General features: G+C 44.9%; 50 protein-coding genes, 2 pseudogenes and 1 other annotated feature (1 of these 53 only partly in view). Of the genes and pseudogenes, 28 read left to right on the top strand and 24 right to left on the bottom strand.

The features are described from left to right. The first annotated feature begins 204 nt into the window (after positions 1-204). Positions 205-342 (top strand) — a sequence feature (His leader region). A gap of 53 nt (positions 343-395) precedes the next feature. The 8 genes from hisG to hisIE all read left to right on the top strand — a co-directional run bounded on the left by hisG (position 396) and on the right by hisIE (position 7570). Then, positions 396-1292, top strand: coding sequence for an ATP phosphoribosyltransferase (hisG, locus tag R7E78_RS14970; protein WP_005378180.1), 897 nt, complete (start codon positions 396-398; stop codon positions 1290-1292). A 5-nt stretch (positions 1293-1297) separates the two neighbouring features. After that, positions 1298-2596, top strand: coding sequence for a histidinol dehydrogenase (hisD, locus tag R7E78_RS14965; protein WP_318058002.1), 1299 nt, complete (start codon positions 1298-1300; stop codon positions 2594-2596). Between the two features lie 12 nt (positions 2597-2608). Beyond that, complete coding sequence (gene hisC, locus R7E78_RS14960) at positions 2609-3649, top strand: histidinol-phosphate transaminase (protein ID WP_017634689.1); 1041 nt, start codon at positions 2609-2611, stop codon at positions 3647-3649. A gap of 69 nt (positions 3650-3718) precedes the next feature. Beyond that, on the top strand, positions 3719-4792 hold the full coding sequence (gene hisB / locus R7E78_RS14955; protein ID WP_025766877.1) for a bifunctional histidinol-phosphatase/imidazoleglycerol-phosphate dehydratase HisB: 1074 nt from the start codon (positions 3719-3721) through the stop codon (positions 4790-4792). Between the two features lie 26 nt (positions 4793-4818). Then, a complete protein-coding gene (gene hisH / locus R7E78_RS14950) occupies positions 4819-5433 on the top strand; it encodes an imidazole glycerol phosphate synthase subunit HisH (RefSeq protein ID WP_006743042.1) in 615 nt (204 codons plus the stop codon). Between the two features lie 12 nt (positions 5434-5445). After that, positions 5446-6183, top strand: coding sequence for a 1-(5-phosphoribosyl)-5-[(5-phosphoribosylamino)methylideneamino]imidazole-4-carboxamide isomerase (hisA, locus tag R7E78_RS14945; protein ID WP_025766876.1), 738 nt, complete (start codon positions 5446-5448; stop codon positions 6181-6183). After that, positions 6165-6938, top strand: a complete 774-nt coding sequence (gene hisF, locus R7E78_RS14940) for an imidazole glycerol phosphate synthase subunit HisF (RefSeq protein ID WP_004749837.1) — start codon at positions 6165-6167, stop codon at positions 6936-6938. The genes hisA and hisF overlap by 19 nt, the downstream gene beginning before the upstream one ends. Beyond that, the gene (gene hisIE, locus R7E78_RS14935; RefSeq protein WP_005378160.1) at positions 6935-7570 is read left to right on the top strand and encodes a bifunctional phosphoribosyl-AMP cyclohydrolase/phosphoribosyl-ATP diphosphatase HisIE; all 636 of its coding nucleotides are present in this window, start codon (positions 6935-6937) and stop codon (positions 7568-7570) included. The genes hisF and hisIE overlap by 4 nt, the downstream gene beginning before the upstream one ends. A 275-nt stretch (positions 7571-7845) precedes the next feature. Here the strand turns inward: hisIE and R7E78_RS14930 are convergent, their stop codons facing one another. The 4 genes from R7E78_RS14930 to R7E78_RS14915 form a co-directional block, all read right to left on the bottom strand. Next, positions 7846-8361 (bottom strand): YchJ family protein, encoded by a 516-nt coding sequence (locus R7E78_RS14930; protein WP_042522052.1) that lies wholly within the window; start codon positions 8359-8361, stop codon positions 7846-7848. A gap of 80 nt (positions 8362-8441) precedes the next feature. Then, the gene (locus tag R7E78_RS14925; RefSeq protein WP_005378158.1) at positions 8442-9656 is read right to left on the bottom strand and encodes an EAL and HDOD domain-containing protein; all 1215 of its coding nucleotides are present in this window, start codon (positions 9654-9656) and stop codon (positions 8442-8444) included. Between the two features lie 98 nt (positions 9657-9754). Further along, positions 9755-10492: a UDP-2,3-diacylglucosamine diphosphatase gene (gene lpxH / locus R7E78_RS14920; RefSeq protein ID WP_005389817.1), complete on the bottom strand. Its 738-nt coding sequence runs from the start codon at positions 10490-10492 to the stop codon at positions 9755-9757. A gap of 60 nt (positions 10493-10552) precedes the next feature. Beyond that, positions 10553-11047 (bottom strand): peptidylprolyl isomerase, encoded by a 495-nt coding sequence (locus R7E78_RS14915; RefSeq protein ID WP_005378156.1) that lies wholly within the window; start codon positions 11045-11047, stop codon positions 10553-10555. Between the two features lie 202 nt (positions 11048-11249). On the opposite strand from R7E78_RS14915, the gene cysS reads away from it, so the two are divergent. Both cysS and R7E78_RS14905 read left to right on the top strand, forming a co-directional pair. Further along, positions 11250-12632: a cysteine--tRNA ligase gene (gene cysS, locus R7E78_RS14910; RefSeq protein ID WP_005378155.1), complete on the top strand. Its 1383-nt coding sequence runs from the start codon at positions 11250-11252 to the stop codon at positions 12630-12632. Between the two features lie 87 nt (positions 12633-12719). Continuing rightward, on the top strand, positions 12720-13298 hold the full coding sequence (locus tag R7E78_RS14905; RefSeq protein ID WP_005378154.1) for a thymidine kinase: 579 nt from the start codon (positions 12720-12722) through the stop codon (positions 13296-13298). Positions 13299-13358: 60 nt separating this feature from the next. On the opposite strand, the gene R7E78_RS14900 is transcribed toward R7E78_RS14905, so the two are convergent. The 3 genes from R7E78_RS14900 to R7E78_RS14890 are packed head-to-tail and all read right to left on the bottom strand — an operon-like array spanning position 13359 to position 15718. Beyond that, entirely contained in the window at positions 13359-13997 is a 639-nt protein-coding gene (locus tag R7E78_RS14900; RefSeq protein WP_318058001.1) for a YdcF family protein, read from the bottom strand. After that, positions 13994-14821 carry an NAD-dependent epimerase/dehydratase family protein gene (locus tag R7E78_RS14895; protein WP_017634682.1) on the bottom strand — a complete coding sequence of 276 codons (828 nt, stop codon included), beginning with the start codon at positions 14819-14821 and terminating at the stop codon, positions 13994-13996. Before R7E78_RS14895 ends, R7E78_RS14900 begins: the two co-directional genes overlap by 4 nt. 18 nt (positions 14822-14839) lie before the next feature. Continuing rightward, positions 14840-15718, bottom strand: coding sequence for a LysR family transcriptional regulator (locus R7E78_RS14890; RefSeq protein ID WP_005378151.1), 879 nt, complete (start codon positions 15716-15718; stop codon positions 14840-14842). An 89-nt stretch (positions 15719-15807) separates the two neighbouring features. On the opposite strand from R7E78_RS14890, the gene R7E78_RS14885 reads away from it, so the two are divergent. Next, positions 15808-16254 (top strand): PACE efflux transporter, encoded by a 447-nt coding sequence (locus tag R7E78_RS14885; RefSeq protein ID WP_318058000.1) that lies wholly within the window; start codon positions 15808-15810, stop codon positions 16252-16254. A 43-nt stretch (positions 16255-16297) separates the two neighbouring features. On the opposite strand, the gene R7E78_RS14880 is transcribed toward R7E78_RS14885, so the two are convergent. Then, a complete protein-coding gene (locus R7E78_RS14880) occupies positions 16298-16531 on the bottom strand; it encodes a TIGR02647 family protein (protein WP_005387662.1) in 234 nt (77 codons plus the stop codon). A 299-nt stretch (positions 16532-16830) separates the two neighbouring features. On the opposite strand from R7E78_RS14880, the gene focA reads away from it, so the two are divergent. Beyond that, a complete protein-coding gene (gene focA / locus R7E78_RS14875) occupies positions 16831-17691 on the top strand; it encodes a formate transporter FocA (RefSeq protein ID WP_258515129.1) in 861 nt (286 codons plus the stop codon). Positions 17692-17776: 85 nt separating this feature from the next. On the opposite strand, the gene R7E78_RS14870 is transcribed toward focA, so the two are convergent. Next, a complete protein-coding gene (locus tag R7E78_RS14870; protein ID WP_254903806.1) occupies positions 17777-17902 on the bottom strand; it encodes a hypothetical protein in 126 nt (41 codons plus the stop codon). A 366-nt stretch (positions 17903-18268) separates the two neighbouring features. Further along, a pseudogene (locus tag R7E78_RS14865) lies at positions 18269-19082 on the bottom strand (ABC transporter permease). A gap of 462 nt (positions 19083-19544) precedes the next feature. Here R7E78_RS14865 and torE point away from each other — a divergent pair. The 4 genes from torE to R7E78_RS14845 all read left to right on the top strand — a co-directional run bounded on the left by torE (position 19545) and on the right by R7E78_RS14845 (position 25386). Beyond that, positions 19545-19724, top strand: a complete 180-nt coding sequence (gene torE, locus R7E78_RS14860) for a trimethylamine N-oxide reductase system protein TorE (protein ID WP_005378141.1) — start codon at positions 19545-19547, stop codon at positions 19722-19724. 50 nt (positions 19725-19774) lie between these two features. After that, positions 19775-20959 (top strand): pentaheme c-type cytochrome TorC, encoded by a 1185-nt coding sequence (gene torC / locus R7E78_RS14855; RefSeq protein WP_005378139.1) that lies wholly within the window; start codon positions 19775-19777, stop codon positions 20957-20959. A 26-nt stretch (positions 20960-20985) separates the two neighbouring features. Further along, complete coding sequence (gene torA, locus R7E78_RS14850) at positions 20986-23448, top strand: trimethylamine-N-oxide reductase TorA (RefSeq protein ID WP_005378138.1); 2463 nt, start codon at positions 20986-20988, stop codon at positions 23446-23448. Positions 23449-23646: 198 nt separating this feature from the next. Further along, complete coding sequence (locus R7E78_RS14845) at positions 23647-25386, top strand: glycoside hydrolase family 36 protein (protein WP_053303207.1); 1740 nt, start codon at positions 23647-23649, stop codon at positions 25384-25386. Positions 25387-25463: 77 nt separating this feature from the next. Here R7E78_RS14845 and R7E78_RS14840 read toward each other — a convergent pair whose 3' ends face one another. After that, the gene (locus R7E78_RS14840; protein WP_005378133.1) at positions 25464-26678 is read right to left on the bottom strand and encodes a putative manganese transporter; all 1215 of its coding nucleotides are present in this window, start codon (positions 26676-26678) and stop codon (positions 25464-25466) included. Between the two features lie 186 nt (positions 26679-26864). Between R7E78_RS14840 and R7E78_RS14835 the strand changes: the two genes are divergently transcribed. Together R7E78_RS14835 and R7E78_RS14830 are read left to right on the top strand one after the other, a co-directional pair. Next, positions 26865-27770 (top strand): manganese-dependent inorganic pyrophosphatase, encoded by a 906-nt coding sequence (locus tag R7E78_RS14835; RefSeq protein ID WP_017634678.1) that lies wholly within the window; start codon positions 26865-26867, stop codon positions 27768-27770. Positions 27771-27838: 68 nt separating this feature from the next. Further along, complete coding sequence (locus R7E78_RS14830) at positions 27839-28228, top strand: DUF2750 domain-containing protein (RefSeq protein WP_005378129.1); 390 nt, start codon at positions 27839-27841, stop codon at positions 28226-28228. Positions 28229-28310: 82 nt separating this feature from the next. Here the strand turns inward: R7E78_RS14830 and R7E78_RS14825 are convergent, their stop codons facing one another. The 6 genes from R7E78_RS14825 to pspF form a co-directional block, all read right to left on the bottom strand. Continuing rightward, entirely contained in the window at positions 28311-29102 is a 792-nt protein-coding gene (locus R7E78_RS14825; protein WP_005393308.1) for an ATP-binding cassette domain-containing protein, read from the bottom strand. Continuing rightward, on the bottom strand, positions 29099-30094 hold the full coding sequence (locus R7E78_RS14820; RefSeq protein WP_005378126.1) for an oligopeptide/dipeptide ABC transporter ATP-binding protein: 996 nt from the start codon (positions 30092-30094) through the stop codon (positions 29099-29101). The genes R7E78_RS14825 and R7E78_RS14820 overlap by 4 nt, the downstream gene beginning before the upstream one ends. Then, positions 30094-30981, bottom strand: a complete 888-nt coding sequence (locus R7E78_RS14815; protein WP_318057999.1) for an ABC transporter permease subunit — start codon at positions 30979-30981, stop codon at positions 30094-30096. Before R7E78_RS14815 ends, R7E78_RS14820 begins: the two co-directional genes overlap by 1 nt. After that, complete coding sequence (locus R7E78_RS14810) at positions 30968-31930, bottom strand: ABC transporter permease (protein ID WP_005378122.1); 963 nt, start codon at positions 31928-31930, stop codon at positions 30968-30970. The genes R7E78_RS14815 and R7E78_RS14810 overlap by 14 nt, the downstream gene beginning before the upstream one ends. Then, positions 31930-33549 (bottom strand): ABC transporter substrate-binding protein SapA, encoded by a 1620-nt coding sequence (gene sapA / locus R7E78_RS14805; protein WP_213905299.1) that lies wholly within the window; start codon positions 33547-33549, stop codon positions 31930-31932. The genes R7E78_RS14810 and sapA overlap by 1 nt, the downstream gene beginning before the upstream one ends. Positions 33550-33754: 205 nt before the next feature. Further along, positions 33755-34765: a phage shock protein operon transcriptional activator gene (gene pspF / locus R7E78_RS14800; protein WP_318057998.1), complete on the bottom strand. Its 1011-nt coding sequence runs from the start codon at positions 34763-34765 to the stop codon at positions 33755-33757. A gap of 232 nt (positions 34766-34997) precedes the next feature. Here pspF and pspA point away from each other — a divergent pair, with 232 nt between their 5' ends. The 7 genes and pseudogenes from pspA (at position 34998) to R7E78_RS14765 (ending at position 42336) form a co-directional block, all read left to right on the top strand. Continuing rightward, positions 34998-35669 carry a phage shock protein PspA gene (gene pspA / locus R7E78_RS14795; protein WP_005378119.1) on the top strand — a complete coding sequence of 224 codons (672 nt, stop codon included), beginning with the start codon at positions 34998-35000 and terminating at the stop codon, positions 35667-35669. A gap of 14 nt (positions 35670-35683) precedes the next feature. Next, positions 35684-35917: an envelope stress response membrane protein PspB gene (gene pspB, locus R7E78_RS14790; protein ID WP_005378117.1), complete on the top strand. Its 234-nt coding sequence runs from the start codon at positions 35684-35686 to the stop codon at positions 35915-35917. Beyond that, on the top strand, positions 35910-36299 hold the full coding sequence (gene pspC / locus R7E78_RS14785; RefSeq protein ID WP_025766867.1) for an envelope stress response membrane protein PspC: 390 nt from the start codon (positions 35910-35912) through the stop codon (positions 36297-36299). Before pspB ends, pspC begins: the two co-directional genes overlap by 8 nt. Positions 36300-36460: 161 nt before the next feature. Continuing rightward, positions 36461-37492 (top strand): efflux RND transporter periplasmic adaptor subunit, encoded by a 1032-nt coding sequence (locus tag R7E78_RS14780; RefSeq protein ID WP_005378114.1) that lies wholly within the window; start codon positions 36461-36463, stop codon positions 37490-37492. 1 nt (position 37493) lies between these two features. Beyond that, positions 37494-38590 (top strand): annotated as a pseudogene (locus tag R7E78_RS14775) (efflux RND transporter periplasmic adaptor subunit). Next, positions 38587-41697, top strand: coding sequence for an efflux RND transporter permease subunit VmeI (gene vmeI, locus R7E78_RS14770; protein ID WP_318057997.1), 3111 nt, complete (start codon positions 38587-38589; stop codon positions 41695-41697). Before R7E78_RS14775 ends, vmeI begins: the two are co-directional and overlap by 4 nt. 72 nt (positions 41698-41769) lie before the next feature. Continuing rightward, entirely contained in the window at positions 41770-42336 is a 567-nt protein-coding gene (locus R7E78_RS14765) for a DNA-3-methyladenine glycosylase I (protein WP_005378109.1), read from the top strand. Positions 42337-42360: 24 nt separating this feature from the next. On the opposite strand, the gene R7E78_RS14760 is transcribed toward R7E78_RS14765, so the two are convergent. From R7E78_RS14760 to cls, 4 genes are all read right to left on the bottom strand, one after another. Then, complete coding sequence (locus R7E78_RS14760; RefSeq protein ID WP_138939986.1) at positions 42361-43221, bottom strand: lipase secretion chaperone; 861 nt, start codon at positions 43219-43221, stop codon at positions 42361-42363. Between the two features lie 12 nt (positions 43222-43233). Then, complete coding sequence (locus R7E78_RS14755) at positions 43234-44139, bottom strand: esterase/lipase family protein (protein WP_062730700.1); 906 nt, start codon at positions 44137-44139, stop codon at positions 43234-43236. Between the two features lie 248 nt (positions 44140-44387). Further along, positions 44388-45593, bottom strand: a complete 1206-nt coding sequence (locus R7E78_RS14750; RefSeq protein ID WP_042522027.1) for a cystathionine beta-lyase — start codon at positions 45591-45593, stop codon at positions 44388-44390. Positions 45594-45804: 211 nt separating this feature from the next. Next, entirely contained in the window at positions 45805-47259 is a 1455-nt protein-coding gene (gene cls, locus R7E78_RS14745; protein WP_017634667.1) for a cardiolipin synthase, read from the bottom strand. Between the two features lie 430 nt (positions 47260-47689). Here cls and R7E78_RS14740 point away from each other — a divergent pair, with 430 nt between their 5' ends. The 3 genes from R7E78_RS14740 to R7E78_RS14730 all read left to right on the top strand — a co-directional run bounded on the left by R7E78_RS14740 (position 47690) and on the right by R7E78_RS14730 (position 50808). Next, positions 47690-49060 carry a sodium-dependent transporter gene (locus R7E78_RS14740; protein ID WP_042522154.1) on the top strand — a complete coding sequence of 457 codons (1371 nt, stop codon included), beginning with the start codon at positions 47690-47692 and terminating at the stop codon, positions 49058-49060. A gap of 82 nt (positions 49061-49142) precedes the next feature. Next, positions 49143-49835 (top strand): TIGR01621 family pseudouridine synthase, encoded by a 693-nt coding sequence (locus R7E78_RS14735; protein WP_017634666.1) that lies wholly within the window; start codon positions 49143-49145, stop codon positions 49833-49835. Between the two features lie 31 nt (positions 49836-49866). After that, the gene (locus R7E78_RS14730; protein ID WP_171342727.1) at positions 49867-50808 is read left to right on the top strand and encodes a class I SAM-dependent methyltransferase; all 942 of its coding nucleotides are present in this window, start codon (positions 49867-49869) and stop codon (positions 50806-50808) included. Between the two features lie 213 nt (positions 50809-51021). Here R7E78_RS14730 and R7E78_RS14725 read toward each other — a convergent pair whose 3' ends face one another. From R7E78_RS14725 to norR, 3 genes are all read right to left on the bottom strand, one after another. Then, positions 51022-52077, bottom strand: a complete 1056-nt coding sequence (locus R7E78_RS14725; RefSeq protein WP_318057996.1) for a hybrid-cluster NAD(P)-dependent oxidoreductase — start codon at positions 52075-52077, stop codon at positions 51022-51024. 80 nt (positions 52078-52157) lie between these two features. Further along, a complete protein-coding gene (gene hcp / locus R7E78_RS14720) occupies positions 52158-53819 on the bottom strand; it encodes a hydroxylamine reductase (protein WP_025499867.1) in 1662 nt (553 codons plus the stop codon). A gap of 174 nt (positions 53820-53993) precedes the next feature. Then, a protein-coding gene (gene norR / locus R7E78_RS14715; protein WP_318057995.1) for a nitric oxide reductase transcriptional regulator NorR crosses the window boundary here: on the bottom strand, positions 53994-55061 show its 3' portion. Its footprint extends 462 nt past the window's final position; only the last 1068 of its 1530 coding nucleotides appear in the window; the start codon falls outside the window, past its right edge; the stop codon is at positions 53994-53996.

Raw genomic sequence — 55061 nt, 5'->3', positions numbered from 1 at the left:
TGGCGCTGGACTAAACAAAGGCCCCCTTTTAGGGGGCTCACACAAAGCCACCTTCTTTAGAAGGTGGTAATTTACTTGTATTATACAATTCGAATTTTTTTAAAATTAAGGGTTGAAAAAAGTAATCAGCTTGGTTAGTGTTGTTGGTAACAAAGCAAATGAGAAGAGCCTTGAAATAAGTATGCGTAATTTTGTAATGAACATTCATCACCATCATCACCCAATCTAGTCTTTCGGGCGATGTACGCATACCCGGGAGGCAGGAAACTCCCGGAGGTAAAATCAAAGTAAAAGCAGATTTTAAACCCTCGGGAGACTTCAATCTCCCGAGGGTTTTTTAGTTTTATTAGTTTGAAAAATACTTAGATATCAAAATCTTGCATAGGGACAAAGCAATGCAAACACAACGTTTAAGAATCGCAATTCAGAAAAAAGGTCGTCTTAGCAAAGAGAGTCAAGCTCTACTAAAACAGTGCGGCGTAAAGTTCAACGTAATGGGCGAGCGTTTAGTTGTCCATTCTGAAAATATGCCAATTGATTTACTCTTGGTTCGTGACGACGACATCCCAGGTTTAATTATGGATGGCGTGGTTGACCTTGGCTTTATTGGCGAAAATGAACTAGAAGAAGTTCGCCTTGACCGCAAAGCATTAGGTGAACCCTGCGAGTTTGTTCAGCTTCGTCGACTTGATTTTGGTGGCTGTCGTTTATCTATCGCAATCGACAAGGACGAAGAGTACAACGGTCCACAAGACTTAGCTGGCAAGCGTATTGCTACAACGTATCCTCAACTTCTAAAAGCGTACATGGATGAAGCCGGCGTTCCATTCTCTACATGTATGCTGACAGGCTCTGTAGAAGTTGCCCCTCGCGCGGGTCTCGCTGATGCTATCGCTGATTTGGTTTCTACAGGTGCAACACTGGAAGCGAACGGCCTTAAAGAAGCTGAAATTATCTTCAAATCAAAAGCGACATTGATTCAACGCACAGGTGAGTTCGACGCAGACAAAGTGGCGCTAATCGAAAAGCTGTTAACTCGCATGCAAGGCGTGCAGCAAGCGAAAGAATCTAAGTACATTATGCTTCACGCCCCAGCAGAGAAGTTAGATCAAATTAAAGCACTACTGCCAGGTGCTGAAGACCCAACTGTTCTTCCTCTTTCTGCAGATAAGCAGAAAATGGCTGTTCACTTAGTGAGTTCTGAAAACCTATTCTGGGAAACAATGGAACAGCTGAAAGAGTTGGGCGCAAGTTCAATTCTCGTTCTACCAATTGAAAAAATGATGGAGTAAGCATCATGAGAACAGTCGTTTGGCAATCATTAAGTGAGAATCAGCAAGACTCTATTTTGGAGCGCCCTGCTATTGCAGAAGGTGCCAATATCACCACTGCTGTGGCCGAAGTTATTGCTAAAGTTCGAGAAGAAGGTGACTCTGCTCTTATTGAGCTGACAGAAAAGTTTGACCGTGTTAAGCCTGAATCCATTCGTGTTTCTTCTCAGGAAATTAAGGCAGCGTCAGAGCGTTTGTCAGAGTCAATGAAGAGCGCACTAGAGCAAGCTTACGCCAATATTTCTAAGTTCCACAAAGCGCAAAAGCCGCAACCGATCAAGGTGGAAACCCAGCCAGGTGTCCTTTGTGAACAAGTAACACGCCCAATTCAAAAAGTGGGTTTGTACATTCCTGGTGGCAGTGCGCCTTTGCCATCGACTGTTTTGATGCTCGGCGTTCCTGCAAAAATTGCAGGTTGTCGTAAAGTCGTTCTTTGTTCTCCACCCCCAATCGCTGATGAGATCCTTTATGTCGCGAAACTGTGTGGCATTGATGAGGTGTATAACGTCGGTGGTGGCCAAGCAGTTGCTGCAATGGCTTATGGCACCGAGACTGTATCGAAAGTAGATAAGATCTTTGGTCCGGGCAACGCTTACGTGACCGAAGCAAAACGTCAGGTAAGTAATGATTTCCGTGGTGCTGCGATTGATATGCCAGCAGGTCCATCAGAAGTTCTTGTAATTGCCGATGAAACCGCAGATGCAGACTTTATCGCTGCGGATCTTTTGAGCCAAGCGGAACACGGTCCTGATTCTCAAGTGGTACTTGTGACTTCTTCTCCTGTGATTGCTGATCAAGTGACGGATGCGGTTCAACGTCAGCTTAAGGAGCTATCTCGTGAAGACATCGCAGAAAAGGCTCTGGCATCAAGCTTGATCATTATTTCCGAGTCGATGACGCAGTCAGTTTCTATTTCCAATTACTACGGTCCTGAGCACTTGATTGTTCAGACTAAGAACCCTCGTGAGCTTCTACCTCTACTTGATAATGCAGGCTCTATCTTCCTTGGGGATTGGTCGCCTGAATCTGCGGGAGATTACGCATCGGGGACTAACCACGTCCTTCCTACTTACGGTTACACACGTACTTATTCAAGCTTAGGTTTGGAGGATTTCTCTAAACGAATGACGGTTCAGGAGCTTTCTGCTGATGGTTTAAAGAACCTTGCACCAACGGTAGTCACGATGGCTGAAGCAGAAGGTCTGGACGCTCACAAACGTGCTGTTACTATCCGCGTAGAAAAATTAGCAAGTAAGAAAGAATAAGAGAGTAATGAGATGGAAAAGCTAGCGCGTAAACAAGTCCAACAGCTTACCCCTTATATGTCGGCTCGCCGAATCGGTGGTACGGGTGACGTATGGCTAAATGCCAACGAATCACCATTTAACAATGAATACAAAACAGACTTTGCTCGTCTTAATCGTTACAGCGAATGCCAACCGAAAGAACTGATTTCCGCTTACGCAGCGTATGCGGGTGTGAAGCCAGAACAAACACTGACTTCTCGCGGCGCAGACGAAGGTATTGAGTTATTAATTCGTGCATTCTGTGAGCCGGGTGAAGATGCGATTCTTTACTGCCCACCAACTTACGGCATGTACGCCATCAGTGCAGAAACCATCGGTGTAGAGCGCAAAACCGTGCCGCTAACGTCAGATTGGCAACTAGACCTTGCAGGCATCGAAGCTAATCTGGATAACGTGAAACTGGTTTTTGTATGTTCGCCAAACAACCCAACAGGTAACTTGGTTAAGCGTGAGGACATTGTGTCTCTGCTTGAGATGACAAAAGACCGAGCAATCGTGGTGATGGATGAAGCATACATCGATTTTTGTCCAGAAGCGTCAACGGTAGATTTACTGGCGCAATACCCGAATCTTGCGATTCTGCGTACTCTGTCGAAAGCTTTTGCGCTTGCAGGTCTGCGTTGTGGATTTACGCTTGCGAACGAAGAGCTGATCAATGTACTTCTTAAAGTTATCGCACCTTACCCAGTCCCAGTTCCAGTGGCAGAAATTGCGACTCAGGCACTTTCGGAAGCTGGTTTAGCGCGAGCGAAGTTTCAAGTTCTCGATTTGAATGCAAACCGTGCTTACTTGCAAGTTGGCCTTTCAATGATTCCGGGCTTGGAAGTGTTTGAAGGGTGGGGAAACTACCTATTGGTGAAATTCCCAGATGGCGATGACCTTTTCAAAGCGGCTTGGGATACGGGCATTATTTTGCGTAACTCGCCAATTGAAAACTGTGTGCGTATCAGTGTGGGTAACCGTGACGAGTGCGAAAAAACGCTTGGATTTATCAGAAACTACTACGCATAAATAGAGACAGAATTTATCGCTCTCGCTCAATAGCGGGAGCGCCAAAAGAATAGCAATAAGGAAGTTCGAGTGAGCAAACAAAAAAAAATCCTCTTTATCGACCGTGATGGCACCTTAATTGTTGAGCCGCCGATTGATTTTCAAGTAGACCGTTTAGATAAACTAAAACTGGAGCCATTTGTTATCCCAAGCCTGTTGTCGTTGCAGGATGCAGGATACCGTCTAGTGATGGTCACGAACCAAGATGGTTTGGGTACCGACAGTTACCCACAAGAAGATTTTGATGCACCACACAACATGATGATGGAGATCTTTGAATCTCAAGGTGTGAAATTTGATGACGTGCTGATTTGTCCTCACTTTGATGAAGATAACTGTTCATGCCGTAAGCCTAAATTAGGCTTGGTAAAAGAATATCTTCAAGGTGGCAAAGTAGATTTCCAAAACTCTGTTGTGATTGGCGATCGTCAAACCGATCTTCAACTTGCAGAAAACATGGCAATTCGTGGCATTCAATACAACCCAGAAACCATGGGTTGGAAACAGATCCTAAAAGATCTGACGGTGAAGGCGCGCGTAGCTGAAGTGGTTCGCACCACAAAAGAAACAGACATCAAAGTAATCGTTAATCTTGATGAGCAAGGCGGCAATGACATCTCTACAGGTCTTGGCTTCTTTGATCACATGCTGGATCAAATCGCGACGCACGGTGGATTCCAGATGGTGTGCAAAGTGGAAGGTGACCTGCACATTGATGATCACCACACAGTGGAAGATACCGCTCTTGCGTTAGGTCAAGCGTTGAAAGAAGCACTGGGTGACAAACGTGGTATTGGTCGCTTTGGCTTTAGCTTGCCAATGGATGAGTGTTTGGCGCAATGCGCACTAGACCTATCAGGTCGTCCTTACCTTAAGTTCGACGCTCAATTCAGCCGTGAGCAAGTGGGTGATCTTTCAACAGAGATGGTGGTTCACTTCTTCCGCTCTTTGACTGACACATTAGCATGTACGTTGCACCTTTCTTCTGCGGGCAACAATGATCACCACATCATTGAAAGTCTATTTAAAGCGTTTGGCCGTACGTTACGCCAAGCAATCAAAGTAGAAGGCACTGAGCTACCAAGTAGTAAAGGCGTGCTTTAAGGCGAATCTTAGCAAGGAGAAAAACAGTGACAGAACAGAAAGTTGTCATTATCGATACTGGCTGTGCCAACGTCTCTTCGGTGAAGTTTGCTATTGAACGCCTAGGCTATGACGTAACTATTTCAAAAGATCCGCAGGTCGTATTGTCGGCAGATAAGCTATTCCTACCGGGTGTGGGCACTGCCAGCGAAGCGATGAAGAACCTAGAAGAGCGCGACCTTATCAGCTTGGTAAAACAGGTAGAAAAGCCTTTGCTAGGTATCTGTCTAGGCATGCAACTGTTGGGCAAAGTGTCTCAAGAGAAAGGTCAGAAAGCCGACGAGTTAGTTGAGTGTCTTGGACTTTGTGATGGCGAAGTGAAGCTACTACAAACTGGCGATTTGCCGCTGCCGCATATGGGTTGGAACACAGTCTCTGCAAAAGCAGGTAATCCACTTTTCAAAGGTATTGAAGAAGGAGAGTATTTCTACTTCGTGCACAGCTTTGCGATGCCTGTTGGGGATTACACCATTGCCGAATGTGATTACGGAAATCCATTCACTGCTGCGGTTCAAAGCGGTAACTATTATGGTGTGCAATTCCACCCTGAGCGTTCTTCAAAAGCGGGCGCGAAGCTTATTCAAAACTTCTTAGAATTATAAAAGGGATTTAGTGTGATTATTCCAGCTCTTGATTTAATTGAAGGACAGGTGGTTCGCCTTTATCAAGGTGATTACGGCCAAGTAACTGAGTACAAAGTCGACCCAGCAGAGCAGTTCAACTTGTACCACCAAGCGGGTGCTAACTGGCTGCACTTAGTGGATTTAACTGGCGCGAAAGACACGACAGCACGTCAACTTGATTTAATTGCAAAGCTACTAGCAAGCACGCCAGCGAACATCCAAATCGGTGGCGGAGTGCGCACAGAGCAAGACGTGATTGATCTGCTAGAAGCGGGGGCTCAGCGTGTTGTCGTTGGCTCAACAGCAGTAAAACAGCCAGAGCTTGTGAAAGGTTGGATGGAAAAATACGGCGCAGAGAAAATCGTTCTCGCGCTAGACATCAACATCGATCAAGACGGTACGCGTAAAGTGGCGATCTCTGGTTGGCAAGAAGACTCAGGCGTGACCATCGAAGCTCTGATCAACGATTACTTAACGGTAGGTTTGCAGCACGTGCTTTGTACGGACATTTCTCGTGACGGTACGCTAGAAGGCTCAAACGTTGAGCTTTACATCGACTTATGTAAACAATACCCACAAGTGCAGTTCCAATCTTCAGGTGGCATCGGTTCATTAGCAGATATCGAAGCGCTAAAAGGCAGCGGTGTTGCTGGCGTGATTGTTGGTCGTGCGCTGTTAGATGGTAAGTTCACAGCAGAGGAGGCATTTGCATGCTGGCAAAGCGAATAATTCCATGTCTTGATGTTCGTGATGGACAAGTGGTGAAGGGCGTCCAGTTCCGCAACCACGAAATCATTGGCGACATCGTTCCTCTGGCGCAGCGTTATGCGGAAGAAGGCGCTGACGAGCTTGTGTTCTACGATATTACCGCTTCAAGTGATGGGCGTGTCGTTGACAAAAGTTGGGTCGCTCGCGTTGCTGAAGTGATTGATATTCCCTTCTGTGTCGCTGGTGGTATTAAATCAGCGGAAGATGCAGCGCGCATTCTTGAGTTTGGTGCAGACAAAGTGTCTATTAACTCACCTGCATTGGCTAACCCGCAACTGATTACTGACCTTGCTGATAAGTTTGGTGTGCAATGTATCGTCGTTGGTATCGATTCATACTACGACAAAGAGACAGGCAAGTATCAGGTTTACCAGTTTACTGGCGATGAAGAACGCACCAAAGCAACTCAATGGGAAACACGTGATTGGGTGCAAGAAGTACAAAAGCGTGGCGCTGGTGAAATCGTACTGAACATGATGAACCAAGACGGCGTACGTAACGGTTACGATATTGAACAACTTAACATGGTGCGTGAAGTGTGTAACGTGCCATTGATTGCATCGGGTGGGGCAGGTGCTATGGAGCACTTTGCGGAAGCATACCAAAAAGCAAATGTGGATGGCGCGCTTGCCGCATCGGTATTCCACAAACAAGTCATCAATATTGGTGAACTAAAGCAGTATTTGAAACAACAAGGCATTGAGGTACGACTATGAGTGTGAAAGCCGCCGAAGTAAGTTCGCTAGTTGAGCGAATCAACTGGGAAAAGGTGGATGGTCTGGTACCTGCTATCGTACAAGATTTCCAATCAAGCCAAGTGCTGATGATGGGTTATATGAACCAAGATGCGTTGGCAAAAACGGGCGAAACAGGTCAAGTGACGTTTTTCTCTCGTACCAAGCAGCGTCTTTGGACGAAAGGTGAGACCTCCGGCAACGTATTGCAACTAGTGAACATGCAGCTCGATTGCGACAACGATACGCTACTGGTGAAAGTGAATCCCATTGGTCCTACGTGTCACTTGGGTAACACAACTTGCTGGGATGTGGACCCTCAAGAGGAGTCACAAATGGTGTGGCTTCATCAACTTGAGCAGCTATTGGCTGCCCGCAAGAGTGCCGACCCAGATTCCTCTTATACTGCCAGTCTTTATGCCCGTGGCACCAAGCGTATTTCGCAAAAAGTGGGCGAAGAAGGCGTTGAAGTCGCGCTTGCGGCGACGTCGGGCGATAAGGCGGAGTTAGTGTGTGAATCTGCAGATTTGATTTATCACTTAATGGTATTGCTTCAAGACCAAGGCTTATCGATGAATGACGTAGTGAATAAACTGAAAGAGCGTCATAAGTAAGCTTGCGATAAGTGAAAGCCCCTATGCTCTCGAGCCTAGGGGCTTTTTACTTTAGTGTTCTTGATTCGGGGCAAAAACCGGCAACAGTGCTGGTGGCGATTAGATTCTGAATCACGCTCGTCCCTCGCTGTTCAGAATGACGGTATATTTTCTAATGGTACTTGCAGTAGAGTTATTTACTTCAAATAGGTACATATATTCACGTCACTCCAACGAACCTAGGCGAAGTCAAGAATCCAATTAAATCGAGCTCAATAAGCTAGGAGTGGATGATCTTACCCACAACACTTCTTAAATTTCTTACCGCTTCCACAGATACACGGGTCGTTACGACCTACTTTTAGGCTACTCACTGGTTGGTTTAGGCGAGGATCTTGTTCTGGTTCTTCTTCTAGCTCTTCTTCTGGAAACGTGCCGTCAATGTAGTACCAAAGCCCATTTTCTTTTACAAAGCGGGAACGCTCTGTCATACAGTAGCGTTTGCCGTCTTCATCAAAATAAGCGCTAAACTCTACAAAGCCTTCATTGTCATTACTGCCAGCTTCTGTTTTTACAACTTCAAGTTTGCACCAATCGCTGTCGATAGATTGGGCAATGCCTTCACGTTGCTCTTCTGCATTACAGATTGGATGATAAGTGTTGACCACGTAATCGACTAGACCTAACACATGCGCACTGTAACGAGAGCGCATTAACTGCTCTGGAGTGGTGACGTCAGCATGGTTGTTGTGGGCAATTTCACAACACTGTTGGTACGTGCGGTTAGATCCGCAAGGGCAAGAAGAAGCCATAAAATGAAATCTCGATTAATTAAGCGGTAAAAACAAACAACCTCACAATTGCGAGGCTGGAGGTGAGGCATTATAGCGATTTAGGGCGTTTGAGACAGCAGTTCTTGAGCCCACTCGGTAGATTGATTAAAAGCGTCTGCTAATTGAGGTTCGGTTAATTTAAGAACGGTGCAATATCGCTCGGCTAACTCCCAGTCCGCTTGTTCATAGGCGATCGTCATCGAAAGTAAGTGACCAAGTACGCCTTTTCGACTGGTTAATGCGAGTTTTATATCTTCGTCAACGGGGATATCTTCAATGACATCAGAGAGCGGTTGATCGAGCAAAGATCCGAGTAAAGAAAACATGCCTGTCAAAAAAGCCTGCCCAGGGTCATACCTAGTGTTCATTTGACTAAGTAACAGTTCACACATTCGTGCACGCTGAATCGCTAAAGAGTAAAGAGAGTCAGGTTTATCTTCTTGAACGGACGCAATTGCAACTAAGGAAATAAAGCGTCGTAGTCGCTCTTCACCCAGATAAATAAGCGCCTGTCTGAACGATTTGATCTTAGTCGTTAATGTATAGCCTGAATTTACGTAAGTAAGCAGCTTGTATGACAGCGTCACATCAATCGAAAACAGACGTTCAACCTCATTGAAGTCGATGGGCTTATCTGCAATCTCTTTACAAAGTTGGATGACGGTAAGAAACGCGGGGTTCAACCGTTTTTTCTGGATCATCTCAGGTTTGCTAAAAAAATACCCTTGAAAATAGTTAAAACCGGCTTCTAGGGCTTGCTCAAACTCTTCATAGGTCTCTACCTTTTCCGCAAGAAAGTCGATTTTAAATGGGCTCAACGCCTGAATAAAAATGGCAGCTTTCTTAATCGGCACAAGTCTAATATCAAACTTGATCATGGAAACGTATGGAAGAAAACGCTTCCAAGCTTTCGTCGGAACAAAATCATCCAGAGCAATTTTGTATCCGCACTCATGAAGGTGCTTGATGGCTTCTAACAGTTCTTCTGTCGGTTCGCAGTCTTCAAGGACTTCAATGACGAGAGATTCTTTAGGGAACAAAGTTGGGACCAAGTTCACCAAGCTTTGATGCGGAAAGTTAACAAAGCCAAGTTTGTTTCCTAATGTGTTGTAATGCGTCGACAAAAAATGATCGGATAGCAGTCGACTAGTAGCCAGCTCTGGTTCTACTTCAGGGAAGGTATTTTTAGGGCCGTCTCGAAAGAGGAGTTCGTAACCTATGGTTCGTTTTTCTCTATCCAGAATCGGTTGGCGAGCTACGTAAGAATACTTCAATTAGGTACTTCGTTCTGTTTAACTTAGTATTATGATAATAGCGATTTTTTACAAAATATCTACGACTTGAGCGTGAATCTTCTACACGCTCTACATGCTTAACGCAAATTCTGTATGAACGGTCTCGTTTGTAGGTCAAAACTATCAGAATTTACTTTTAAAACTGAGCCTTGCGTATACCAATCCCCTAAAACAATTCGGGTCTTTTTAACGCCATCGACGTCAAAAAAATGTGTGTTCGGGCGATGTGTGTGACCATGAATCATTAAGTTGACGCAGTTCTGAGACATTACTTTCTCGACCTCATTTTGGTTGACGTCCATGATATCTAATGACTTGCTCATTTTATCATCACGAATATCGGATTGAACTTTTGAGACAATTTTCTTCTTAATGAACCAAGGAATACGGTTAAACAACCATTGTAGCCATGGCTTGTGAACGGTTTTTCTAAACTCTTGGTATTTCACATCGTCAATGCAGAGCGTATCGCCATGTAGGATTACGGCTTTTTGACCATAAAGATCAATCGTGCAGACATCGTCGAGTAATGTCATACCGGTTTCTTTGCAAAAGCGTTTGCCGAGTAAAAAATCTCGATTGCCTTGGATGAAAAAAGTTGGCACACCCGCATCCGTCAGTGCTTTAAATTCTGCACGGATTTGGTCTGCAAAAGGGGTGTTGTCATCGTCACCAATCCAGAATTCAAACAGATCGCCGAGTACATAAAGTGCATCAGCTTTTGTTGCTTCTGTTCGCATGAACGTCACAAAACATTCCGTAATATCCGGACGTGATGGGGTAAGGTGAAGATCGGAAATAAATAATGTCGTCATAGAAATAAGGGGAAGCTATGCCTCCCCATTAACTTATCTTTTAAAAATAATTCCTAAGAATTACTCTTCAATTGTTGTACCAGTGATTACTACGTCTTCTAGAGGTACGTCTTGGTGCATGCCGTAAGAACCAGTGCTAACGCCTTTGATCTTATTTACGATGTCCATGCCTTCGATTACTTCACCGAACACACAGTAACCCCAACCGTCTAGGCTTTCGCTACGGAAGTCTAGGAATGTGTTGTTGTTTACGTTGATGAAGAACTGAGAGCTTGCTGAATGCGGCTCCATAGTACGTGCCATAGCAAGTGTACCCACTTTGTTGCTTAGGCCGTTGTTTGCTTCGTTCTTGATAGGTGCACGAGTCGCTTTTTCACGTAGACCAGACTCCATACCACCACCTTGGATCATGAAGCCGTCAATAACACGGTGGAAAAGCGTGTTGTCGTAGAAACCGTCGCGGCAGTACTGAAGGAAGTTTGCGCTTGTCTCTGGCGCTTTCTCTTCGTTTAGTTGAATCTTGATGTCACCAAAATTAGTGTGAAGGGTGATCATGCTACTTTCCTTTACTGTGTTGTGTTGAGCCCGAGATTCTAGCCTAAGTTCTAGTGCTTTAAAAACTCAGGAAGAGGAAATTCTTCGTTTTGTGCTTGAAGTTTAGCCGATTATCGTTTTATCGGTTAATTGCTATTACCTAACTAGGTTGGAGTTGATATACTCATCTTCTTTTATTCATTCACAATCATAGATAGAGATCATGTTAAAGATATATAACACACTCACAAGACAGAAAGAGGAATTCAAACCAATTACAGCTGGCAAAGTCGGTATGTATGTCTGTGGAGTTACCATCTACGATCTCTGTCACATTGGTCATGGTCGTACTTTCGTCTCTTTTGACGTTGTATCACGTTACCTTCGCTACTTGGGCTACGATCTGACGTTTGTACGTAACATCACAGATATCGACGATAAGATCATCAAACGTGCCGCAGAAAATGGTGAGTCTTGCGATTCATTGACTGAGCGTTTAATTGGTGAAATGCACGCTGATTTTGATGCGCTGAACATGAAACGTCCGGACGTTGAACCTCGTGCGACACAGTTTATTGCTGAAATAATCGAATTGGTTGAGAAGCTAATCGAGCGCGGTTTTGCATACGTTGCAGATAACGGTGACGTAATGTTTGAAGTGGGTAAGTTCAACGAATACGGCAAGCTTTCTAAGCAAGACCTTGATCAGCTTCAAGCTGGCGCGCGCGTTGATATCGAAACAGCAAAACGCAGCCCTCTAGACTTTGTACTTTGGAAGATGTCTAAGCCGGGTGAACCAACGTGGGAGTCACCATGGGGTCCTGGTCGTCCAGGTTGGCACATTGAGTGTTCAGCAATGAACTCTTCAATCCTAGGTAACCACTTCGACATTCACGGCGGCGGTTCTGACCTTCAGTTCCCACACCATGAAAATGAAATCGCGCAATCATGCTGTGCACACGATACACAATACGTGAACACATGGATGCACAGCGGCATGGTAATGGTAGACCGTGAGAAGATGTCTAAATCTCTAGGTAACTTCTTTACTATCCGTGACGTTCTTGGTCACTACGATGCTGAAACAGTGCGTTACTTCCTAATGTCTGGTCACTACCGTAGCCAGTTAAACTACAGCGAAGATAACCTAAACCAAGCACGTGCTTCGCTTGAGCGCCTGTACACATCTCTACGTGGTTTAGACCTAAACGCTGCGCCTGCTGGTGGTGAAGAGTACGTATCTCGCTTTACAGCAGCGATGAACGATGACTTCAATACACCAGAAGCGTACTCAGTTCTGTTCGACATGGCGCGCGAAGTTAACCGTCTGAAGACAGAAAACCTAGAGAAAGCGAGCGAGCTAGGTGCGCTAATGCGTGAACTAGCAGATGTGATCGGTATTCTTCACCAAGATCCAGAAGCCTTCCTAAAAGGTGATGCAGGTAACGATGATGAAGTGGCTGAAATCGAAGCTCTGATCAAGCTGCGTAACGACTCTCGTGCTGCGAAAGATTGGGCGAATGCAGATATGGCTCGTGACAAGCTGACCGAAATGGGCATTGTTCTGGAAGATGGTCCAGAAGGTACAACGTGGCGTCGTAAGTAATTGAATTTTCATTTTTAAAGGGCTGATAATTCAGCCCTTTTATTTTCCATTTCCATAAATTAAAACTTTAACTTTAGGTAATGCTCTGTGGCTCAGATGTATTTCTATTACTCAGCAATGAATGCGGGTAAATCAACAACGCTTCTTCAATCCTCTTTCAACTATCAAGAACGCGGCATGACGCCAGTTATTTTTACGGCTGCGCTAGATGATCGTTTTGGTGTCGGTAAAGTGAGCTCTCGTATTGGTCTTCAATCTGACGCACATTTATTTCGTCAGGATACCAATTTGTATCAGGAGATCGCAGCTCTGAATGAGGTTGAAAAACGTCACTGTATTCTTGTTGATGAGTGTCAGTTCTTGTCGAAAGAACAAGTTTATCAACTTACTGAAGTCGTTGATAAGTTGCATATTCCAGTATTGTGTTACGGCCTTCGCACCGATTTTCTAGGCGAACTTTTTGAAGGCAGTAAGTATCTATTATCTTGGGCAGACAAGCTGGTTGAGCTCAAAACAATCTGCCATTGCGGCCGCAAAGCGAATATGGTTATTCGTACCGATGAACACGGCGTGGCAATTAAAGAAGGCGATCAAGTTGCGATCGGCGGTAACGATAAGTATGTCTCCGTATGCCGCCAACATTACAAAGAAGCGCTCGGTAAATAAGCCGTATTGATACATAAAAGCCACCGAACTTGGTGGCTTTTTGTTGTCGGTTAGAAAAAGTTAGACTAAGTCAAAACCAAACCGCTCGAGTAAAACCTGGTAAGAAGATTCGACTTGCTGAGGGATGTTCTGCTCGGTTTGAAATCCTTTCTCTGGATAGCTTTTTACGCGAGAGAAATCTTCCATTAGTGCTTCTAGCACCATCATTAATGGCATGTCTTCATTAATGTATTCAAAAAATGGAAGAGCCGCAGAGCTTACTTGGAGCTGAGTGTAGGGTGACTGCCACTGTTTTTCAAATGTCGCGATTGCTCTACGCTCCATAAACGGTTTTTGTACCAGAATAAACGAGGAACATTGTTTTCCTTCCTCTTTTAATCGTTGCTCAGTAAAGCGGACGTTTTCTCCGCTGTTTGTGGATTTAGTCTCGAGCAAAATTGCTTTGCTTGGAACGCCCGACAACTTTGCAATCTCGGCAAAGGTTTCTGCTTCGCTTTTTTCAAACAGTCCATCTGTGAAGCGACCTTCACCCCCTGAAAATACAATCAAAGGTGCCAACTTTTGGTGGTAGAGCTTGGCAGCGTGCTCCGCTACACGCACATCATTACTGCACATCACAAACAAACAGCCCGCAGGCTTCAGTTCATGTTTAAGTTGCATGTAATCCCAAAGCGTTTCTATATGTCTATAGAGTCTCATAACGCATCCAAAGTTGAATTGAAGTGAAATCGATAACCAAGTGAGAGTAGTTTGTCAGCAAGAATACGCTTGTCAGCTTGCTCTGTGACGGGTGGAAGAGGTATCTCACTTCCGATTTTGTTTATGGCAGCTTGGTAGAACTCAGCCTTGCTGACAGTATGAGGTGTCGTAACATTAATGACTTGGTTGCTTAAGTTGCCTAAGGCAAATTTCGCAGCCGAGACAGCATCATCTTGATGAAGCATATTAGCTGGTGCTTTACGACTAACTTGTTGAAGCCTTGCTGCAAAGCGAGATGGGTGTCTATCTGGCCCGATTAATCCGCTACAACGTAGAATAACAAAGCTAATATTCGAGTCGATAACATGCTGCTCTGCTTGAAGCATAATACGTGCATTGTCAGAGAAATAAGGGCTTTCGGCTGCTAAAGAGATTGACGCGTCAGCTTCTTCCATATCGGAAGCAAGGTTAGGGTAAACCGTTGTAGAGCTGATCATGAGAAGTTTTTCAACGTTGTTTTGCTTAGCTGCGTTGGCAAGTATTTGCCATTGCTGTGCATATTCTTGACCGCGTCCTTTACGAAATCCTGGAGGAAAAGCACCGATAACGTGCGTAATTTGATGCTGTTTGAGCAGCTCATCTAGCCGTGCTGTGGCGTTCAATTGATTGAAATCGAACAATGCGGAGTGAGTTAATGAGGTGGGTAACTCTTTTAATCGAGTTTGGCTACGACGAGTGACAACAACATAGTGTCCATCTTTCATCAATGTTTCTGCTAGCGGAGTTCCGAGCCAGCCTGCACCTACGATCAATGTATTTGCCATTTGGGTCTTCCTACTTACTTATGTCTGCCCGAATAGGTTGAGCAGTTCTGCTTTGGCTTGTTGATGGAGAGGATCTGAATGCCATTTCTGGTGCTGAATAAGGTCAACATTGACTTGCCAAGCCAGTTTTGTGAAATCATCCCCAACTTTTTTTAATGTATTAGGTGAATACGCGACTAAATGCTGTGGTAGAAAGCACCAACCAAACCCTTTATTCGCCAATTCCAACAAAATATAGTAGTTATCAGCGTACCAGATATCTGGGCTAAATGCTTGATTGAGACCACATGGCTCTGCACTTTTGGATCGTATGACCAATTGACGATGTTGTTTTAGTTGATCAATGTGAGTGATTTGCTGCTTTGCTAAAGGATGTGTTGAAGAGACATAGACATCAAATGCAATATTGCCAAGATTGGTGAAATCGATGTGTCTTGGCATTTGTAAATCACTCAAAATAATCCCAGTCGTGGCGCGTTCCGACTTAACCAATTCAATGATATCAGGGCTTGATGCCGTTAAGCATTCAACTTGTAAGTGTGGAAAGCGTTGCTCTAACTTCTTTAGCACATCCGGCAAGCGAGTCAGAGGAATCCCTTCATCAATAGCTAAGACTAATTTGTTCGTTGGCGTGGAAAAGAGCTGTGATGCCCTATTGTTTAGGCGGTCGAGTTGGCTGATTGTTGCTTGTGCATAAGGTACGAGCGCGAGGCCATTCTCTGTTAATTTAGGGTACCTGCCTGATCGATCGAAAAGCTCAACACCACAGTCGATCTCCATATTCATGATGTGCTGGCTCACTACAGATTGAGCTCGCCCCAGTTTTCTAGCTGCTCCTGAAAATGATCCTGCTTCTGATGTAGCAATGAAAGCTTGCAGTTGTTCGATGGTAAACATATCGCTTAAACCGATGGTATCTAACTTTTGGTTATCTAAATAATAGATAAAGTTCTAAGCATTGAGTAGAACTATTTGGATAGAGAAATATGACTCGTAACGAACGAATTTTTCATGCAGTACTTTTTGAGTTAATCGCACTCGCGATTATTGTACCAGCGGCTTCATTGATCACTGGAAAGGGCTCTAGTGATCTCGCGTTAGTTGGGGTCGGGTTGAGTATGTATACCGTGATATGGAACTACATCTACAACTTGTACTTTGATAAGTGGTTTGGTGGCAATCGAGCTGAGCGAAGTTTAGCGATGCGGCTTGGACACACTATTGGTTTCGAGGGAGGATTGATCTTTATCTCTCTACCTGTGATTACCTGGTTCTTAGAAATTACGCTTCTTCAAGCTCTAATGCTGGAAGCCGGCTTCCTCGTTTTCTTCCTATTTTATGCCACTGGTTTTAACTGGTTGTATGACAAGGTTCAACCATTTAGCAAAATGAAAAAGCGATTATTGCCACAGGCATCGACAGGAAAAATATAGGACTAAAAAACGCCACCGAGTTCGGTGGCGTTTTTTGTTCAAATTACACAGACAAAACTCTTAAAATCTTATCTGCATGTTCTGCAACTTCAATGCCTTCGTCTGTTAGATAACCACCGTCAGGCTGTGTACAAAGTTGCTTCTTATATAGACGAGCAACGGCTGCCTGCATTTCTTCTGACGCGTCTGTATGAACTTTAATACCAGTTGCAGCACTACTTAGGTCGAACTGAAGAAGTAGATTCAATTCGGCGATATGTTCAGCTGAATATTTCATAAATGATTCCTTTGCGCTTTTTTTACCAAGCTAGTCTGAAAAGTAGCGTTGGGCAACATTCAACGACAAGAAGTGTTAAGTATGGCGCTATCAGGCTGATATAACGCAGGATCTTTGTTCGAAAGGCCGAATACTTGTTAAGTATCAATGATACTTACGGTAGCGAATGATAGGCGCTATTTATTGCTTGATCTCCCAATAACAACGATTTTAGTAAACACGCCAAATAGCACTTGAAAAAATAGGGAAATAGAGTGATTATCCGCGCCTCTTTAAATGTTTCTAAATGTTACACCAGAATGAACTTTAATCAGTTTGACTCACTATTACCGCCACAAGCTGCGGAACGCGCGGCTGAAGTGGGGGTAGGCAAAGCAACGAAAGCTCCAATCAAATCTTTTCTGCTCGCCATTTCTGCGGGGCTTCATATTGGTATTGCTTTCATCTTCTATACCACAGTAACGACAGGCGCAGGCGAGCTGCCTTGGGGCATTACACGACTCATTGGTGGTCTGGCATTTAGCCTTGGTTTGATTTTGGTGGTGGTTACTGGCGGCGAGCTTTTCACTAGCTCTGTGCTGACACTAGTTGCGCGTGCGAGTGGAAAAATCTCTTGGCAAGCACTTATCAAAAACTGGTTGGTGGTTTACTTTGGCAATATGGTTGGGGCCATTTTGCTTGTGGCCTGTATGCTAGTTACCAAGCAATATATGTTTGATCATGGCCAAGTTGGTCTTAACGCGATGGCGATCTCCCAACACAAATTACATCATGGTTTCTTTGCTGCTGTTGCGCTTGGCATTATGTGTAACGTATTAGTTTGTATTGCAGTTTGGATGACGTTTAGTGGGCGAACATTGACAGATAAAATAGCGGTCATGATTTTGCCTGTGGCTATGTTCGTGTCGGCAGGTTTTGAGCACTGTATTGCGAACATGTTCCAAGTACCTATGGCGATTGGTATTAAGTACTTTGCGCCAGAAGCGTTTTGGCAAGTGACAGGGGCAGATATTGCAAACTACGCGGACTTAAACATGATGGGGTTCATCGTAAACAACCTAATTCCTGTTACGATAGGAAACATTATTGGTGGTGGCGTATTTGTTGGCATGTGGTATTGGATGATTTATCTACGCGATGAAGATAACCATTTGCGATAAGTTTAGAAGATCACAAGAAAGGCGAACCAGGTGGTTCGCCTTTCTTTTTATTTGTCTCTGCAAATGTCAAATAAGTCGAGTCATGCTAAATCAACTCTTCGTTGATACCAAAATCGGTTGGGAGCCAATGAGAAGTTACTTCCTTTGGTTCTTGAACGAGCCAATCCAGAGGTGCATCGGACAGGAGTTCATCGTAATTTTCTTTGATCATTAAGACATCCATGTACGTCTCTCCAAGTTTGTGGTCACTGCCTTTACTCTAAAATTAGAACATGTCAGTCACGTGATCAATGCATGACGATTCGATTGATTACTTATGTTGCTATGTTTCTGGTTGCGTATGGGTTTTGGGGGCTTATCCACATTTTCTGTGGATAACCTGTATCAAAGGTCGTGCGTATCTAAACTTGCAAAGAAAATTTCATAAAATTAGAGGCTTATATCAAAAATAATTCTGCCTGACTTTTCATCTGAAAGCGTCTTGATGAGTGCTCGAAGAATAGTTGAGTTATTCAGTTATAAGTACGTTCGACTTGGCACCATAAGTTGTTTAACGGGCTTTACCCACAAGCGCCAACTAACCGTGAGTTTTGGTCGATTCGGGTTGCTCGATTTTTATCTTGATTCGGCCTTCTTTGGTTTGTACCCAGCGCAATGTCATTTCTAACGTTATGGTTACGGAGGCACTCAACATGACGAAAATAGCCAGCATAATTACTAACTGGTATTTAATCGCAACCATCGGGCTCGCGCCACCTAGAATTTGACCGGTCATCATACCCGGTAAGGTAACCAGTCCTGTAGTGGCCATAGAAGCTAAAGTCGGGGCAAGGGACTTTCTAAGAGCCTCTTGAATGAAGGGGGAAGGATGCGTAGCGAGGAGAGGCTCCAAGTGAGATTGCAGCCTCATATTCTGCTTGTCTCTGCTCAAAAGCCGTAAACAAATTCTGAAGAGCGATGATATTACTACTCAAGCTGTTACCCAATAACATACCAGCAAGTGGGATCATGTACTGCGCATTGTAAATAGGGGATGGTTGCACTAGGCCTGCTGTAATTGCTATCAGAAGTGGTATTAGACCACAGGTAAGGCCCGTTAGTAGCGGAAGCATAAGTGGCTTTTTAGGTAAGTGAGCTTTTCCCGCAATTGAGCTGGCACCAATCAGTAGCATGATGGCAAGCCAAAGTATATTGACAAGTAAGCTGTTTAATTGAAAAAGATATTCTAAATACACGCCAATCAATATGAGCTGAAGTGTCATTCGGATAACACTGATTATGGTGTCTTTTGCTATCCCTAATTTGTAGCGGGCATTGATAAAGAAGGGGACCAATAAAATCAAACCAAACAGTGCCAGTTTGACCCAGCTTATATCCACCACGTTATCCATAATCGCTCCTTGAAAATACGCGAATAATTGTATCTAAGCCTCCCTTTTATATGAACCACTATGTGCACTTTTTGCTGTTCTTAAAGTAAACCTTGAGTGCTATTTTAGACATTAATACGCAGCATTCTGTTTACAAGTGGATATCTTTTTCGGAGTTTTTAAGTCGATTTATGGCATGGTAATTACGATTTAAATGTGATCGATGTTTCTTAAATGTTGGTTATTTAACAACTCCTTAAAAGACTTATTTTGTCACATCTGTTCATGTTTTTTAATAAATAACATCAATCCATCATATCTCTGGATGAGCTCAAAAAAGTGTTGAATTACAAGGTCTGAGGTCGCTTATTTGATTGAACCCTACTATTAGTATGGTCTAACATTTTCCATTAGAGATTGTAAAAAACTTAAGCTTGGTTACGCGGGCTTTTCAATAACACTAGATACAAAATAGGCAAATGTATGAGTGATGTTAATAAAATTGAGAGTGGTGAAAAACGCTCCCTGGAGTGGAAGTCGTTCCTCTTCATTGCAGTTGTTCTCTTCCCAATTCTGAGTGTGGCCTTTGTTGGCGGCTACGGGTTCATCGTTTGGATGTTGCAAGTCTTCTTCTTTGGACCTCCAGGCGCGCACGGCATGTAAGCCAGTGAGCTCATAACCACACTTTTGAAAAGATTTTAAGAGAGCAAATAATGAAATCATTAATCATTAAACTGTGGCGTACCATGACGCGCCCAGCTGTACATATCAGCCTAGGTGTGCTGACTATGGGCGGCTTTATTGCTGGTGTTATCTTTTGGGGTGGCTTTAACACCGCTCTAGAAGCAACCAACACAGAAGAATTCTGTATTAGTTGTCACACAATGCGTGACAACGTGTACGTTGAGCTACAAGAAACGGTGCACTGGAAAAACCACTCTGGTGTTCGTGCTACCTGTCCTGATTGTCACGTTCCACATAACTGGACAGATAAGATCGCTCGTAAGATGCAAGCTTCTAAAGAAGTATTTGCACAAGTATTTGGCAACTACGACGAACCGGGTGTGTTCGAAGAGCGTCGTATCGAACTTGCTAAACACGAATGGGATCGTTTCTCGGCAAACAAATCTCTGGAGTGTAAAAACTGTCACAACTACGAATCGATGGATTTCGAGCAAATGTCTCCTACGGCTCGTATCCAAATGAAGCAAGCCGCTGAGAAAGATCAAAGCTGTGTTGACTGTCACAAGGGTATTGCGCACAACCTACCAGCAGGCATGGACAGCATTGGCGGTATCGTGGGTGATCTAGAGGGTATGACTTCTAACACGGATTACGGCGTTGGTCAGCAACTCGTGAGCGTTCGTCACCTACCAATTTACTTTGATGCGCAAGGCAGTAAAGAAGCTGGTCTTCTTAATCCTGCATCGACCGTTAAAGTTCTTGAAGACAAAGGCGAGTTTGTTGAGATCGAAATTGACGGTTGGCGCAAAGCAAAAGGTTTTGGTCGTGTAATTCAAGAAGACTTCGGTAAGAACATTGCGACTGCGTCTCTGATGAAAGAAGCAGCAACAGACAGCAACATTGTGACGACTGGTGAGAAAAAAGTGGATGAGCTAACAGGCCTTCCTTGGGAAAAAGTAGCGGCGAAAGTATGGATTAAGAAAGAGTCTATGCTGAACGACATCAATCCTGTTTGGGAAAAATCTCGTGAAGCCTACAAGACCAATTGTTCTGTATGTCACACTCAACCTGCGGAAGCGCACTTCGACGCGAACACCTGGCCAGGTATGTTCGACGGTATGTTGGCGTTCGTTAACCTAGATACAGACAGTGAAGCACTGATCTTGAAGTATCTACAGAAACACTCTTCAGATTATGCTGAAGGTCACCACTAATAAGCGTCGGATTGGAGTAATTTTAAATGGCTATTACACGAAGAAGTTTTCTTAAAGGTGTAGCAACCACAAGTGCAGCGTCAGTAATTGGTCCTAGCTTATTGGCGTCCGCCTCTGCAAATGCCGTTGAGACGACAGGTACTTGGAAAGTAACCGGTTCTCACTGGGGCGCGTTCCGCGCCCACATCTACGCGGGTAAAGTTCAAGAGATCAAGCCGCTAGAGCTAGACAAAAACCCAACAGAAATGTTGAACGGCATTAAGGGTATTATCTACAGCCCTTCACGTGTTCGTTACCCAATGGTTCGTCTAGATTGGTTGAAGAAACACAAATACAGCGCAGATACTCGCGGTAACAACCGTTTCATCCGAGTAACTTGGGATGAAGCGCTAGATTTGTTTTATCGCGAACTAGAACGTATTCAAAAAGACTACGGCCCATGGGCGCTGCATGCAGGTCAAACAGGTTGGAACCAAACGGGTTCATTCAACAACTGTACTGCGCACATGCAACGTGCAGTAGGTATGCATGGCAACTTCATCACTAAAGTAGGTGACTACTCGACGGGTGCAGGTCAAACCATTATGCCGTACGTGCTAGGTTCAACCGAAGTGTACGCACAAGGTACGTCTTGGTCTGAGATCCTAGAAAACTCTGACAACATCGTTCTTTGGGCTAACGACCCAGTGAAAAACCTTCAAGTAGGTTGGAACTGTGAAACGCATGAGTCGTTTAAGTACCTTGCACAACTAAAAGAAAAAGTGGCGAAAGGTGAGATCAACGTTCTATCTGTAGACCCAGTGAAGAACAAAACTCAGCGCTACTTAGAGAACGATCACTTGTACATCAACCCGCTGACAGACGTAGCGTTCATGCTCGCTGTGGCACACGTGTTGTACAACGAAAACCTGTACGATAAGAAATTCATTGATACTTACTGTCTAGGCTTTGAAGAGTTCATTCAATACGTTCAAGGTAAGACAAAAGACAAAGTAGAGAAGACGCCTGAATGGGCAGCAGCGATTTGTGGCGTGAAAGCGGACAAGATCCGTGAATTCGCACGCATGCTAGTCAGCGGTCGTACACAGATCCTGATGGGTTGGTGTATCCAGCGTCAAGAGCACGGTGAGCAGCCATACTGGGCAGCGGCTGTGGTTGCTGCAATGGTTGGTCAAATCGGTCTACCTGGCGGTGGTATCTCTTACGGTCACCATTACTCAAGTATCGGTGTGCCTTCTACTGGTTTCGCGGGCCCTGGTGGTTTCCCTCGTAACCTTGACCAAGGTATGAAACCGAAGTGGGACAACAACGACTTTAACGGTTACAGTCGTACTATCCCAGTTGCACGTTGGATCGACTGTCTGCTAGAACCTGGCAAAGAGATCAACTACAACGGCGGTAAAGTGAAACTGCCAGACTTCAAGATGATGGTTATCTCGGGTTGTAACCCATGGCACCACCATCAAGATCGTAACCGCATGAAGAAAGCGTTCCGCAAACTTCAAACGGTTGTAACGATCGAGTTTGCTTGGACTGCAACATGTCGTTTCTCTGACATCGTTCTACCTGCGTGTACGCAATGGGAACGTAACGACATCGACGTGTACGGTTCATACTCGAACAAAGGTCTGATCGCGATGCATCGTCTCGTCGATCCATTGTTCCAATCTAAGCCTGACTTCCAAATCATGAGTGAACTAACTCAGCGTTTTGGTCGCCGCGAAGAATACACTCGTGGTATGAGCGAGATGGAGTGGATCGAAAGCCTATACAACGATTGTAAGAAAGCGAACGAAGGTAAGTTCGAAATGCCAGAATTCAATGAGTTCTGGGAGAAGAGCGTACTAGACTTCGGTGAAGGTAAACCTTGGGTTCGTCACGCGGACTTCCGTAAAGACCCTGAGCTTAACCCTCTAGGTACACCGTCTGGCTTCATCGAGATTACATCACGTAAGATCGGCCGTTACGGTTACGAACACTGTCAAGAGCACCCAATGTGGTTCGAAAAATCAGAGCGTTCACACGGTGGCCCTGGTTCAGACAAATACCCATTCTGGTTGCAGTCTTGTCACCCAGACAAGCGTCTGCACTCTCAAATGTGTGAGTCTGAAGAGTTCCGCGCGACTTACGCGGTACAAGGTCGTGAGCCGGTTTACATCAACCCAGCGGATGCCAAAGCAAAAGGTATCAAAGATGGTGATTTGGTACGTGTATTCAACGGTCGTGGTCAGCTGTTAGCTGGTGCTGTTTTGACTGACAGCTACCCACGTGGCGTTATTCGTATCGAAGAAGGTGCATGGTACGGTCCTCTAAACGAGAAAGAAGGCGCAATCTGTACCTACGGTGATCCTAACACCCTAACGCAAGACATCGGTTCTTCTGAGCTTGCACAGGCGACTTCTGCGAACACATGTATCGTAGACTTCGAGAAGTTCACAGGTAAAGTGCCGCCAGTCACTTCATTTGGTGGTCCGATCGAAGTTGCTTAATTAGTGCAGTTTGCATAAATCCAAATACCAGCCTCAGGGCTGGTATTTTTTTATCAAAATTTCAGTGAGCGTTGTCTCAATAGTAACTTCATAACGTTAAACGAGACTGGTATTCGTGATGATGGTAACGAATTGGGTGAGACAAGCAGGAGATAATGCGCCAAGCTAAACAATAATAATTAAGTGAGTAGACTCTTTATGGCTCAGAGCATTCAATTAGCAAATCACACTGAGATCACTGTGAATAACAATGACTTCCAAGTTGAAGTCGAGGGTAATCAATTACATTTTTCTTTTGCTGGCCTTCACAATAAAACCTTTACGGACCGTGAAGTGTTATTCGAAATGCCGTTTTTGTACGAGCACGAGGCCAACGTAATTGGGGATGGTTTTCAAATGTTGGCGCAAACGGCGGGAACGATCAATCACCCCGTTGATATTGGTCGCTGCCCAGACAATAATCCTTCTTATCGAATCTACCCTAAAAATGCACCTAAGCGTTATTACAACTATTTAGTGGTGGAAGGTTCAGCGGGCTACACATTATTTGGCTTCACATCATGTCATCGCTTTGCAGGCTATTTTGATGTTGTGCTGCGTGATGGGCATTGGGTTTTATCAGCCGCAATTGATGGTGAGTTGACTCAAGTGGCGGATTGGGAAAGTAATCAACTTGAATCCGTGGCGGTACTCTGTGGTCAATCGCTGTCCGAGCTTTATCAAACCTATGGCGAGATGATTGCAAAGCATCATCCTGTTCGCCAAGGTGTGACACAAGATGCGCCTGTTGGTTGGTGTTCGTGGTACGCGTACTACGCAGACGTGACAGAGCAAAACATCATGCAGAACGTTGATTGCATGCAAGATAAGCTCGAAGACCTGGAGTGGGTACTTCTGGATGATGGCTATCAAGCCTTTATGGGCGATTGGTTAACCCCATCAGATAAGTTTTCTGGTGGCGTAAAAGAGCTCATTCATAGTATCCGTGCAAAAGGCAAAAAGCCGGCGATTTGGATGGCGCCCTTTATTGCTCAGCCTGAGTCGGAGATCTTCAAACAGCATCCAGATTGGTTTGTTCGCCACAAAGATGGAAGCTTACTTAAAGCAGAAGATGTCACATACGGTGGTTGGCGATGCACGCCTTGGTACATTCTCGATACTTCAAACCCTGAAGTGCAAGATCACCTAACTCATGTGGTCTCTGTTATGCGTCAAGAGTGGGGCGTTGAGCTATTCAAATTAGACGCAAACTACTGGGGCACGTTAAAAGGTAAACGAAGCCAATCGGGTGTCACCGGTGTAGAAGCCTACCGCATGGGTATGGAAGCGATTGCCAAAGGCGCTGGTGATGCGTGGCTTTTAGGTTGCAACGCGCCAATGTGGCCATCTCTGGGGCTTGTGGATGCAATGCGTGTTTCTGACGATGTAGAGCGTCATAGTCGTCGATTCGAACAGATAGCCAAAGAAACCTTTTACCGTAGTTGGCAGCACCGAAAACTGTGGCAAATTGACCCGGATTGCGCCACGTTCACTTCATTAGCTAATCAATCTGCATCCAGAGAAGAGTATGAATTTCATCGCACGGTGTTATTAGCGAGTGGTGGTTTGCTGCTGTCTGGTGACCCGCTCCCTGAGATTACACCGTTTGCTAAGAAGACACTGTCTAAGCTCATGTTACGTCAACAACGTAACCAACAATCTGCAAAGTTTACCGCTTTGAGTTTAAATCACGCGTTTTTAAAACTAACGACGAAGAATGACCTCCATTGTTTGTTTAATTATGCGAGTTACGGAGCGATGGAATTTACGCTGACGTCTGATCAACCGGTGGACTGGTATGATTACTGGACAGGGGAAAAGCTAAACCAAGAACCTTGCCAGTTGTTAATGGTGAGCGTGGATAAAGGGCTCAATGCGAAAGCGATCGTTACAGCATAACGTGAAGTAAATCGCCCAATACCAAGATCAAGAAAGGAGCCTATTGCGGCTCCTTTCTCGTTTTGATGCTCTGGGCGTTAGAACTCGAATAAAAAGTAATACCCGTATCCAACAATAAACGCAGGAATGGACGAATAAATAGTCGCGACCAAAGCAGCTTTCGGTGCCATTGCAATGGCGGGGAATAGGGCGTCACCATCGTTAGAAATCGCATTGGCCAGTTGCGCAGAAAGTGGCGCTGCACCAGAAATGTATAGGCTAGTGACTAAAATTTGCGGTCCGCAACCAGGCAACATACCAATGGCTAGGCCAGCTAATGGCATCCAAATTCCCCAATGAGAAAAGGTTTCTACAAGGTCGAGTCCAGAAAAATAGGTTGTCAGCTCAAACGCCAGAAAAGCAACGATCACCCAAGCACTGACGAAATTCGTATCTTGTGCTGCTTTTTGAATCGGGTGTGAGTCCACGATTTTTTCATCTTCAGAGACCGTTGACTGATAATCGCCAAGTTCTTTGGTCATCGCCCATAATGACATTGTGATCACCGCGAAGATAGCGCCCAGCCATTCAATGGTGTTGGCTTTCAAAGATAGCAACTGATTAATATCTATTTGGAAAGACATTAACACAGCAACGACACTAGCAGGCACAATAAGCCATTTCCAAAATGCGCCTTGTAGATTGATTGCACGTTGTTCAAGAGGCGTGTGTCGGTCTGTCTGGTGTTGGCAACAAGCATGTGTCTGAGGTGCTTCTTTTGGTTCTGGTCGCAGAAAGTTATCAGCATGAAAAGCATTAACGACTAACCCTGAAAGAGTACCCACGATAATGCCTAATCCAACCACGCCTAATCCAACACTTGGTTTGGCGGCCAGAAGTAAAAAGGCAGCGTCACCCATTGTTGAAGTAAGTACCGCGACAATCGCACCAAATCCCACTCGGCCACTAATAAATTGCGTTGTCACAACAATAGCGCCACCACAGCCAGGCAAAGCACCCAATAAAGAAGCAAAGAAAACCTGATGATTACGCGAGCGATGGTAGAGCTCGGTAATTCGATTGGTTTTCGACATAAAGTTTGAAAGATAATGATAAATAGCCAATGTGGCAGCAACATAGCATGACACTGCCCAGAATGAGTCGGATAGCGTCTGTACGGCTACGTCACGTGTATTTTCATTGCCTAGCAAAATGAGCATGACGATAGGGATCAGCAATCGCTTATAAGCTAAACGAAACTGAGTAGGCTGAAACAACTGTTGTGCAGAGTGTAATAATTGGGTCGCGTTCATCGTTTACTCAAATGCAAATAGGAATAATTATCATTATATGTAAATGAGATTTATTCGCAATAGCATTGTGAACTTTTCTTCGTGTCAAACTCTCTGAAATCAGGTAAAGTATCGGCCTTTGTGAGCAAACACGCCCTAATTAACTGTATTAGGCGGCGTATAAAATTGACTTGAATAGGAAGAAACATGATTCTAGTTGTAGGTCATAAGAACCCAGACAGTGACAGTATTTGTAGTGCACTCGTTGCAACTGAACTTCTAAAAGCGCGTGGCGTTGAAGCTATGCCAATTCGCCAAGGCGAAATCAACCGTGAAACTCAGCACATCCTAGAAGTTGCTGGCGCTGAAGTTCCTGAGCTTCGCACATCAGTTGCGGGTGAGACCGTTTGGCTAGTAGATTACTCAGATCTAGCACAAGCACCAGACGATATCGCAGAAGCTGAAATTGCGGGTATTGTTGACCACCACCGTCTAGGTGACGTGATGACAGTAAACCCAATGGAAGCATGGATCTGGCCTGTTGGTTGTACCAACACTGTTCTATTCAACATGTTCAAGATTGAAGGTCACGCGATTACTCCACAAATTGCTAAGCTAATGATGTCAGCAATTCTATCTGACACAGTAGGTTTTGCTTCTCCAACTTGTACACAAAAAGACAAAGATGCCGTTGCTGAACTAGCGGCAATCGCAGACGTACAAGATGTTGACGCGTTCACTAAAGATCTTCTAATTGCTAAAACAAACATCGAAGGTCTATCAGCGGCTGAGCTTGTTGAGAAAGACCTTAAAGGTTACCCATTCAACGGTCGTGACGTAGTGGTTGGTCAGGTTGAACTTGCAACTCTTGAGCAAGTTGACGGTATGATCGAAGCACTAGAAGCAGACCTAGAATCTCGTTGTGAGAAAGATAACCTAGCGTTCGCTGCTGTAATGCTAACAGACATCACGACTGCTCAAACTCGTCTTCTATACAAAGGTGAGTGGGCTGAGAAGCTTGTTAAGCACGAAAAAGACGGCATGCTAATGATGGAAAACACGCTAAGCCGTAAGAAGCAAGGTTGGCCTTGGCTTCAAACTGAGCTAGCTTAATTTTCTAGCATATACTTTAAATGCCCGCCTAGCTGCGGGCATTTTTCTATGGGAAATAGGAGACGAATATGTCTGAGCAACTGACCCAAGAGCAGATGGATACCATTAATCGCTACAACGAAGAGCAACGTTTAAAGTATTGCGTAAAAGAGATTGTGGCGAATCGTAAGGTTTGGATTCTGAAAGACGAACATGGCTGTGTCATGTTAAATACAGAAGATGATGATTGTGTACCAGTATGGCCAAACGAAGAGTTTGCTTTGCAATGGGCGAATGGTGATTGGGAAGATTGCGAGCCTGAGGCGATCTCTTTAAACAAGTGGCACAGCCGTTGGACCTCTGGTCTAGAGGATGACGAGCTATCGATTGTTGTATTCCCAAATCAAAATGAAGAAGGGGTCGTATTGTTTCCTGACGAGTTTGATTTTGAACTGCGCAAACAAGCGAGCCGCCGTTAGTTCTTTGATTAGTACCCATGCAATAAAGAAGCCTGCGTTAAAGCAGGCTTCTTTACATTTGAACGATTACATCTTTGATAAGCTATTTTGTTTGATGGCTTGGCGCTTTATAAAAGTGGCTTTCGACTAGTCGTTGAGTAATAGGATGCTCGGGATGAGTCAGTACTTGGTTGGTCTCGCCAAACTCGACCACTTCACCTTCATGCATCACCATCACTTTATCAGTAATATGCTTAACAATGCCAATATGCTGAGACACGTACACAAATGACAATCCCATCTCTTCTTGCAACTCGAGGAATAAGTTAATGATCTGCGAGCGCATTGCCATATCCAAACCGTTTAACGCCTCATCAGCGACAATGATGGAAGGTTGAAGAATAAGTGCACGAGCCAAACACACGCGCTGTTTTTGACCGGCAGCTAGCATTTGTGGATAAAAATAGGCGTGCTCAGGCAGCAATCCTACGCGGAGTAGGGTGTTCTTTACACGCTGCATGCGCGCATCTGGCGGCATGTTGGTATTTCGCTTTAGCGGACCTTCTAAAATACGACCAATCTGGATTCGTGGGTTTAACGATGTGTTTGGATCTTGGAAAATCATGCGGATGAGCTTGCAGCGTGTCGCGTAATCTTTGTGCTCCAATCGTTCGCCATTCACACGGATCTCTCCGGAGCTTGGTTCAACAACGCCAGCAAGCATACGAGCTAGTGTGGATTTTCCTGACCCGTTTTGACCAATAAAACCAATAGTTTGTCCTGGCTCTAAAGTAAAGCTTACCGGTTTAACTGCCTCATTAACCTGACGTTTGAACAGACGGGAGCGCGTAACAAATTGCTTCGATAAATTATCGACTTCAAGTAACGCACTCATGACTTTTTCTCCGTGTTCAATGGAAAGTGGCAGTTAAATTTATGATTCTTAATTCGTCTGGTGTGTGGAATTTCTACACATTGTTTCTGCGCATATGGGCAACGTGGTCCGAGGCGACAACCGATAGGCAGATGCTGCAATGGCGGAATCGAGCCCGGTAGGGATTGGAGTTTTTGCTTGTGTGGTACCCAATCATTAAAGTCAGGCATCGCTTTAAGCAAGGCATCGGTGTACGGGTGCTTGGGTGCCGCAATGATTTTACTGGTATCGGCAGACTCCACCGACTGACCACAATACATTACCGTAATACGCCCTGCCCACTGTGTTATGGTCGCTAAGTCGTGGCCGATAAGCAGAATGGTTGTGTTATTAAGTTGGTTCATGCGGCTCAACAGACGCAAAATTTGCGATTGGGTAATCGGGTCTAAGTCGTTGGTTGGTTCATCTGCGATCAGCAATTTAGGTTTGGTCGCAATCGCCATGGCAATCATGACCTTTTGACACTCACCATCAGTCAGTTCATAAGGGTAGCTACCCATTAAACGCTTGTGATCTTTAATACCCACTTTATGCAAAAGCGCGATGGCTTGTTTTTTACGCCATTTAAATCGCTCCCACCATTTCCCTTCAAATGCGCGAGATGGAATGGATTCAATCAATTGACGCCCGACTTCCTCTGAAGGGTCAAGACAAGTTGAAGGCTCTTGGAAAATCATCGCAATATCACGAGCAATGACGCGCCGACGCTCTTTTGGCGTAAGCTGAAGCAAGTCAATATTGCCAAGGCGCATACGGTCAGCGGTGATGCGCCAGTTATCTTTACTCACACCGACAATCGCTTTTGCAACTAAGCTTTTTCCAGAGCCAGACTCACCTACAAGACCACGAATTTCGCCTTCGTTCAAAGTTAGGCTCATTCGGTCAACGGCTTTGACCAACCCTTGAGGTGTTTCGATCTCAATGGTCAAATGTCGAATATCTAACAACGGCATTATTCGATCCCCGCATTAAGCGCTTGACGTACACCTTCACCTACTAAGTTTAGGGTAATAACAGTAAACATGATGGTCAGGCCGGGTAGGGTCACTGTCCAAGGTGCAATATAAATAAGCTCGACAGAGTCACCTAATATTGCTCCCCACTCGGTGCTTGGGGCCTGTGCACCTAGGCCAAGAAAACCCAGTGCCGTAATATCTAAAATCGCAGCAGACAGCGCGAGTGTGATTTCAGCGGCAATGACCGTCAGAATGTTAGGAAGAATTGAACTCCACAGTAAGTAGAAATCATTAGCGCCATCAAGGCGTGCCGCCATTATGTAGTCTTTTTCAACTTCGGTGTGGACTGCGATATAAACAGAGCGAATAAAACGCGGAATCAATGCCAAGCAGATTGCGAGTAAAATATTGAACCCACCAAAGCCGAGAAATGCTACAAAAATGATTGCTAATAAGAGCGACGGGATAGACATGGCGGTATCGAGCAAGTGGTTGAGAGTACTCGACAGTAAGCCTTTCGTCATACCTGCCAATACGCCAATTAAACAGCCTACAACGGCAGCAATTGCGGTGATGGCGACAGCAGCGCCAAATGTTAGCTGAGAGCCCATAATCAGGCGCGAAAGAATATCTCTACCTAAGTCATCGGTCCCCAAAAAGTAATCAACCGTTCCTGCAGGGGCCCATGATGGCGGCACAAGCAACTCACCTGACTGTGCTTGGGCGTCAAATGGTGCAAGTAGGGGCGCAAAAATGGTAATAAGGACGATAAACACCAAGCACCACAAGCCAAACATGGCTAGTCCGTTGGCGCGGTAGCTTCGCCAAAAACGCTCAAACTGTGTTGGAATGCGCTCTTCCTGATAAACGTTATTTGTTAGCATACCATTCCTTTCGAACTAAAGGGTTAATCATCGCGCCAATCAAATCCGAGAGTATGTTAGCGGTAAGAACCAAAGTCGCAAGTACCATCACGCCAGCTTGGATAGATGCATAGTCTTGGCTTGCTAGCGCATCTAAAAGCCAACGACCAATACCTGGCCAGTTAAAAATAGACTCCGTGATGATAGCTAAGGTAATCATACTCGAAAGTTGAACACCAACTTTGGGAATGATAGGCGGTATCGCATTCCGCAATACATGTTGAGTTACGATTTCGCGGTTCGAAAGACCTTTGATTCTCGCTGCACGGATGTAGTTTTGGCTCATCACTTCCGCTACCGAGGAGCGCATTAGTCCGACAACCTGGGTGGTTGGAGCCAAAGCGAGCACCAAACATGGCAGTACCATATGCTCAATAACGCTTTGCAGTGCGTGAGCGCGGTATTCGCCTTTCGCCATGAATGCGTCGATAATGGCAAACCCGGTTACATGATCAATTTCGTAAAGTAAATCATACCGTCCCGCAACGGGAAAGAGTTGGTATTCCAATGAAAAGACCATGATAAGTAGCAGAGCTACCCAAAAAATTGGGGCGGAATAACCAGACATCGACATGAATGAAATGCTGGTGTCGAGCCATTTACCTTGCTTCATCCCAGCCACGGTTCCAAGTGGAATACCGATCAAAAGGGACACCAAAAAGGCAAAAAAGCACAGTTCCAAAGTGGCAGGGAATACGACGGCGAGCTCGTCATAAATCGCGTTGCCGTTTTTACTTATACCAAAATCAAGCTGAGAAAGGTTGATTAAGTAAGTTTGCCAACCAGACCAAAAATCAACGTTTGCCCAGTGCGAGAGAGGGTCAAGGCGAAGCAGAGAAAAACCCACTAATGTAAGGATCATCAAAGTGATGATAAATAGGTTAAAGCGTCGAACGGTATACCAAAACATCAGTGAATTCTCTCAACTCTATCAAACGGTTGGGCATTGAAAGGGCTTGATTTGAAGCCTGTCAGCGATTTGTCGTGCACACGGAACTGCACGCCATGCGCCAGAGGAATAACCGGGAACTCTTGATTCAAAATGTTCTGTGCTTGGCGATATAGGTTCAAACGGTAACGCGGTTCTTGAGTTTCTAACGCCAAATCGAGCAAGAAATCGAAGTCATCGTTACACCACATGGACACGTTAAGGCCAACGCGGTCAGACTCGCAAGATAATAAAGGGCGGAAAAAGTTGTCAGGATCCCCGGTATCACCAATCCAACCAGTTAAAAGTAAATCGATATCGTTGATGTTCTCCAAATCCACACGTTCAAACCTATCATCGGTCAGTAGCGTTAATTTAACCCCAATATCGGCAAAATTCGCTTGGATTAACTCCGCAGTCTTACGAGGGCTTGGGTTAAAGGCGCGTGGTTCAAGTGGTACCCACATAGTCAGCTCTAGACCGTCTTCATAGCCTGCATCACGGAGTAGTGCTAATGCATAGTTACGGTCATAACGAATTTTTACGCTGTCCTTTTGATAGGCCCATGAATTAGGCGGTAGCAATGTATAAGCTTGCGAGCCAGTTCCGTAGTAAACCGAATCTAAAATGTTCTGACGGTTAATCGCTAAGTTAAGTGCTTGGCGAACTCGAGCATCACTCAGCGCGGTGGTTTCTGTGTTTATCGCAATAAAGGAAACGTTGTTAGCTGGTGTAGCCGTCAGCTCAAGGTTGTCATTTTCTTGAATGACAGGTATTTGGCTCGAAATAGGTGAAGAGAGTACGTCACACTCGTTTCTTAAAAGTTTAGCTAATGTACCCGTGCCTCTGTGAGAGATATCGAACACCACTTGTTCCATTTTTGCTGGTGACTTCCAGTAATTAGAATGACGCTCTAATCGAATCAAATCGTTCACTTGGTACTCTTTTAATTGATAAGGGCCGGTACCGATAGGAAGTTGGTCGATTTCTTCTTTATGATCTTTTGCTGCCAATTGCTGTCCATACTCCGCAGACAAGATAACCGCATGGCTGGTGGCAATATTGGCCAAGAAAGAAAAGTTTGGCTGAGATAACGTAAACCTTACCGTATGCTCATCTATTGCAACCACGTCTTGGAGTAGGCTTTGAAAATCTAACCCTGCAAACCATGGATAAAAACCACCACCTACTTGGTGAAAAGGATGGTCTACATCGATGATTCGCTTGAAGCTAAATACCACATCTTTTGCATTCAATGGGCGAGTGGGTGTGAACCAAGGCGTGGTTTGGAATTTAACACCACGTTTAAGCTTAAACGTGTATTCCGTCCCTGATTTATTTACTGACCAACTCTCGGCGATGCTTGCCACGGGCTGATGTGATTTAGGATCGAGCGTGAGCAGCGTATCGTACAGCTGCGGGCTCAGAGCCTCTGCGGTAATACCGCTATCAATAAGCTGAGGGTTAAACGTGGTCGGCTTACCCTGTCCGCAAAACACAAAGCCAGCTTTGCGAATATCATTGTGGTCAATTTCATCGCCACAAGCGGTCAGTAGGCTAATCCCAATAAGGCTCAGCGATAATCTTATAAAAGCATTCATAATATGAAATGTTCATTGGATCTTGCTCGTTTCGTTTGATCTTACTCTTTCAAAGCTAACAAGCGAAAATGATCTCGCTAATTTATCACCTTTGTGAACTCGCTCCAAACATAAAATCCATACACTGTAAGGTGTTATGCCATAAATGCATGCGAATTAGAGCGCAGTCACGAGCTCGTGTATTGATTGAGTACTCTCGGTCAAGTTAGCTTTGTCCGACCAAACCATATTTTCTAACCATCCCTCGTAATTGGTGATAGCTCAAGCCAAGTAGCTCGGCTGCTTGTCGTTGATTAAACTTGGCTTCTTCCAATGCACGATTGAGTAAATGGATATCTTGTTCCTCTTGCCATTGTTTATAGTCTAGAGGGAATTGGATGGTGTTGCTTGATGCTTCCTCTTCTTGCTGCTGCTCGCCTTGCTCGGCATTATGACCAAGCGTGTTATTCCAAACTGTTTCAAAAGGATTGAAAATCAGTTCATCAATTGGATCGGCATTGAGACCATGTTGGTAAATAGCACGTTCAATCACGTTTTTTAGTTCGCGGACGTTACCGGGCCATTCATATTCAATAAGCGACTGCTGCGCTTTTGGGGTAAAACCGACAAAGTATTCCAGTTGCAGTTCACGACACATTTTCATCGCGTAGTGCTCTGCTAAAGAGAGAATGTCTTCTTTGCGCTCGCGAAGAGGCGGTAACATAATGACATCGAAGGCTAGCCTGTCGAGCAGATCTGCACGAAAATCACCTTGCTCTGCCAATTTTGGTAGGTCGGCATTGGTTGCACAAACAAGTCGAACATCCGCATTGAGAGCGGTATGACCGCCAACTCGCTCATATTCACCATATTCAATGACACGTAATAGCTTTTCTTGAACTAAAAGTGGTGCGGTTGCCAGTTCGTCAAGGAACAAAGTACCGCCCTCGGCACGCTCGAAACGCCCTTTATGCTTACCTTTAGAGCCCGTGAAGGAGCCGGATTCATGTCCAAACAATTCGGAATCTATTAGCCCTTCGCTTAATGTCGCACAGTTGAGTGATAGTAGTGGTTTATCCCAACGTCTTGATAAATAATGCAAACGCTGAGCGATGAGTTCTTTACCCGTACCTCGTTCACCAATGATGAGGACAGGGCGCTCAATGGGTGCAAGTTGTGATACTTTATCTAGTACAGCGAGAAAAGCAGGTGATTCACCAATCAGGTTTTGCTTCATAAAGTCCTTCTTATTTAACAGCCGAGCCACGATTTAGAGATAGAGTTGGTAAATTTCACCAACAGTTGGTGAAAAACATCATAGCACAATAGTGTGTAACGACAACAAAATGAATAACGCTCTGATTTAAAAGAAAATTATAAGTTGGCACGTTACTTGTTATATATTCAGGGAGACACAAGGTTAATCACCACCTTGTCGAGTTTTAATAGGAAAAAAGAGGAGTTCCGTTATGGGTATTTTTTCTCGATTTGCAGATATCGTTAACTCAAACATCAGTGCATTACTGGACAAGGCGGAAGATCCTGAAAAAATGATCCGTCTTATCATTCAAGAAATGGAAGACACACTTGTTGAAGTGCGTACTAACTCGGCTAAAGCGATTGCAGACAAGAAAGAGTTGGCTCGTAAGGTTGAAACGTTAGAAGAGCAAATTGGCGAATGGGGCCAAAAAGCGAGCTTAGCATTAGTTAAAGAGCGTGAAGATCTAGCTCGTGCAGCGTTAATTGAAAAGCAAAAGCTAGAGCAAGTGATTAAAGGCCTCCACACAGAGCAAACCTTAGTGGAAGAAACGATCGATAAGCTTACTGGCGAGATTGGTAAGTTGGAAAGCAAAATTGCTGAAACGCGCGCCAAACAGCAAGCTCTAGCAATTCGTAACCAAACTGCATCTAACCGTCGTGATGTGCAAAAACACCTGCATACTAGCCGTACTAATGAAGCGATGGCGAAATTTGAGCAGTACTCACGTAAAGTGGATGAAATGGAAGCGGAAGCAGACCTGTATGCTCAAACTGGTAATGCTAAATCGCTAGAACAAGAGTTTGCAGAGTTGCAGGCACAAGACGAAATTGAAAAAGAGTTGGCAAAACTGAAAGAACAGATGTCATCGAAAGATAAATAAGAAAGGAGCCATTTATGTCGGCATTTTTTATAGCAGGACCAGTGATTGTCTTTTTAATCTTTGTCGCTCCACTATGGCTCTTCTTACACTATCGCAGCAAACGCAAAACAGATAGTGCACTGTCGAGCCAAGATTTAGAGCGCCTTCAGGTACTATCTGAAAAAGCGGAAGCGATGCAGTCCCGAGTTGATACATTGGAGCGCATCTTGGATGCTGAGTCACCAACATGGAGACGAAAGTATGAATAATCGAGAACTGTATCGTGATCCAGTAAATGGCAAAATCTCCGGTGTTTGCGCCGGAATTGCCAACTACTTTGGTGCAGAAGTTTGGTTGATTCGTATTGTAGTGATTTCTGCAGCGCTGTTAGGTGGTACGTTTTTGGTATTGTTAGCGTACATCGCGATGGCGTTTATGTTAGAAAAGCAACCAGTAACGTATTCTGAAAATATCAGAGCTCAGCAAGAGCATACGCTCAAAAGTAAGCCTTGGCAGAAAGGGCAAAGCCCTGATCAACTGCTCAGTGTGTTGGAAAGGGATTTTGACCGTCTTGATGGCAAAATTCGTAACATGGAAGCTTATGTTACGTCTGATACATATAGGGTGAACAGAGAATTCAGTAAGCTCTAGGCATTTTGTATCCAAAGAAGATTTAACTGAAGCAGGCATAAAGCCTGCTTTTTTATCACAAATTACTAATTTTAAAGCACTATTAATCTTTTCTGCTCTGGAAGTTCGTTCAAAATTCATCTACTTTAAAAATAATCCCCCAATTTTTATGGATGAATGTAATGAGAAAATTGCTCATTCCTATTGCCATCTCGGCTGTCTTGTCGGGGTGCGGTAAAGAACTTCCTCCTGTTCCTGAACCTGAATCGCGCCCTGCGAAGCTATTTACAGTATCTGTTGGCAATGCCCAGTTTGAGCGACATTTTCCTGCCACGACGGAAGCTGGCGATAGAGCAGTACTGACATTTCGAGTTCCTGGGCTTCTTCAAACGATAGAAGTGAATGAAGGTCAAGTCGTCAGTAAAGGTGATGTTTTGGCGTCATTAAACCCAGATGAATATTCTCTGCTCGAACAGCAAGCTCGGGCAAATTTTTTGCTCGCAGATGTGCAATACAAGCGATACCAAAAGCTACGTAAAGACCAAGTAGTATCTGAGCAAGATTTTGATGAGGCAAAAGCGAATCACAACTCGGCAAAAGCTCAATGGAATCAAGCAAAGGCAAACTTAAGGTATACCAAACTTGTCGCGCCATATGATGGAACCATTTCGTACATTCCAGCAGAAAACCATGAATATGTTGCCGCGAAAGAAGGGGTGATGAATATTCAGTCCAACCAACTCCTCAAAGTGATATTCCAAATCCCAGACTATCTTCTAAATCGTTACACGCAGGGGAGCGATGTCTCTGCCAGAATGATATTTGATGCGTTCCCCGAGCGAGCCTTTGACTTAACCTTTCAGGAAATCGATACAGAAGCCGACCCTAAAACGGGCAGTTACAAAGTCACGATGGTCATGGAGCGGCCAGCAGAAATTGGCCTTTTGCCGGGAATGTCTGGCAATGCTTACCTCCTGTCCAAAAGTGCAGGAGCGACAAAGATTCCTAACTCCGCGTTGCTAGAAGAGAACGGCAAAACATACGTTTGGCGTGTCGATGAGCAAGGCATTGTGTCTAAAGCTGCAATTGAGATGAATGACAAAAATCAAGTGTTAGCTGGGCTTAACGATGGCGACCAAATCATTATCTCGGGTGTCAGTGTGATTGAACCCGGAATTAAGGTAAGAGCGTGGATTAAGGAAAGAGGGCTGTAATATGAAAGGAATCATCTCTCTAATGGCTTTACTTTCAACGCTTTTTCTCGTTGGCTGTGGGGATAATGCGCCAGAAAAAGAGCTCGAAACGCCACGAGTTAGGGTTACGTCATTAGCGGGAAACAAGGTGGACGATAACTTGTACTTCCCTGCGGTTGCGAATGCAGCGGATCGCTCTCATTTGAGCTTCAGAGTGGCAGGAGAAGTCAGCCGCATCTGGTAAAAGAGGGCGACAAAGTCACGAAGGGTGATGTTATTGCAACGCTAGATTCCACGGACTATGAGTTGGATGTAGATAATGCGAGTGCGCGTTTTTCTGTTGTCGACAGTCAGTATCGCCGCTCACGCCCTTTGGTTGATAAAGGCCTATTAGCTAAGTCTCAGTTTGATGAAATTGCAGCACAACGACAAATCGCCTTAGCAGAGCTTCAGTTAGCCAAACTTCGTCTATCATTTACTGCCTTAAAAGCGCCCGTGGATGGGATTATTTCGCGAGTTAATATCGACCAATTCGAAAATGTTCAAGTCGGACAGCATATCGTTAATATTCACAGCTTGGAGCGAGTCGAAGTGTTGATTCAGCTTCCTGACCACCTCTATGTGAACCAACCGCCAACGGAAGAAAGACTCACCGCGATCAAAGCATTGGTGCGCGTGCCCAGCGGTAACGAATATAACGCGACGGTAAAAGAGTTTACGACTGAGCCCGATCCAACAACAGGTACGTTTACTGTCACACTGTCGCTTCCTATGCCGGAAGAAGAGTACATCCTAGATGGGATGGCTGTTGAAGTAACGTCTAAAGACGAGAATGTTGGGCTTGATTTAAACCTAGGAATTAATGTCCCTATCGAAGCCATTTTCAATGCGGACGGTGACGAGCTGGGACGCGAAAACAAATTTGTGTGGGTACTGAATGACGACAATACGGTATCGCGCAAACAGGTGCGAGCAGGTAAGGCATCTAAAACGTCCATTCAAATCCTTGATGGTCTCATGCTCAAAGACAAAGTTGTGATTGCCGGTGTTTCTCGATTAAGGGATGGCATGAAAGTGGAAGTGATACAGGAAATGGCTACGCAGGAGGCCGGTCTATGAGCGATCTTAATAAATCAGTGCCTCAAAGTGATGATGATGTGACCGGTATTGCTGCGTACTTCATCCGAAATCGCGTCATCAGTTGGATGGTTGCACTGATATTTTTGATTGGTGGTATCGCCGCATTCTTTGGTTTAGGGCGTCTTGAGGACCCTGCTTTTACTATTAAAGATGCGATGGTAGTGACCTCTTACCCTGGTGCGACACCGCAACAAGTCGAAGAAGAAGTGACGTATCCAATCGAAAAAGCGATTCAGCAGCTTACTTATGTTGATGAAGTAAATTCGATTTCTAGCCGAGGCTTATCTCAAATCACGGTCACGATGAAGAACAATTATGGCCCTGATGATCTACCACAAATTTGGGATGAGTTGCGCCGTAAAGTGAACGACCTTAAAGGGACGTTGCCTCCAGGTGTGAATGAACCTCAAGTGATCGATGATTTTGGTGATGTTTACGGGATTTTGTTAGCGGTGACTGGCGACGGTTATAGCTATAAAGAGCTACTGGATTACGTCGATTACTTACGCCGAGAGCTCGAACTGGTTGATGGCGTGAGTAAAGTTTCGGTATCTGGGCAACAGCAAGAGCAAGTGTTCATCGAAGTATCGATGAAAAAATTGAGCAGTATAGGTCTTGCTCCGGATACCGTGTTTAATCTTCTTTCGACGCAAAACGTAGTTTCTGACGCAGGAGCGATCAGAATTGGTGATGAGTACATCAGAATTCAGCCGACTGGCGAGTTCCAGAGTGTGGATGAGCTAGGCGATTTGTTGATTACTGAGTCGGGTGCTCAGGGGCTCATCTTCTTGAAAGATGTGGCGGACATAAAACGTGGTTACGTAGAAGTCCCGAATAATATTATTAATTTTAACGGCAGCCTCGCACTAAACGTGGGTGTTTCTTTTGCTGAAGGCGTCAACGTCGTTGAAGTCGGAAAAGCGTTTGATCATCGCCTTGCAGAGCTAAAGTACCAACAACCTGTTGGTATCGAAATCTCGGAAATTTACAGTCAGCCTAAAGAGGTGGATAAATCGGTTAGCGGTTTTGTTGTGAGCTTGGCTCAAGCTGTCGGTATCGTCATTATCGTACTTCTGTTCTTTATGGGGCTACGTTCAGGTCTGCTTATCGGTTTAATTTTACTGCTGACGGTGTTGGGTACGTTCATTTTCATGAAGTATCTCGCGATAGATTTGCAGCGGATTTCATTAGGTGCCTTGGTTATCGCGTTAGGTATGTTGGTGGACAATGCAATCGTTGCGGTTGAGGGGATTTTGATTGGTACTCAAAAAGGGCGAACTCGACTCCAAGCAGCGACCGACATTGTTACCCAAACAAAGTGGCCATTACTTGGGGCAACTGTGATTGCGGTAACTGCATTTGCGCCAATTGGACTGTCTGAAGACTCTACGGGTGAATACTGTGGCACTTTGTTTACGGTTCTGCTGATCTCTTTAATGTTGAGCTGGTTTACCGCTATCTCGTTGACACCATTCTTTGCTGACATCTTCTTTAAAGGCCAGAAGATTAAACAAGGTGAAGGGGAAGAAAATGATCCATATAACGGGGTTATTTTCGTTATTTATAAAAAGTTTCTTCAGTTTTGTATGCGTCGTGCTTGGTTTACCGTTGTGGTGCTGATTGCGGGATTAGCGGCAAGTGTTTACGGGTTCACCTTTGTGAAGCAAGCGTTTTTCCCATCGTCGACAACGCCGATTTTTCAGTTAGATGTATGGATGCCAGAAGGAACTGATATTCGAGCAACTAACACAACGCTTAAAGAGTTAGAAAGTTGGTTAGCTAAGCAAGAGCATGTTGACCATATCACGACGACCGCGGGTAAAGGTTTACAGCGCTTCATGTTAACGTACGCGCCAGAGAAAAGTTATGCGGCTTATGGTGAGATAACCACTCGTATGGAAAATTACGAAGCGTTAAAACCATTAATGGCGAAGTTTCGAGAGTATTTAAAAGCCAACTACCCAGAAATCAATTACAAGCTCAAACAGATTGAGTTAGGCCCTGGTGGTGGTGCAAAAATTGAAGCGCGTATTATTGGCTCAGATCCAACCGTCCTTCGTACGATAGCCGCTCAGGTCAAGGACATCATGTACGCCGACCCTCAGGCAACAAATATCAGGCATGATTGGCGTGAACGAACCCAAGTTCTTGAACCTCAGTTTAACGAGAGTCAGGCACGTCGCTATGGCATTACCAAATCGGACGTCGATGATTTCTTGTCCATGTCATTCTCTGGAATGACGATAGGCTTATACCGAGACGGCACGACGCTCATGCCTATCGTGGCTCGTTTACCAGAAGATGAGCGCATTGATATTCGTAACATCGAAGGCATGAAAATATGGAGTCCAGCACAGAGTGAGTTTATCCCACTTCAACAAGTCACAATGGGTTACGACATGCGTTGGGAGGATCCTATCATCGTACGTAAGAACCGTAAGCGTATGCTCACTGTGATGGCAGACCCTGATATTCTAGGTGAAGAAACCGCATCGACGTTGCAAAAACGTTTACAGCCCCAAATCGAAGCGATTCAAATGCCTCCTGGCTATTCACTAGAGTGGGGTGGTGAATACGAATCTTCAGGTGATGCTCAAGAGTCACTGTTTACTACTATGCCAATGGGGTACTTGTTCATGTTCTTGATCACTGTATTCCTATTTAACTCTATCAAAGAGCCACTCATTGTTTGGCTTACCGTGCCACTGGCGTTAATTGGTGTCACCACCGGTTTGTTGGCACTCAACACGCCGTTTGGTTTTATGGCATTGCTCGGCTTCTTAAGCTTATCGGGAATGGTGCTCAAAAATGGCATCGTATTACTGGACCAAATTGAAATTGAAATGAAGTCCGGTAAAGAGGCTTATGACGCGGTCGTTGATGCTGCGGTAAGTCGCGTCCGTCCCGTTTGTATGGCTGCTATCACGACGATCCTTGGTATGATCCCACTGTTGCCAGATATCTTCTTCAAACCAATGGCGGTTACGATTATGTTTGGTTTGGGCTTTGCGACAGTCCTGACACTGATTGTCGTACCAGTGTTGTATCGTTTGTTCCATAAAGTGGCAGTACCGAAACAGGCTTAGTGCTACTGATATAACGATGAAAAGTATTGCGCCTCTAGCTCATCAGTTAGAGGCGCTTTTTAAGGAAGAATAATGACAGAACAAAAAACGTGTGCGTGGGCGATGAATCACCCATTAGAGCGCGAATATCATGATTCCGAATGGGGCGTGCCAGTATATGACGACCAAGTCCTGTTTGAATTTATTACTTTGGAAGGTGCGCAAGCTGGTCTTAGTTGGATCACCATCCTTAAAAAGCGCGAAGGTTACAGAGAAGCGTTCGAGAATTACGATCTAGATGCGTTGGAACAAAGAAATGAAGAACGCGCTGAATACATCGTGGAAAACTTCGATGTTGTGAGACATCGCGGAAAGATTAACTCGGTATTCAGTAATGCCAAAGCGGCCAAAGCGTTAATTGCTGAATACGGGAGTTTATCAGACGCGTTGTGGCAGTTCGTGGACGGTGAACCAATCGTCAATCAATGGCAACATATGAGTGACGTACCAGCTTCGACAGAGCAATCCAAAGCCATGAGTAAATTCCTAAAAAAGAAAGGCTTCAAGTTTGTCGGTGAAACCATCTGTTATGCTTTCATGCAAGCCGTCGGCATGGTGGATGACCATATCGTTGGATGTCCTAAAAAGCAGAATAAGTAACGTTTGGCGATTAAGCTAATGTTGTTAGTTCTGGCTATCATGAATACGTTCCAAAGCTTCGATTCGACGCCATTGAGTGGCATCGAAGCTTTGTTTTCTTAAAGCAATGATTTCTGCCTGTTTTTCGTCTTGCCCTAGAAAATCCCTATTCAGAATATTTTGACGCTGCTTTAAGTAAGTGGCGAGTTGAGTCTCAAATGATGCTCTTTGCTCATCAAGCTTTTGCAGCCTCTGCGCTCCGGCATCTCCTACCAGAGCAACACGGGCGATGTACTTATCTTGTGAATCAAGCTGAGAAGCTTGCTCGAGCTGCTCTGCTAATGCGTTATTGCGTTCACTTTCTCGTATGTAATCCGGTTGTTCTGATAACGCTTGATTGAGAAGGTGTGTTTGACTCTCGATATCCGATGCCTGTTTTTTGATCGTCAGCTTTTCTAATGCAAGCTGGCGAAGTCGGTTTTCTTCGTCAAACAATTGGGTTATCTGCACCTCGTTAAAGTATTGAAGCTGTAAGTTCAGTATTGCTTCATTCAGCATGGTTAACTGTTCAAGCGTTAGGTGGTTGTGCTCAAAAGGCTCTAATGCAGTGAGTGCTTGCTTGTAGGAAAGGTAGGCTTGAAAAAGTGTGGCATCAATATTCAGAGTTTGCTTTGCTAAAGTGTCATCATTGACTTCCGCTTTGATCGTATCGAGATCTTCTTCGCCCAGCCGGCTAAGAGAATATTCGAAGAAATCTTTTGGAGAAGAGACATCGGCGGCTATATCTTGCTGAGATTGCGAATGGTTAGAGGTTATCTCTTGTTGTTTGTCGCTTTGCAACAGAGAAAGCGCTCCCACGCCAAATATCGAGAGCAGGATAAAAGTGGTGAGAGCGACTTTCTTCATTGTGATGACCTCTTATAAACCTTGAAGTTTGAGACGATTTGCATGTTGGCGATAAAGCGTGACTGGATCGGTTTCAAAAAGATGATGGATACCGAGTAGGCCGTTAATTTCATCCAAATGGTTCATTTGATAATCATCACGTATGACTTTGCCCAAATGTGTGCTGCACGCACCAACTAAGCCATCATTTGGCCCATCAAAGGCTAAGCCAAGTACCATCATGGCAGCGTCGGTCGGATCGAAAACGTTTGTAAAAGTGGATGATCCGGTCCATGAGTAGTAATAAACGCCATTTGAAGCCAGCAAGTCACCATTACCACATTCACTGGTAGGGACTCCCTCCGGGTAGTGTTGGTTAAACGCTAATGATCCTTCCGTGGTTAATGCTGCTAGTGAGGCTAAAGGGTCTTGGTCGAGATCAGAACCACCTGATAGAAGATTAATAAGAGTAGTTAAGCCTTGCGCCAGTTTTACCGCGAGCTGCTCACTACCCGAACCCTCAGATACGGTGCCACGAACTAAATCTGCCACTTTAGACCCTTTATTAACGCCTCCTATACTCGTAACTGATGCGACTAGGTCAGGACGGACAGAGGCAACATAGCGCGTTGTTGGACCACCATGACTGTGACCAATGAGATTGACTTTCTCTGCGCCTGTTGCTGCAAGTAAGGTTTCTACTTGAGCAAGCAGTTGCTCCCCTCGAACTTCACTACTATTGGTCGCGGATACCTGTGCAACATAAACCGTAGCGCCATCTTTTGTTAAGGAATGTGGTATTCCGAAAAAGTAATCAACGCCTGCCAGGGTATCAAAACCAAACAAACCGTGAACCAGAACAATCGGATACTTGGTTTGGGTATAACCTGTTGCGGCGGATACGGAGGTTATTGGGACGGTAACTAAGGTAAAAAGCATTAGCGCTATAAATTTGAGTTTCAAAACTATCTCCTTGTGGTATGACCTCTTATGAATGATAAAAAGTAGGAGAGAAACTCTAAATTTGGAAAGCCTATTTGTGGCACATTATTTCATTCTGTGACTGCTCAATTGAAAAGCAACACAAATGATTAACATTAATTAATGGTTCTGGTGAATGTTAGTTAATTCTAATTAAGTCAGGGGATTATAAAAACGCCCCGCAATGCAGGGCGATTCAATCATTGTTATAGGGAGGCTTCTTTTTCAAGCATTAAGGCATTATAACGCGCAAAACCAGCCTCTAAATCAGCGATCAAGTCATTTACGTCTTCTAAGCCAATATGAATACGAACCAAAGTACCTTCAAAGTGTGGGTGAGCTACGGTTCTCAGGCTGTTAAAGCTCTTAGGTTCGTTAGCTAGAATGAGGCTTTCATAACCGCCCCAAGAGTAACCCATACTGAAGTGTTTCATACCATCAAGCAGAGCCGTCGTCGCTTTTGGATAAGACGTTTTGAGAACAAATGAAAACAAGCCGTTTCCACCTGTGAAGTCTCGTTTGAAAAACTCATGGCCAGGGCTTGTTTCTAAAGCTGGATGGCGGACATGATCAACTTCTGGGCGAGAAGCGAGCCACTGAGCGACTTTTAAACTGCTTTCTGCGTGCTGTCTTAGGCGAACATCCAACGTGCGAATACCTCGAAGACCTAGGTATGCGTCGTCAGGAGAAACGCACTGACCCATCAGGTAGCTTTGTTCACGAAGCTGATCCCAATACTTTTCAGAAGCCACAGCAGTACCTAGCATGACATCTGAATGTCCAACAATATACTTAGTTGCCGCTTGAATGGAAATGTCTACGCCATGCTCGAAAGGAGAGAAGTTCACGCCTGCTCCCCATGTGTTGTCAAGCATCACGATGATATCTTGCTCGTGGGCAATGCGCGCTAATGTAGGTACATCTTGGACTTCCATGGTTATTGAACCAGGAGACTCCAAGAAAAGGACTTTGGTATTCGGCTGAATCAAGTCTCGGATACCTTCACCGATCATTGGGTCATAATAGGTGGTTTCGATGCCCATTTTCTTCATTATGGTGTTACAAAAGTCACGAGTTGGTTCGTAACAAGTGTCCACCATTAGAATGTGATCGCCAGTTTCAACGAAAGAGAGGATGGCGTTTGAAATTGCTGCCGTTCCACAAGGGTAAAGCGCGCAACCAGCTCCACCTTCAATCTCAACCATTGCGTCTTGGAAAGCAAAGTGCGTGTTGGTGCCTCGGCGACCATAAAACAATGTTTTGTTTGCACGATTAATGGTGGCTTGGTTCTTTTCTGCAACGGTATTGAATACCACGGTTGAAGCGCGTTGAACGGGTGGGTTTACAACACCATTTGTCCACTTTTTATCGCGGCCAGCGGTAATGAGTTTGGTTTTTTTTCCCTCTGACATAAAAGTTCCCTGTCTTAAATATTGCGGTTTTGAATATTTAAAACATGGACGACGTAGGTTATGCAAGGGAAAAGTCAACTATCAGCCAATAACAGCCAAGATGAACAGGTAATGATGTCGAGAGGTATCGTGTAGATAGGGAGCTAAAAGAACAAACCTCCAGCAGGATGCATGTAGCGCTGGAGGTTTTTTAGCCTGTGTATTTGAGGTATTAGAGGAGTGGGTTGAAGAGATAGAACACTCGCTCTAAGAACCGAGAAAATAGGCTCCTTTTCTCCCATTCTTCCAATACAACAGTGTGAGATTGCTTAATATAGCTATCTTGTAACCAAGACATTTGCTTGGTGAACTCTTCGTCATCAACGGCGAGGGTCACTTCGAAGTTCAGCCACAAGCTGCGCATATCCATGTTTACGGTGCCAACTAAACAGAATTGGTCGTCAATTACGACAGATTTTGTATGCAGCAAACCACCATAAAACTCATAAATCTTGACCCCTGAACTCAAGAGCTCACTATAAAAAGCGCGTGAAGCCCATTGCACCATCATAGAGTCATTTTTATGGGGAATAATGAGTTCAACGTTAATGCCTCGTTGTGCTGTCATCTTTAACGTTTCGAGTAAATCAGCATTGGGCACGAAATATGGTGTTGTGATTCGTACCGAGCGATTGGCTTGGTTTATTGCCAATGTTAATACTTGATAGATCAGATATTCCGGCATACCTGGGCCAGAAGGCACAACCTGAATAGGGTGTTGGAATTCACTCTCATCGATCTTGCATTCAGGTAGTCTTGGTAAATGACGTTCGCCAGTTTCGACTTCCCAATCCCAACAGTGGATGGCACTCAATACGTTTACCGTTGGTCCTGTAATGCGAACCATGATATCCACCCAATGCCCAACGCCACTATTTTGCTTGAAGTAAGCCGGGTCAACCAAGTTCATTGAACCTGTATAAGCAATTTCATCATCAATTACGATGATCTTGCGATGTTGGCGAAGATCAAGACGACGTAAGAAAATACGCCACATCTTCACTTCTAGCGCTTGAATAACTTCAATTCCAGCATCCTGCATCATTCGATACCAAGGACTTCTGAAAAAACGTGGACTACCTGCTGAATCGAGCAATAGCTTGACATCTACGCCGCGTTTAGCCGCTTGAATAAGCGCAGAAGCGACAGAGTCAGCCAAACCACCTGGATGCCAAATGTAGAATACCATTCGAATACTGCTCTGCGCGTTTTCGATGTCTTCAATAATGGAATGCAAAATCTCATTAGGTGACTGTTGCAGCGACAATGTATTACCGCTCAATGCGGGAAGACCAAGGCGGTTGTTACAAAGTTCATCAATTCGGTAGATGTGCCTTCCCATCGTTTCTGGGTTGTGCGCGTTACAGTCGTTAAGCTGACTGAACCACTTCTCGAATGGTGTAAACATCTCTTTTGCGCGTTCGGCCCGTTTTCTGCCTAAGTTCAGTTCACCGAAGAGGAAATAACACGCGACACCCAGAACGGGAAGGATATAAATGATCATTAGCCAAGCTAAAGACACGCTCACTGCACGGCGCTTTAAAACGACACGAATGGTCACACCTGCGACCAGTAACCAATATAGCCCGATGCCAGCTAAAGTAAGAAAGTGATAAAACTTGTCCATATACGCTCAGAGTAATATGCCCTTCTAGGATATTAAGCATAAAAGTGGGTTGGGGGAATAGATTTCCCATTTAGACGTGGGATTGACCTTATATGAGGAACAAATTTCATAACAGCTGATTCTGTTATTTTAATGTGAAAAATAAGGTCATTCTTTAACTTTTGAATAAAAAAGCAGCATTTAACCTGCGTAACTCGACACTTGTGCGATAAATGTACTTTTTTGGGGTTCCAATTTTAAAGGGGAGCTGCTTTACTTTCTAGACATAGTGCGTCGAACGCTTATTTTATAAGTGTACAATAATTTTTACATAAACTTTTTAGACGCCTATCTCTATGCATACACAACAAACTAATTTTGGAGAAAAAGCGTGGCTACAACTAATACAGCAGCACCACGTGATACGTGGGGGTCTAAACTAGGCTTCGTAATGGCAGCAGCGGGTTCCGCTGTCGGTTTAGGCAATATATGGAAATTCCCTTACACAGCGGGTGAGAGTGGCGGCGGTGCATTCGTTGCTATCTACCTTATCTTTGTTATTTTTATCGGCTTTAGCGTGATGCTGACAGAGTTCGCTATTGGTCGTAAGACAGGTCTTTCTGCCGTAGGTGCATTCAAAACAACTGACCGACGCTGGACGTTCACTGGCGTTATGGGAGTCTTCAGTGGTCTTTTGATCATGGGCTTCTACCCAGTGGTTGGTGGTTGGGCATTGGCCTACATCTTTAAAGTGGGCGGTGGTCTACTCAGCGCGCCAGAAGCAATTGGCGACAGCTTTGGCGGTTTCATCTCAGATCCGATTCAACCTTTAATGTGGATGGGTGTTTACCTGTTCCTTAACGTCATGATTGTGATGAAAGGGATTTCGGGTGGTATTGAGAAAGCCGGTAAGGTTCTGATGCCGCTTCTGTTCTTAATCCTAATCGTTGTTTCTGTTAAGGGCTTAATGCTGCCAGGTGCAATGGCTGGCCTTGAGTTCTTATTCATGCCCGACTTTTCTAAAGTCGACAGCAACGTGGTTCTTGCTGCACTAGGGCAAGCGTTCTTCTCACTTAGCTTAGGTATGGGTTGTATGATGACGTACGGTTCTTACCTGAAGAAGAAAGAGAACCTAGTTCAAACAACCGGTATGGTTACAGCGATGGATACTGGTGTCGCGATTCTTGCTGGTGTTGCTATGTTCCCAGCTATGTTTGCCTTTGGCATGGAGCCTGCGGCAGGCCCTGGTCTTGTATTTGTTGTCGTTCCTCAGCTATTTGCTGAAATGGGCGGAGTAATTGGGTTGCTATTCGCGTTGCTATTTTTCATCGGTTTGACGGTGGCGGCATTAACTTCTTCAGTATCATTATTGGAAGTTGTCGTGTCTTACCTAATCGACGAGAAAGGCATGAAGCGCTCTAACGCTGTTCTGTCTGCAAGTGCAGTTATGGCGGCATTATGTATTTTTGCGTCACTATCGTTAGGTGGAATGGGACCAACGCTGTTTGGTACCGGTGCCTTTGATATCTTTGACTTACTAACGGACAAAATCTTCTTAGCGGTTGGTGGTATGTTGGTTTGTATCTTTGCTGGATGGCGCCTAAGCCGTGCTGAGCTAGAAAAAGAGATCACTAATGACGGCGAAGTATCCTTCCCGTTATTTGGATTGTGGTACAACCTAGTTAAATACCTGATTCCTGTTGCGATTGCTATTGTTGCCTTCATGGGGATTAAGTCTGGCTTTGATAGTGGCAAAGGTGAAATCATGCTGCTGGGTATCGCAATCATTGGTCTTGCTGGCATTTTCTCGAAGAAGCTTTAGCAAAGACCTTGGGGGCAAGCCTCGATAGCTTTGTCCGGTAACTTATGTATACTGCTGGCTCCAAACGTGGAGCCAGTTTTTTATGTTCGATATTCTACATACCCATCCCGATTTTCTGATCATCAATAAGCATCCCAACGTCTCTGTTCATAAAGACGATGGCGACACAATGCTGCTGCAAGAAGTGGCTAAGCAGAGTGGTGAGCAGCAGCTCTATCTTATCCATCGCTTGGATAAAATGACATCGGGTATTCTGCTCCTCGGACGCAACGCCAAAGCGGCCAGTGCGTTATCGCAAGCTTTTGCTGACCGCCAAGTGGAAAAGTTCTATCTGGCGATTGGCTCTAAAAAGCCGAAAAAGAAACAAGGTTTGGTCGTTGGTGATATGGAGCGTTCGCGCCGTTCATCATGGAAGCTGGTCAACAGCAAAAATAACCCAGCCGTTACCCAGTTTTTCTCTCTTGCGGCAGAGCCCGGAGAGCGCCTATTTTTATGTAAGCCACACACTGGTAAAACGCATCAAATCCGCGTGGCATTAAAATCGGTTGGCTCAGGTATTGTTGGCGACCCGATTTACAATGCAGGCAATGAGGCTGATCGCGGTTATCTGCACGCATTTTCACTTTGCTTCCAATACCGAGATGAGCAATATCGCTTTGTTTGCGATCCACGAGAATACAAAGTGCTTGGTAACAAATGGCACAGTGAAACCGTCTCTCAGGGTTTGGATACTTGGCTTTCCCCCTGGGAACTGAACTGGCCTACGATCAAATAACCGTCACAAAGAAAACTAATAAGAGAACTCGATGCAAGTATCACAACTTCCGCTGTTTTTTCAGCATCTAGAAACCGAGCTCGCGCAAGCTCCGAACGAAATTCGTCGACTGTTTCATGGTCGTGGCCGTCGTTTTGAGGGCCTAGAGCAAATCACCTGTGACTGGTTACAAGGTCAGTTGATCATCAACTTGTTTAAAGAAGTCGACGACGCGTTTCTCGCTGAGCTGAAAAGCGGCCTCAATGCGTTGGCACAATCACAACTGTGGGCAGATAAGCAAGGTCGCACTATGGTTCTTCAGCACCGTTATGCCGATGGTGCGCCTTCAGAAGTGCTTGTCGGTGAATTAGACGCTCGCCCTGTCGTTGAAGAAAGCGGTTTGAAATACCAATTGGATATTGGCCGCAACCAAAACTTCGGTCTGTTTTTGGACATGCGCTACGGTCGTGATTGGGTTCGCGAAAATGCGAAGCACAAAAACGTGCTTAACTTGTTTGCTTACACCTGTGGCTTTTCTGTCGCTGCCATTGCGGGTGGCGCAGATAAAGTGGTTAACGTCGACATGGCAAAAGCGTCGCTGTCTAAAGGTCGTGAGAACCACAAGCTAAATGGTCATAACATCAACCAGGTAAGCTTTATGGGGCACGATATCTTTAAATCGTGGGGTAAGATTAAAAAATCTGGTCAGTATGACTTGATTATCATCGATCCGCCTTCATTCCAGAAAGGCAGCTTTGCGCTGACGAAAGATTACAAAAAGATTCTACGTCGATTGCCGGATTTGTTGGCAGAAGGCGGTCAAGTGATGGCATGTGTGAACTCGCCATCTGTGACAAGCGACTTCTTGATTGAAAGCATGAAAGAAGAAGCGCCAGAGTTGACATTCCGTGAGCGTCTGGATAACCCACCAGAGTTTATGGACGTAGACAGCGAAGCAGCATTGAAAGTGTTGTTGTTTAGCGAGAAGCAATGACGACGAAACGAAAGTTGTACCTATCTATAGTACCAGCCGTTTGAGTACGGCTGGCATTTCCGCGATACCCCGTCAATCTGAATAGCGAGACGCGAGTGTGATTCAGAGTCTATTATCAGAATGAGTTATTCCTAACACGCTGATATTAGGTTCCTGATCTCGCCTAGGCTCGCCGGAATGACGGGAAACAATAAAAGATCGATACCAGCAGCATTAACCGATCTGCACTTCAAGATCCGCTTCGATGATTGATGAGCAGGCGAGCACATAGCCTTGTTCAATTTCTTCTGGCGTCAATGTTTCTAGGCTAGTGGAAGATACGCTGCCTTTACGAACCTTGCATTTGCACGAGCCACAAATTCCGCTTCGACAAGCGACGATTAATGGTAAACCTGCGCCTTCGAGCACATCGGCCAGTACCTGACCTTTTTGCGCATCGATGCTTTGAGCAAAATCAGGAACAGAAACGTTAACCGTCTCATCGGAGACCGATGATTCTGCGCCAGTCGCTGGCGTAAAACTCTCTTGGTAGAAGTTCGTCATGTCAAAACCAAGGTCATTCAAATAGCCGTGAACATCTTGCATAAACTGGCTTGGACCACACAGGTAAACGGTGCGCTGTTTGAAATCAGGAACAAGCTCTTTAAGCCAGTCGGCATTCAAACGACCTTGTGGATGCGATGTTCCTTCGCGGTTTTTCAGCAACAACTTTAAATTGAAGTTGGGATACACAGCGTCTAACGTTTCTAGCTGATCGTAGTAAATCGTCTCTTCTGGGCTGCGTGCAATATGAAGAAATGCGATGTCCACATCGTTGTCGTTTTCATCTTGATTACTCAGCCAGTGCTTTGCCATCGAAAATACGGGCGTGACGCCGCAACCTGCACTGATAAGCAAGGCTTTTGTTTCGCCATCACATAACATGGGTGGATGGTCGATGCAGTTAAATTCGCCTGCTGGTGGTAATGCTTGAACAGTATCACCGAGCAGCAGCGAGTCAACGATGTAGTTCGATACTTTACCGCCAGATACTCGTTTGATTGTGAGTTGAAGGTGATCGTCTTCATTGATCGAGCTGATTGAATAGGCACGAAACTCCATTTTTCCATCAATTTCGACGCCCAAGTTAATAAACTGGCCAGGCTTAAACTGAAACAGAAGTGATTCGGTTAGTTCGGCCAATTTGATGCTGACGGTGTCGTGTGTTTCGAAGTATTTGTCGATGCAACGGAGTGTGACGGGTTGGTTACCTTGCCATTCAAAAAACATAACAATCTCTTTGGTTGTGGCTATTTTGGTTCGAAATAGATAGCGCCTCCGCGTAAGGAGGCGCGTAACAAGCAAGTTTATTAAGCTGCTAGGATGGCTTTTAGATCATCCTGAACATTGCCAATACTGCGCATATCGAACTTCTCTTGGATGATGGCGATTAGGTTTGGCGTTAGGAATGCTGGTGCAGTAGGGCCTGTGTAAATGCCTTTCACACCCAATGCAAATAGCGTTAGCAAGATAACGATCGCTTTTTGCTCGAACCAAGAAAGTACAAGCGTGAGTGGCAGTTCATTGATGTCACAGTCAAACTCTTTCGCCAGTGCAAGTGCAAGCTGGATTGCAGAGTAAGCATCGTTACATTGGCCCACATCCAATAGGCGAGGGATGCCGTTGATATCGCCGAACGTATTCTTGTTGAAGCGGAACTTACCACACGCCAACGTCAGGATTAGTGTGTCTTCTGGCGCTTCAGCCGTAAAATCGGTGTAGTAGCTGCGTTCCGCTTTATCACCATCACAACCGCCGACTAGGAAGAAGTGTTTGATGTTGCCTTGCTTCACTTGGTCGATAACCGCAGGGGCGGCGTTCATCAGTGCATTGCGACCAAAACCAACCGTGATGTGGTGTTCGATTTCATCGTGTTGGAAACCGTCTTGCGCTAGAGCACATTCAATCACTTGGCTAAAATCATCGCCTTCGATGTGAGCCACTCCAGGCCAGCCAACAATACTGCGGGTGAATAGACGGTCTGCGTATTGACCCACATTTGGATTCAACAAACAGTTTGACGTCATTACGATTGCGCCAGGGAAGTTTGCGAATTCTTTCTGCTGGTTTTGCCATGCGCTGCCGTAGTTACCGACAAGATGAGAGTATTTCTTCAGCTCAGGGTAGCCGTGTGCAGGCAGCATTTCACCATTGGTGTAAACGTTAATGCCTTTGCCTTCGGTCTGTTGCAGGATTTTTTCTAGGTCATGCAAATCATGGCCAGAAACAAGAATACATTTACCTTTTACTGGCTTGACGTTCACCGTGGTTGGTTCTGGATGGCCGAAGGTCGTTGTTTCACCTTGGTCGAGCATTTCCATCACTTTGTAGTTCATCAGGCCAATGCGCATTGAGCAATCAAGTAGTTCGCCAAGATCTTCAGGGTCTGTGCCCAACCACGCCATGATTTCATGGTATTCGGCATAGATATCGTTGTTGGTTTGCTCAAGAACACGTGCGTGCTCCATGTACGCGGCTGCACCTTTAAGTCCGTATAGGCAAAGTAGGCGTAGGCCAATAACATCTTCATGTACTTGGTCTTTACCACGGTTAACCGCGACTTGAGGAGCAAAAGCTAAGATCGCTTCTGCGCTGTTTGGTAGCTCGAAGTTGGCAACGGCAGGAATGTCAGTAAGGTTGGTGTTTGACAAAGTCGCAGCAGACATTACTTGCTCTTTTAACAATGCTTTGTACGTTGCGGCTTGAGAAGTTAACTCTAGGATGCGTTCAGGGTCGAAGTTAACGTTCGTCAATGTAGAGAAAAATGCCTTGGGTGCCCATTGGTTGATTTCATCGTTAATAATGTTGAATTCAAGTGCTTTTGATGCCCAAAAAGAAACCCCTTGCAGTGTGTAAACCAACACGTCTTGAAGGTCAGATACTTCAGAAGTTTTACCACACATACCTTGTGCAAAAGAACAACCTTTAACAGCAGGGGTTTGAATTGTCTGTTCACATTGAATACAGAACATATTGGGTTCTCCAGTGATTGTTTTAATAGTCGTGATGTTGACCACTAGAGAGCAGAATGTGTGCCAATTTTTATTTTGTTGATTTATATAGGATTTTATTGTTTTTAGGCGAATGATTGATGTAATTAAGACAACGGGGTTGATGTCTTAATTACATCGGCTTCTTGTGGTTGGTTATTTATTGATCCCGAGCTTTTTACCCATCCGATATAAGTTCCCTCGATCCATTTGTAAAAACTCCGCTGCTTTTGCCCAAACGCCACCAGTTTGGCTCAAAGCATGTTCAATTAAATCACGTTGATAGCTTTCTATTAGCTCTCGCATTGGTTGGCTTTCTTTAGGCAGATAATGCGATGTGTTTTTTACATCATCGAGAGCCAATGAGGTGTCGAAATGGTTAAGCATGATCGTGCTTGCGCCTTGTTGAATGGCGTGTAAAGCCGCGCGAGTTAAAGTGTGTTCGAGCTCGCGCACGTTTCCGTACCAAGGTAAAGATTCCAATTGAGTCAACACTTTAGGGTGAACGTGCAGATTGGGTGCATTGAATTGTTGGCGTACTTTTTCCAACAAATATCCTGCTAAAACGGGAATATCCCCGTCACGGGCACGCAGTGGGGGGACTTGGATTGGGAACACGTTCAAACGGTGGAAAAGGTCTGCTCGAAACGTGCCAGATTCGACCTCTTTTTCTAGTTGTCGATTGGTCGCGGCGATGATGCGCACATTGACCATCAAATGCTGATCGCTACCCACACGTTGCAGCTCGCCTTGCTGAATTACGCGCAGCAATTTTGCTTGCAAAATCAAAGGCAGTTCGCCCACTTCATCAAGGAAAATCGTTCCACCGTCTGCCAGTTCAAACTTACCGGCACGGTGGCTATTAGCACCTGTAAATGCGCCTTTGACATGGCCAAACAGTTCACTCTCAGCCAGACCTTCTGGTAAAGCCGCACAGTTGACGTAAATCATCGGCTTATCGCTACGATGAGATTGCGCGTGTACCGAGTGCGCGACCAGTTCTTTACCAGTTCCGGTTTCTCCTAAGATAAGTACCGCGTAATCTGATTGAGAAACGGTCGCAATGTTGTTTCGTAACTGGTTGATCTGCGGACTCAAACCCACCATTTCGCCATGTTGAGAACGGGCTTGCTGGATAAGGGTTTGAGTGACACTTTTTTGCTTCTGGTTTTGTGTTTTGAGTGCTTTTAATTGCGCAATGTTACGCAATGTCGCAGCGGTCAA

The organism is Vibrio sp. YT-19(2023), assembly GCF_033337395.1.
The sequence above is the reverse complement of the archived record's forward strand: the minus strand, read 5'-3'. Positions and strand labels throughout refer to the sequence as shown.

What these genes read in the sequence shown, in the direction of transcription:
- hisG (WP_005378180.1), top strand. Translation starts at nt 396, where the DNA reads ATGCAAACACAACGTTTAAGAATCGCAATTCAGAAAAAAGGTCGTCTT.
- hisD (WP_318058002.1), top strand. Translation starts at nt 1,298, where the DNA reads ATGAGAACAGTCGTTTGGCAATCATTAAGTGAGAATCAGCAAGACTCT.
- hisC (WP_017634689.1), top strand. Translation starts at nt 2,609, where the DNA reads ATGGAAAAGCTAGCGCGTAAACAAGTCCAACAGCTTACCCCTTATATG.
- hisF (WP_004749837.1), top strand. Translation starts at nt 6,165, where the DNA reads ATGCTGGCAAAGCGAATAATTCCATGTCTTGATGTTCGTGATGGACAA.
- hisIE (WP_005378160.1), top strand. Translation starts at nt 6,935, where the DNA reads ATGAGTGTGAAAGCCGCCGAAGTAAGTTCGCTAGTTGAGCGAATCAAC.
- R7E78_RS14930 (WP_042522052.1), bottom strand. Translation starts at nt 8,361, where the DNA reads ATGGCTTCTTCTTGCCCTTGCGGATCTAACCGCACGTACCAACAGTGT.
- lpxH (WP_005389817.1), bottom strand. Translation starts at nt 10,492, where the DNA reads ATGACGACATTATTTATTTCCGATCTTCACCTTACCCCATCACGTCCG.
- R7E78_RS14915 (WP_005378156.1), bottom strand. Translation starts at nt 11,047, where the DNA reads ATGATCACCCTTCACACTAATTTTGGTGACATCAAGATTCAACTAAAC.
- cysS (WP_005378155.1), top strand. Translation starts at nt 11,250, where the DNA reads ATGTTAAAGATATATAACACACTCACAAGACAGAAAGAGGAATTCAAA.
- R7E78_RS14900 (WP_318058001.1), bottom strand. Translation starts at nt 13,997, where the DNA reads ATGAGACTCTATAGACATATAGAAACGCTTTGGGATTACATGCAACTT.
- R7E78_RS14895 (WP_017634682.1), bottom strand. Translation starts at nt 14,821, where the DNA reads ATGGCAAATACATTGATCGTAGGTGCAGGCTGGCTCGGAACTCCGCTA.
- R7E78_RS14890 (WP_005378151.1), bottom strand. Translation starts at nt 15,718, where the DNA reads ATGTTTACCATCGAACAACTGCAAGCTTTCATTGCTACATCAGAAGCA.
- R7E78_RS14885 (WP_318058000.1), top strand. Translation starts at nt 15,808, where the DNA reads ATGACTCGTAACGAACGAATTTTTCATGCAGTACTTTTTGAGTTAATC.
- R7E78_RS14880 (WP_005387662.1), bottom strand. Translation starts at nt 16,531, where the DNA reads ATGAAATATTCAGCTGAACATATCGCCGAATTGAATCTACTTCTTCAG.
- focA (WP_258515129.1), top strand. Translation starts at nt 16,831, where the DNA reads ATGAACTTTAATCAGTTTGACTCACTATTACCGCCACAAGCTGCGGAA.
- R7E78_RS14870 (WP_254903806.1), bottom strand. Translation starts at nt 17,902, where the DNA reads ATGATCAAAGAAAATTACGATGAACTCCTGTCCGATGCACCTCTGGAT.
- torE (WP_005378141.1), top strand. Translation starts at nt 19,545, where the DNA reads ATGAGTGATGTTAATAAAATTGAGAGTGGTGAAAAACGCTCCCTGGAG.
- torC (WP_005378139.1), top strand. Translation starts at nt 19,775, where the DNA reads ATGAAATCATTAATCATTAAACTGTGGCGTACCATGACGCGCCCAGCT.
- torA (WP_005378138.1), top strand. Translation starts at nt 20,986, where the DNA reads ATGGCTATTACACGAAGAAGTTTTCTTAAAGGTGTAGCAACCACAAGT.
- R7E78_RS14845 (WP_053303207.1), top strand. Translation starts at nt 23,647, where the DNA reads ATGGCTCAGAGCATTCAATTAGCAAATCACACTGAGATCACTGTGAAT.
- R7E78_RS14840 (WP_005378133.1), bottom strand. Translation starts at nt 26,678, where the DNA reads ATGAACGCGACCCAATTATTACACTCTGCACAACAGTTGTTTCAGCCT.
- R7E78_RS14835 (WP_017634678.1), top strand. Translation starts at nt 26,865, where the DNA reads ATGATTCTAGTTGTAGGTCATAAGAACCCAGACAGTGACAGTATTTGT.
- R7E78_RS14830 (WP_005378129.1), top strand. Translation starts at nt 27,839, where the DNA reads ATGTCTGAGCAACTGACCCAAGAGCAGATGGATACCATTAATCGCTAC.
- R7E78_RS14825 (WP_005393308.1), bottom strand. Translation starts at nt 29,102, where the DNA reads ATGAGTGCGTTACTTGAAGTCGATAATTTATCGAAGCAATTTGTTACG.
- R7E78_RS14820 (WP_005378126.1), bottom strand. Translation starts at nt 30,094, where the DNA reads ATGCCGTTGTTAGATATTCGACATTTGACCATTGAGATCGAAACACCT.
- R7E78_RS14815 (WP_318057999.1), bottom strand. Translation starts at nt 30,981, where the DNA reads ATGCTAACAAATAACGTTTATCAGGAAGAGCGCATTCCAACACAGTTT.
- R7E78_RS14810 (WP_005378122.1), bottom strand. Translation starts at nt 31,930, where the DNA reads ATGTTTTGGTATACCGTTCGACGCTTTAACCTATTTATCATCACTTTG.
- sapA (WP_213905299.1), bottom strand. Translation starts at nt 33,549, where the DNA reads ATGAATGCTTTTATAAGATTATCGCTGAGCCTTATTGGGATTAGCCTA.
- pspF (WP_318057998.1), bottom strand. Translation starts at nt 34,765, where the DNA reads ATGAAGCAAAACCTGATTGGTGAATCACCTGCTTTTCTCGCTGTACTA.
- pspA (WP_005378119.1), top strand. Translation starts at nt 34,998, where the DNA reads ATGGGTATTTTTTCTCGATTTGCAGATATCGTTAACTCAAACATCAGT.
- pspB (WP_005378117.1), top strand. Translation starts at nt 35,684, where the DNA reads ATGTCGGCATTTTTTATAGCAGGACCAGTGATTGTCTTTTTAATCTTT.
- pspC (WP_025766867.1), top strand. Translation starts at nt 35,910, where the DNA reads ATGAATAATCGAGAACTGTATCGTGATCCAGTAAATGGCAAAATCTCC.
- R7E78_RS14780 (WP_005378114.1), top strand. Translation starts at nt 36,461, where the DNA reads ATGAGAAAATTGCTCATTCCTATTGCCATCTCGGCTGTCTTGTCGGGG.
- vmeI (WP_318057997.1), top strand. Translation starts at nt 38,587, where the DNA reads ATGAGCGATCTTAATAAATCAGTGCCTCAAAGTGATGATGATGTGACC.
- R7E78_RS14765 (WP_005378109.1), top strand. Translation starts at nt 41,770, where the DNA reads ATGACAGAACAAAAAACGTGTGCGTGGGCGATGAATCACCCATTAGAG.
- R7E78_RS14760 (WP_138939986.1), bottom strand. Translation starts at nt 43,221, where the DNA reads ATGAAGAAAGTCGCTCTCACCACTTTTATCCTGCTCTCGATATTTGGC.
- R7E78_RS14755 (WP_062730700.1), bottom strand. Translation starts at nt 44,139, where the DNA reads ATGCTTTTTACCTTAGTTACCGTCCCAATAACCTCCGTATCCGCCGCA.
- R7E78_RS14750 (WP_042522027.1), bottom strand. Translation starts at nt 45,593, where the DNA reads ATGTCAGAGGGAAAAAAAACCAAACTCATTACCGCTGGCCGCGATAAA.
- cls (WP_017634667.1), bottom strand. Translation starts at nt 47,259, where the DNA reads ATGGACAAGTTTTATCACTTTCTTACTTTAGCTGGCATCGGGCTATAT.
- R7E78_RS14740 (WP_042522154.1), top strand. Translation starts at nt 47,690, where the DNA reads ATGGCAGCAGCGGGTTCCGCTGTCGGTTTAGGCAATATATGGAAATTC.
- R7E78_RS14735 (WP_017634666.1), top strand. Translation starts at nt 49,143, where the DNA reads ATGTTCGATATTCTACATACCCATCCCGATTTTCTGATCATCAATAAG.
- R7E78_RS14730 (WP_171342727.1), top strand. Translation starts at nt 49,867, where the DNA reads ATGCAAGTATCACAACTTCCGCTGTTTTTTCAGCATCTAGAAACCGAG.
- R7E78_RS14725 (WP_318057996.1), bottom strand. Translation starts at nt 52,077, where the DNA reads ATGTTTTTTGAATGGCAAGGTAACCAACCCGTCACACTCCGTTGCATC.
- hcp (WP_025499867.1), bottom strand. Translation starts at nt 53,819, where the DNA reads ATGTTCTGTATTCAATGTGAACAGACAATTCAAACCCCTGCTGTTAAA.